We start from the raw sequence: 57,029 nt of genomic DNA, 5'->3' as shown, positions 1-57,029 counted from the left end.
CTTGCCGAATAAGGTTTACCATGCGACAGTGGAAAGCTGCACTCAAATGGTACAGCTCCATAGTAGACAGTGCATGGGCCGGAAGCACATGGAATTAAATTCGTGGGGATCCCTCAGGGTCAGAACCGCATTAGCCTTTTGCTTGCCAATATCTCTTCAATTCCTAAGCTAATCTGGATCTGACCCCCTAATATCTAAGCCGCTACACCATCATCATCGCTATTAGCGTAATAGCTTGTTGTGAGTATTTTTTCCAAAATGTAGCGCAATGCCGCATTGATAGGCATGAGCCTCTCGCCAAGTTCATAATCTAACTGCGATAGTCGTTGTCTCCCTAATGCAATCATGGGAGGCCTTACCTTCGCGACGTTTTTATTCTGGCCATCATGACTCAATGTATTTATCGCAATCAGTGCATTAGCGTATTTATCTGGTACTGCATTTTTAATAGGCTTACATACTGATAAGGTTGCTTCGCCATGCTTGGTCGTGTATCCCGCCGCACCGAACATACGGCAAATTCCGGGGCGGTATTCATAAATGCTACAGAAGCCCTCTTTGCCATCTAAACTCGTACGCTGATATTGTTTACAAGCAAACCCGTTGTAATACTCCAAATCATGGTAAACATCTTCAGCCTGACCTGTATCGAATAAATGCAATGCATATGGAAGCATCTCCAATGGTGACACCTCAATATCAGGCTTATTACAACAAGCACCGCACTTTTCAATACAGCTTAACCCTTGAGAGTGTTGGTAGGTACCGAACTCTAATGATAACTCTTGGTAAACATCCATTACTTGATTGGAAAGTTCACGCAGCCTATTCATAATGACTCCGCTAAAAGCAAACTACACAGCGCCCTTAGATACCAGTTATACGCTAGGCCACTGGCAATCATAAAGGCAGTTTAAAAAAGTAAACAAAGTATGCTTCTTCCCCGCTGTAGGTAAGAGTAAGCGTGACGCTTGAAGCAGGGGTTGAATTAGCCAGATTTTATGTCAGTTTTTTAGCCTAGGGAATATTTATTTAAACTTAACATTGGCAATAATAAGAACACGCTTAGCTGTAAGGTACCTCCAACTTTTGTTACAAGAACATTGAGACTTCAACGCCATGAATAAATTAATATCAAGAAATGTAGCCGCATTAAGCACCGTCCTGTTGAGTAGTGTTTTACTAAGTGCGGCTGTTAACGCCAGCATTATCAATAAGTTTCCCGACATTTTAGTCTGTTCGGTAGGTGAAGACGTGAGAGACGCAACATGGCAAGATTTAGTGTTTTACATCAGCGGTACGCAAAAAGACGGCGCTGTTTTATATAAGTCACTCACATCGAACCCTGTATTAATACGCATAAACGAAGCCGGCATTTTATCTGCCCCCAAACTGGCTAACTGCGATAAACAAACCGTTCAAGCCATGCGCGATGCGGGCAGAGCAAAAGACTTTGGAAGCTAGGGTATATGTAGAAAACCGCTTTGCCCGGCCTTAGTGCTTTATAATCTGTGAAAGATTGTATGATGCGCCAGCCAGCGGCGAGTATGCTTCTATTCAGCCCTGCCTTTTAATATCTGACTAGAATAGTCAAACAGCCACGGTGAAAGCGTTTTGTCTTTGCTATTTATCATTGAAAAAAACATTATTCGCTTTTACTCTGCGCGCCTTGTTATATGCGTACATGCGGAGTCTTTTTCATGAAAATTTTCATTGTTATTTTTCTTTTGTGCCTACCATCGCAGATTATGGCTGCCGTGTTACTTAATGGAAACACTATCGAATACACAGGGGACATTACTGATGCGCAAAATACGCGTTTCAAAGATCTACTCGACTCAAATATTGAACGCATTACAAGCATAAGTATAACTAGTGGCGGTGGTAACATTAATGCAGGAATGGATCTAGCTGAGCTTATTTTCAAAAACCAACTCGATATTATTATCCCAACGTTTTGTTTTTCATCATGTGCTAATTATCTCATTCCAGCAGCGAGTAATAAAACATTCGGTACTAATGCGGTAATAGGCTGGCATGGTGATGCCGCTTCTGCGCGCTGGCGAGATGCTGATATTGATGCGATGGTAAGTTCGCTCACGGGTAAAGAAAAACAGGCAAAGTGGTTGGCACTGAGAGCTCACTACGACCAGGTTATCGAACAAGCAAAAGAACGAGAGACCGCACTGTATAAAAAATGGCGCGTTAACCCAGACATAATGCGATTAGGGTTGAAAGGAAATGTTAAAGATGCAGTGTTAGCAAACAAGGCCAGAGGATGGACTTATTCTGTAGATGCCATGGCGTTTTTTGGTATTTCAAACCTGCCACCTTCAGACAGTTGGCAGCCTAAAAGTACATCGTCGTTTCCACTCATTATTGTAAACCATATTCAGTGAGCACTATTTAGCACGCCTCATGTAAATACAAATGCGAGTAATTACCATTTGCAATAGTATGTATTTACCTATACCATCTTCGCCGATTTTTATTAGCGGAGAGTATGTATGCGTAAACGATTCATTCGAAGTACATTATCAGTTTTCATCGCGTCGACCTTAATGGCCTGTGGCGGTGGCAGTGATGGCGGTAACACAGGGCCTTCAGTATCGCAAAGTGAATTTACTATAACGTTGAATGAAGACACTTCAGTTACCGAAAGCATTAATGCAACCGATAACGATAATGACGATTTAGCTTTCGGTGTAAGTGAGTCTCCTCAAAATGGTACACTGCAAGTACAACAAGATGGCTCGTTCACCTACACGCCCAATCAAGATTTTTTTGGCAACGACACCGCACAAATATCAGTGTCAGACAGTATTGAGACGGTGTCAGTAACCCTTTCTTTTACCGTCGAAAATGTAAACGATTTACCTGAAATAGTGACATCGCAAGTGGCAGTATCAAGTGCGGGAGAAACCACAGGGCAAATTGAAGCAATTGATGCGGACGGTGACGCTCTCACGTTTGCTGTTGTAACCCAGCCTAGTGTAGGTGTGGTAACGTTAGATAGCTCAACAGGTGCATTCACTTTCGAACAAAATGAATTAGAAAATGTAGATGCTTCCTTTGAAGTAAGTGTTATCGATGGCATTGGCGACGCGGTTTTAGCGACTATTTCCCTCACCCCCTCTTATGCGTCAAATAGTGACAAAATTGCTTATTATTATGCTTCTGATCTGTCGCATCTTGCGCAAGCAGAAGCGTTTATTACCCGCGAAAACGATCAAGATAAAGTAGCGATAACAGACGCCGATATTACAGCAGATATCTACGCCGAGCTGGCCGCAGGTTATACAGAAGCTGGGTTTGCAGATTTAGCAGAGAGTAATGCTATTGGCAATATTATCGACAGACCCACACGCGCAAGCGCCTACCTCGTGAGCGCTGAAAAGCTTGATGCTCAAGGTAACATTACATTAGCCAATGAATTTCGCAATAAAGCCATCCGTCAATACAATGCCTATATTGCAGAAATAGGGATATCGAATATTCGTCCAGGCGATGCCAGTTTCTATTTAAGCGTGGTACGTAGTTATGTCAACGCCGGCCAACTAGAACAAGCCAGTGATTTATTGTCAGTTATCCGCATTTATGCCGATGCGAATCACAACGACAATGAACCAATGAGTTCTGCCTATGGATTTTTCCTACAGGCCGTAAAAACTTACGTGGAAGAGCAAGTTGATGCTTACTTAAACTCACCCACACAGGCCAACTACGACGCCGCATTTGTTGGCTTAAATTTTCAACAGTCTTTAGCACTTCAAGCAAGCTATCAAGAACGCTCAGGTGAACAATATTATCAGCGTCGCGCCTTTTATCTTGTTGATGCCACGCGCTCAGCTTTTTACCTTAGTCTTACTGGCAGTGTAACCGATACCGCTGAAGCAGAAGAAAAAGCGAAAGAGTTGCTCGCGCAAACACTTAGTCTTTACACTAACGTTGATTACGACATCAATTATACAGCCCAAGCAGATGAATTTGCTGAAGCGACCTTGCGACGCTATCCCACTGGCGTAGGTCTGTTAGCAGGTATCTTCAACGCCCTGTACCCTGAGGTTGTGCAAAGTAACAGCAACGATGGCTTTCTTGGTAATCTCCCACTGAAATTGGTTTTTGAAGAAGAAGGCGAAAATGATTTTGACACCAAACGTGCTTATCGCGATCACTACGCTTTTCAGTTATTCAACGATGCACGCAGTGGACGTGCGCTCGATAGCACAATTTTAGATTTAGAGACGCTTTTCACCACTACTTATGATGACACCGAGTACGCTGTAGAAGCGTTAGTAGAACAAGATGCCAATGATATTTTAGACAAGCGCGCAGCATGGTTGCTTTATTATGGTGGCTTTACTAGTCAGGCACAAAAAGTACTCAATGAAGCCCTTCGTATAATGGGCACAACGCCTTATTTAGAAGACGTTCGATATAACGCCAATAATGTATTAGACGACCAAGGTTGCTTAAGACTAGTAAAACTTGAACAGCAGTTTAGCGCCGACAATACGTTAAACCCGTCAAGCATTGAAGGCTGTACCGCACTTTTAACTACCTATTACAGCGACAACACCTACGTATCAGACGCTAATCGAGTATCGGCGCTGCTTGTGGGTGCATCGATTTACCAACTTGCCGACAATAAAGCACAAGAAAAGGCCACACTTGATAACGCGTGGGCGTTGGCGTCTAGTCTTGAAGATACTGAAACACGGCTTGAACATCGTATAGAGGTAACTAATACGGTGGCTTCACTAGGATATCTTAACGATGCGCTAGCTTACTTTACCGAATCAACCGATGACGTACTTGCCACGCTAGATACCCTTGTGGATTTAACCGAACGCGTTGATATGGTGAATACTATTGTCGATGAACTCGAGTTCGCCTATGAGCCAGATAGTGAAAATAGCTTCACTGGCACCTATCAACTGTTTGAAGCCGTCAAGCGACAGGCAGGCATTCATAGTGATTACGCATCGACTATTGCCGCGTTAAATTCAAAAGCCATGAGCGTTCAACAAACGCTTCTTAACGCCAGCAGCGATTTCGCCGACAACGAAAATCTAGATCTTTATGAGGTATTTATTGAACAGTTTAGTTGGCTTGGTTTTTATGAAAACGCCACTGAACTAGCGCGAAGCAGTATTTATACTGATGCAGATAGGAATAGCCTTTTTGCTGTTATTGCTACTCAGGCTGCGCAACGAGACGACTTTCCCGCGTTTAGTATTGCGAACGTTGATACCGATTTAGATGGTCTACCCAACTTTTTCCTCGACGGTGTCAGTGACGCCGCTATTCAAGCATCAGGACTCATCGCTGACGACGATGCAGATAACGATGGTATCCCTGACAGTGAAGATCTTAACCCGCTAGTGAAAGAGTAAAATAAGGTAAATAATCAGTAATGAGTTACAACGCAGCCCTTTACGGGCTGCTTCTTTCGTTAGCAATAAATACCACTGTTAACGCCAAAGAGCAGCCTCAAAAGCAACATCAACACTGTATAAGCAAAGACGCGTTATCACGCAAAGATAAGCAAAGCATTGCGCAGTGTATTGACGAAACCAAAAACAGCGCTGAAAACAAAAAAATTGAAAAAATTGAAGTCATAGGACAATACGTTGGTTTACAGGTACCCGAAGTGGTTGGTCGATTCGTGCTCGACAGAAACCTTATCAATGCAGCACCGCGCAATGGTGGTGACTTTACAGAACTGCTAGAGCTGCTGCCAGGTATCGAACTGGGTGGCGAGCGCTACGATGCTAACGAGCAAGGCGAAATTAGCGCGCAGCGGGTGTCGATAATGGGTGCCCAGCCATGGCAAACAGGCTTTTTTATCAATGGGGTAAATTTTAACAGCAGACAAGATCCCGAGACGTATCGCGAAGGTGAAGTCCTCATTAACGATGTTGAAGGCTCTACCCAAGCCTTTAATATTAACCAGCAAATTCTCGATTCTATTACGGTATACACCAATAACATTCCCGCACGCTACGGCAGCTTTAGTGGCGGTGTGGTAGATGTGGAAACGCGAGAGGCACGCGCCACAACCCCCACATTTAGCCTATCTTACCGTGGTACGCAGAGTGACTGGAATAACTACCATGTGTTTTTAGAAGAAGACGTCACACAGGGCAATGCCACCGCGCCAACGGAACCCTCTTTTAGAAAACAAAGCTTAAATATGAATGCGGAAATCCCGCTTTCAGATCACCACGGGCTACTCGTATCGGGAAACTATATTAATAGTGAAATAACACGTCTATCGCTCAACCAGCCTGTACTCACTGAAAGAGAGAATATGAACCTGCTGGTAAGTCTTACTCAGCGAAATTTATGGTTAGATAAACTTCAGCTTACGCTGAATTATTCTCCCTATGAGAGCAGAGACCTCATCACCAATGCCAAAAACAGTGATTTTGAAAACCAAGGCGGCGGCATAAATTCAACGTTTCAACTACAGCATGCGTTCGAGCTTTTCACGTTGGACACGCGAATGAGCTATACGTTAAGCGATAATTCCAGACGAGCAAACCCTCACTTTTATCAATGGGCAAAAGCGAAAGGAAAAGCATGGGGCGTTGGCGATCCTACTGAAGAAGTCAGTATTTCTCGCCAGGGTGGTTACGGTGATTTAGACAAGCAGCAAGAGAATCTACTTTTCGACACTACCCTGCGTTTTAACACCTTCTCTGGCCTAGGCGTAGAGCATAACATTGAATGGGGTATACAGCTGCAGCATGAAAACCTCACTCGCAGGCGTTTTTACGATAGCTACATTTACAACTCGCCCGTTACCGGCATTGCTAATTTAGACTGCAGTGGCAATCTTTTCGATTGTGTTGAACTGGGCACCTCAATCAGTATTGCTGAACTAGAAACACAGCTTGGCGCTCCGCTCGACTTCGCAAACCCAGAGCACATTTTAGCTTATTCAAATATTGTCACCACATCCCCGCAGTATTTTTCGATTCGCGCGGTTTACCCTGAAGAGTATTTAGATGTAGGGGTAGGTGTGGCATCAATGCATTTCACCGATTCCATAGAGCTTGGCAACCTCAACATTAATGTTGGTGTTCGGGTAGATCATGATAATTTCTTAAAAAATACCAACATTGGCCCGCGAGTGAGCGGTGGTTACCAACTTTTTGGCAGCGGCGATAAACTCATCACATTTGGCGTCAACCGATATTACGACGCAAACCTGCTTACCTACAAAGTCAGAGAGCAGCAAACGCCGTTTATTTTTCAAAGGCGCGCTGTTTCACCAAACGGGGTGGTACAAGGATGGCAAAACTTAGCTGCGGCTTCCGATTCTCGATTTATCTTCAACGACCTCGCTACTCCGTTTAACGATGAATTCACCATGGGCTGGAAGCAGTCAACCTGGTTAGGTAATTTTTCATTGGAATATACTAAGCGTTGGCAGCGGGATCAGCTTATTCGCGATGGTGCTCCAGTTTATAATGCACAAGATGGTTTTTTCTATCAGGGGCAAACGAACGACGGCAAAGGCCAAAATAGCCGCGTATCTTTCTCGTGGGCAGCACTGTTTGATGTTCACAGCCTATCGCTGAATACAAGCTACATTCTTTCAGAAAGCTTCAGCAGCAACACTGAGCAAGACATAGAAGATGCGCTATTAAACGACCTCATATTCATTCGTGAAACAAATGCAAACGGCGACGCCTTATTTACAGAAACCACTCGAGACAACTTAACCATTATTCAGTCTGAGTTTTCTCGCCCTCTTTCTATTAATTTTGTGTGGGCCGCCAATTGGTCAGAGCAAATTACCACCAGCGTAACAGGCACCTTTAGAACCACCTATGAAGATTATGTGCTTACCGAAGATGTTGCCCCTACCTCTCAGCTAGGGCGTTTTGCATCGCAAATTTCGGTAGAAGAAAGTTTTAATATACCAGTGTATCAGCGGGTTGAATTTCCAAATCGCGTATTGTTCAATGCATCAATAAATTACACACCCCAGGTTGTTGATGACCACAAACTACAGTTTCGCGTAGACATGCAAAATATTTTTGATCAGCGCACTTATGCTGTCGCGCCCGGCATATCAGGTATAGAACTTGGGCGCTCTATTTGGTTTGAGGTGGGTTACCAATGGCAATAGTGTGTTTAAAACAAAAAGTGCCTGTCTCATTAAGAGAATACAAATGATGCCTGTCATATTAAGTAAAGTGACTGTCATATTTAGGCTCTCATTGAGCCACATTCTTTTTTATATTGTGCTGTGTACGCTATTTTTTAGCGCTAATGCTTTTTCAGCCAACACCGCACTACAAAAAGACAATAGTGTAGCGAGTGACACAGCGATGACCATAAAGCTAAACGTAGACGCGTTACGACAACAATATAGTCAACCCCAGTCAAGCTGGCCCTCAGTAATCACTGCTGATAACGAAAAAGCCGAACCACTTGCGCCGCTCACACCAAAAGCGCCACTTGGCTCAGCCACGCTGATAAAATTAGGCAAAACGTTATTTCACGATCCCATTCTCTCTAGCGATAAAACCATATCGTGCGCTTCTTGTCATAACGCAAATACCCTATTTCAAGACGGACGCGGACAATCGATAGGGGTTGATGAGCAAAAAGGCGAGCGAAACGCACCGGCTATTTTGGGTATCGACCATTGGGAAAGCTTTTTTTGGGATGGACGTGCCTCCACGGCATCGCAACAAGCACTTATGCCTATTGTCAACCCAATAGAAATGAATTTGCCCATACCCGAGGCGCTCAAGCGTTTAAACAATAGCCGAGCATACCAAGCTAAATTCAACGAAGCCTTTGGTACGCTGCCCATCACCGCAGATATGCTTGCAACTGCGCTGGTAGAGTTTGAACGGTCTATTCCTGCTCCCAGCACACGATATCAACGCTTTATTCGCGAAGTTGCGAGTGACCCCACAAACGCACACACGCTCTTTACCGACAACGAGCTTTTAGGTCTGCATTTATTTCGTACTAAAGCGAAGTGTATGACATGTCATGAGGGGGCATTGCTAAGCGATAATGAATTTCATGTTACAGGGTTTCATCTTTACGGGAGACGATTTGAAGATTTAGGCCGCGTTAACGCTACCAGCAATAACGAAGATATCGGTAAATTCAGAACACCTTCTCTTCTTGGCGTAACTCATACTAAGCCATGGATGCACAACGGCTTATTTGTTGAATTTACGCCCATGATAATGCAATACAATGCGGGCGGCTTTCGGCCAAAACCCCGAGGCAAATTTAAGCACAATCCACACTTTCCTGAAACCACCGCGCTCATCCAGCCTCTTGGTTTAACAAAATCCGAAATAAGCGCGTTAGTCGACTTTCTACACACGCTTTGACATAAAGGGGGTAAGAGCAACATTATTCGTTCTTACCTCCCAATATTGCGCCAATCTCTCAGCTAATGTGGACCTGACCCCGTTTATCAGGTTATTCTGCGTCCAAATTTTCTTTAGGGCATAACAGTGAAAAAGGTGACGATTTTAGACGGTGGCATGGGCCAAGAATTGATTAAGCGCACTTCTCGAAAGCTAACGCCTTTGTGGTCTGCCGATGTCATGCTGCACGAGCCAAACCTAGTGCGTGATGTGCACGCGGAATTTATAAATAATGGCGCTGAGGTTATAACCTTAAATACTTACACCGCTACTCCACAGCGGCTAACTCGCGATGGCTCAATCGAATTAATTGCGCCCCTGCACTCAGCTGCGATAAAAGCAGCACGAGAAGCCATCGCACAATCGGGTAAGCCTCACACAAAAATTGCTGCGTGCTTGCCTCCACTTGTGGCGAGTTATCACCCTGATGACTCCATGCCCTTTGAGGAAGCGCTGCGCTCATATCAGCAGCTGGTAGAGTTACAAAGCGATGCTGCGGACATATTTTTATGCGAAACAATGTCGTCAATAAAAGAAGCAAAAGCCGCCTGTACCGCCGCAAAAGAAGCGGGGAAGCCGATATGGATAGCATTTTCAGTAAGCGATACTGAGCCTGCACTTCTGCGCGGCGGCGAACGCATAGCTGATGCAGTTAAAGAGTTAAGCCTATTAGAGCCGCAAATGATTTTGCTTAACTGCAGTCGGCCTGAAGCCATCAACGCTGCGCTTAATGAAATTCACTCGTTGTTAGTAGAGCGTGAAATTGCCTTCGGCGTTTACGCTAACGGGTTTAAAGCCGTTGATGAACTGTACCCCGGAGACACAGTAGAGAACTTAGCGCAGAGAAAAGATTTGTCGTCAGAGAAATATGCTGAATATGCTTTAGCATGGGCACAAAAAGGCGCAAGTGTTATTGGTGGATGTTGTGAAATCAGCCCTTTGCATATTAGGGCGGTGAGTGAAGCCCTTAAGAGAAAGATAAATTAAAATGGTAAAACCACATTTAAAAGCAATTTATTATATAAAAACGGCCGTAATAGTTACGGCCGCCCAAGAAATTAACTCTAATATAAGTTATTTAAATTTACGCTCTACGCATTCTGGCCAACATAAATAAGCATAACGCAAAAATAGCGAGCGTTGACGGAGCAGACACCTTTGTTGATTCTAATGTAAACCCATTAATTATTGGATTGTTGTCACTAAAAGGTGCAGCCCCGCCAAATGAAATATTTAACGTGGAGTCTTGTGCAGTAAAGTCATAGCGAATAAATGCTCCAACTGTGGGTATATAAGTTTCTGATGTATTGAGATCTTGACCTTGCGTAATGTACGGAGAAAAATCATCTACTGTTTTTACACCCTCAAAAGACAAATCAAAACCACGTGTACAGCATGTCTCTGCAAACAATAGCTGAAGCGAATACGTTGAACCTACTGTTAGATTCCCTAAATCAATCGTTACTACGTCGTCACGCACTTGTGATCCATTATTTGCACGAGGGCTCCATCTTATAGAGCGCATTACCGTTTCTAAGTTGTTGTCATTCTGGGTGTTACCGTAATTCGCAGTGTGCCAATTAGAAATAGCATTAACAGCACTTATCGAAACGCCAGATACTGAATCGTCGGTAAATGATGCGTCATCAATAGAAAAGCCCCCAGCACCAAATACATTAACTGCATAAGTAAAGTTACCAACAAAATCTAGGCCATCACCGCTATCACCTCCGGTAAAGGTACCGATTGTAATTAATGACGCATTAGCGCCCATACTGAGACACGCCAATATGGCTATAAACATCATCTTGGTTGTTCTAATTGTGTTACCCATGTGCCACTACCTCTTTTAATTATCACAGGACGTTTTTACTAAAGGATAGCAATTTAGATGCCATATTTTTTATTATTAAAATACAATGGCTAATACCGAGCAATGTCTTGTGCAAAGGCATACTGTAAATTTAATTGACACTAAAGGAAGCCAAAGCCGCCTGCATCGTATCGCTTAATGAAATTCAATCGGGGGATGTTGTGAAATCAGCCCTTTGCATATCAAGGCTTTGAGCGAACAGCTAAAGAAATAAAAGGGGGGCGGCCACCTTTAACTCAGTTCATTAATCCCCTTTTTAAGTAAAAGCAGATTTGAGCTAACCTCTATTGTTTTTGAATAAGCAATTGCTACCGCCCCTTTTTTAAACTACCTTTTAGCTAAGTTATATAGAGTTAACGTATGCAAACGAACATGCACGAAGCAAAAAGCAAACTATTCCAACTTGTTGAGTTAGCGTTATCTGGTGAAGAGGTAGTTATCTCTAGAGCTGGCAAACCAGCGGTAAAACTAGTGCCTTTCAAAGACCAAAAAGAACGGGTGTTTGGACAATTCAAAGGGCAAGTTATTGCATCTGACGACTTTGACTCAAAAGAGGTTAATGACGATATAGCGAATTGCCCCCCTGAAAACGCTATTTATATTAGCGCTGCCACCGTTTGGGAAATGTCGATTAAACAACAAATGGGCAAACTTAAAGTACCAGACGATATAGAGTCGCTTATCGAAGAGTTAGGTTTTAATGCACTTCCTATCAGTTTATTTCACGGTCAACAAGCAGGCAAATTACCCATGTATCACAGAGCTCCGTTTGACCGTATGTTAATCGCTCTAGCCCAGGCAGAGGGATTGCAAATATTAACGAAAGACGAATATTTCCCTGATTACAGTGTAAGGTTAATCGACGCCAGTAAGTGATAAAAAGGGGGTCAGAACCGAATTAACGCATTAATCTGGTTCTGACCCCATTTTATTTTTAGTCGGCGTTGAAGAGGTCGCGGCTGTATACTTTTTCTAGCACGTCTTCGATATCTGTAGTTACGCGGTTAGCAACTATCACATCAGACTCTTTCTTAAACGCTTCTAGATCGTTTACTACGCGAGAACGGAAGAACTCATCTTCAGTGAGTACAGGTTCGTAAACTATAACTTCAATGCCTTTAGCTTTAATACGCTTCATAATGCCCTGAATGGCACTAGCACGGAAGTTATCAGAACCCGACTTCATGATGAGGCGGTAGATGCCCACAATTTTTGGATTGCGGCTTACGATAGAGTCGGCGATAAAATCTTTGCGCGTGCGGTTAGCATCTACAATAGCTTGAATCATATTGTTTGGCACTTCGCTGTAGTTAGCTAACAGCTGCTTTGTATCTTTCGGTAAGCAGTAGCCACCGTAACCAAAACTGGGGTTGTTGTAGTGCCCGCCAATGCGAGGATCTAAACTCACGCCCTCGATTATCTGTTTAGTATCTAGACCAGCACGCTCTGCATAGCTGTCTAGCTCGTTAAAGTAAGCGACGCGCATTGCCAAGTACGTATTAGCAAAAAGCTTAATCGCTTCTGCTTCAGTGCTATCGGTAAAAAGAATATCTATCCCTTCTTTGATTGCGCCCTGCTCTAGCAACTTAGCGAATATTTCAGCTCGCTCGGTGCGCTCGCCCACAATAATGCGGCTAGGGTGTAGGTTGTCATAAAGGGCTTTACCTTCGCGAAGGAATTCAGGCGAGAAGATAATATTATCGCTGCCGTGACGCGCTTTAGCCTCTCGGGTAAACCCAACGGGTACAGTAGATTTAATTACCATCACTGCTTTTGGGTTAACCGCCAACACGCTTTTAATTACTGCATCAACGCTGCTGGTGTTGAAGTAATTTGTTTGCGTATCGTAGTCGGTAGGCGTAGCAATAATAACGTAATCCGCATCGCGGTAAGCTACTTCGGCGTCTAGAGTAGCTTCTAAATCAAGCTCTTTGGTGCTTAAGTATTCCGATAGCTCTTTATCTTCAATAGGAGATTTTCGGTTGTTTAGCATCTCAACTTTTTCAGATACTAAGTCAATAGCCTTCACTTCATTGTGCTGGGCTAACAAAACGGCATTTGATAAGCCCACATATCCTGTACCTGCCACAGCTATCTTGTACTTTTTCATTGTACCTTCCATTAAATTCTATCCCATTTAATATAAATTCTTACTTAACCCACTGGGACAAGTTGTTCAATTTGAAATTAGTTCTAGCGTATCAGAACCTTTTTGAATGCGTAAGTTTTTTGCCCCGTGACGTTTTACATTCTTAACTTGCGCGATTATCTCAATTCGCTCTAATTACATCTGCTAATTTATTGGCAAGCAAGTTAGCTGTTTCGTTGTCTTTGGCTTCAACCATCACACGAATCAAAGGTTCTGTGCCAGATTTTCTCAGCACGAGTCTTCCATCCTCACCTAGCTGTTCTTCTACTGCTGCAACGGCCTCTTTTACCGAATCATGCAGCAACACAGAACTCAAATTCTCGTGTCTAACATTTACCATGCATTGTGGTAGCTTGGTCATACCTAACTTTATTTGAGCTAAGGAATAGCCGCTTTTCACTACAATGGAGAGTACCTGGAGCGCAGCAATTATGGCATCGCCGGTGAACGTATAGTCTAGATTGAGTATGTGCCCTGATGTTTCGCCACCTATGCGCCACCCAGTTTCGTTGAGCTTTTCAACTACATACCTATCGCCCACTTTCGTGCGAACAAAAGGAATGCCTAACTCTTTTAGCGCAATTTCTAGCCCAAGGTTACTCATTAAAGTACCTACTACACCGCCTTTATAACCTGTTTGCTTGGCATCACGAGCAATAAGGTAAAGAATTTCGTCGCCATCGATTGTTTCGCCGTTTTCATCAACAAACATAATACGATCTGCGTCGCCATCTACGGCAATACCCAAGTTGGCCTTGTGCGTTTTCACTGCGTCACTTAATGAGGCCAATGACGTGGCACCGCACTCGTTATTAATATTTACGCCATTGGGAGTATTAGCAATGTTAATTACATTAGCGCCCAGCTCTTCAAAAACACTAGGCGCAACTTTGTATGCAGCGCCATTAGCACTGTCTACTACAATTTTTAATCCCTCGAGGCTAAGCTCGGAAGAAAATGTTCCCTTACAAAATTCAATGTAGCGACCGGCTGCATCTTCTACCCTACGGGCTTTTCCTAGCATGCCGGAATCTACACACTTAATGCCATTTTCAATGGCATATTGAAGCTGCTCTTCTATTGCTTTTTGTTGAGCCTCACCTAGTTTGGCACCGTTTCTACCAAAAAACTTAATGCCGTTATCGTAATAAGGATTATGTGATGCACTGATCACCACTCCTGCGTCGGCACGAAATGTTGATGCTAGATAAGCCACAGCAGGCGTAGGGATAGGCCCAGCAAGGGCAATATCAACACCGGCAGCTGACAAGCCTGCTTCTAAGGCAGATTCAATCATGTAACCACTAGCACGAGTATCTTTGCCCACTAGTACTGCTTTTGTGCCATCTGCTGCAAGCACGGTTCCTGCTGCCCAACCCAATTTCATTACAAAATCTGGGGTCATTGGAAAGTCTCCCACCTTCCCACGAATTCCATCGGTTCCAAAATATTTCTGAGACATTACTAATTCCTATAAACACAAAAGGCCACAACTTCACAAGTTATGGCCTTAAAAACGTAAATTACTTGATTATTCAACAGTTACCGATTTTGCTAAATTACGCGGCTGATCAACATCTGTACCTTTAATTAGGGCAACATAATAAGATAGCAATTGAAGGGGCACCGTATACACGATAGGAGCTATGATATCCTCGCAATGCGGAATATTAATCACGCGCATGGTATCGTCGCTTTCAAAGTGTGCGTCTACATCGGCAAACACATACATAATTCCGCCGCGAGCACGTACTTCTTCCACGTTAGACTTAAGCTTTTCAAGCAATTCGTCATTGGGGGCAACCACAATAACCGGCATCTCATCATCGATAAGTGCTAAGGGCCCGTGCTTTAATTCACCCGATGCATATGCTTCTGCATGAATGTAAGAGATTTCTTTAAGTTTCAGCGCTCCTTCCATGGCAATAGGGTATTGCGCTCCACGACCTAAAAACAAACTATGGTTTTTGTCGGCAAACTCTTCGGCAAGTTCTTCAATGACATCAGCAGTATTTAACGCCTCCTCAATTTTACCCGGAAGTGTTTTTATTGCCGAAATAATCTTTTGTTCGGTGCTTTCCTGCAATCCATTAAATTTACCAATAGCAAGAGTGAGCATTAAAAATGCCGTTAACTGCGTGGTAAATGCTTTGGTAGAGGCAACGCCAATTTCTGCCCCTGCTAATGTCATAAACGCTAGGTCTGACTCTCTCACCAGTGATGAGCCTGGCACATTACAAATAGTAAGTGCTGACATATAGCCAAGCTCTTTTGCCAAGCGAAGAGCAGCCAGCGTATCTGCCGTTTCACCACTCTGCGATATAGTTACTAACAGGCTGTTTTCGTGAACTGCCGATTTTCTATAACGAAACTCAGAAGCAATTTCTACCGAACAAGATACATTGGCGTACTCTTCTAGCCAGTAACGAGCTGTCATGCCCGCATGGTAACTGGTACCACAGGCGATAATTTGAACATGTTTAACTTGTTTTAAAATACTTTCAGCACCTTCGCCAAACAATGCGTCTGTACTGTGAATATGCTCAATTCTATCTTTAAGGGTATTTCTGATTACTGCCGGCTGCTCGTGTATCTCTTTAAGCATGTAATGTCTATAACCGGCCTTATCACCCGCGTCATGCTCTACGGTAGACTCGACAATTTCTCGCTCTACCTGCTTTCCGCTTTCGTCAAAGATAGTCACTTCGCGGCGTGTAACTTCGGCTACGTCGCCCTCTTCCAAGAAAATAAAACGACGAGTAACTGGTAATAGCGCAAGTTGATCAGATGCAATAAAATTTTCACCAAGCCCTAAACCAATAACAAGGGGGCTTCCCGAGCGTGCTACTACCATTTTTTCAGGGTCTTCTTTATCAATGACAACGGTACCGTAGGCCCCGGTAAAATGATTTACCGCTTTTTGAACTGCCTGTAACAACGATAGCCCCTCGTCGAGCATATTGTGCACAACGTGAGCAATGGTCTCGGTGTCGGTATCGCTGGTGAAGTTGTAGCCTTGTTCACTTAGCTGTTTACGAAGGGCAACGTAGTTCTCAATAATACCATTATGAACTACCGCCACGCGGCTAGAAGAAAAGTGAGGATGAGCGTTGTATTCTGTAACGCCACCGTGGGTAGCCCAGCGTGTGTGGGCAATGCCTGTTGTGCCTAGTGCAGTTTCGTTCTCAACGGCAGTGGCTAAGTTATTTACTTTGCCAACTTTTCGAATTCGATGCAGGTTACCATCCTTGTCTAGTAGCGCTACACCTGCAGAATCATACCCTCTATACTCAAGCCTTTTTAGGCCCTCGAGCAGTATTTCAACTACATTCCGTTCGGCTACTGCGCCTACAATTCCACACATCCCTTTTACTCCATACTTCGTAAAATAATTTTCAAATTTTTAGGACGTGTATTCTAATCGATTAAAAGCGTATAGCAACTTTCGTGTATAAAAATGGAGGCACAAGCTCGCTCACAAATAAGCACACCCATTCGAGAAAATTAAACGGAAAAAAGCAAAAAGAGAAGAGTTTCCTAAAAGCCTAAATAAACACCCAGTCTATATACGTGCTCGCCCATCGCATCTAAACCGTAGGAGGTCTCTACGCCCCAATATACGCTTCTAAAGCTAGAGCGATAATCAGCGCTAAAATTTAAGCCTGAATTAACAAGCTCGTTCGAGTTTTCTGCCAACAATGCCACCTGAGACCAGCCTAGCGAGGTAGTTAAGCTTTCATCAGCATTCATCAACCAAAACCATTGTGCCGTTAAGCTCTTTGCAGCGCTATTTTGCGCCTTGGTTGCAATAAAATGTGCAAGCGAAGTTTTGTTATCTTGATAGCCGTTGTTGTAAATGTCACTGTTGTAAAAGCCCTGGTCGTAGCGAGTTGCTTCTATTCTAAAAGAGCTATCGTTAATAACCGGGAAATAAATACCGATAGTAGCTGCATTTGGCTGCTCACCGTTATCACCTAGTACCTTTCTAGTAACATGCTCACCATAAATCGAATAGTGGAACCCCAAAACCTCATGGTTATACCTAGCTCGAAGTGCATAACGCCTGTCGGCTTGCGCCTCGCTGAAAGAGGAGTTTTCAGCACTTCCTAAGTTATTAGCGGTAAGGGCCTCAAAAAATTCACTACCCCCAGCATCTCTCACACCGCCACCAAATACGGTAGTGTGGGCAAAACCAAGCGTTATCTGCCTAATGGGCGAAAAGTTAAAAGTTGCGCCCGTTATATATGGCTTGTCTTGTTCAAATATGTCGCCAGAATATATGCCCACTTCATTATTTAACCTTCCTGCAAACACTTCATAATTAATATCGAATGCACTTATTGGCACAACATTGCTAGCCGACACACTAGCGAAAGCTTCTGATTCATTTGAGAGTAGCAACGAGTTAATTCGCCCCACCGACCACCAGCGAGACTTATACCCTATATCAAGTTGTAAAATATCAACGCCAACATGCACCATACCCTGGGCTTTATTCACGTTGTATTCACTGATAACTGCGCTGGCGCTTACGCCTATATTATCGGAGTACATTGCATAACCAGCAGTTTCTAAAAGTAATCTGCTTTCTCCGTCTGCACCAAAATGATATGGGTTGCTAATGCTGTTGTTACTGGATGCCAGCGACACTTGCATTAAGCTAGTGCTAGTTCGCTCTTTGTGATTGCGCAAATAGGGGGCAAGATCTCGATAAAGCAGTGGGTGCGTGGTTTGAATTTTACGCGCCAAAGCAGTAACTTGCGCTATTTTATAGGGCTTATTTAGCGACGCTTCGCCAGCAATAGCACCCAACCTTTCTATCTTTTGTGCAATGTGATTAGGTAAATTTAAGGGTAAGTATGGCGACACCCCGGCACTGTATACAACTTGAGAATATGAAAGACTGATAACAACGCAAACTGCTATCAGTAAACTCGAATTACTAGGGCGCATGAACAACATCCAGTCTGTTAAAATGTGAAACAGTTATTAGTGAGTAAGTTTTAGCTCTTCGGCTTTTTTAGTATTAGCTAACTGCCGCTCTAACCACACTAAATCACATATTTCATCGGTTGGGGCAAAGCCTGTTGGCGCCTTCAATAAAATATCTCGAATTCGCTCATGTTCGAAGTTATGGCATGCTTCATCTAAATTATTTAAAATAATTTCTAATTCAGACCAAGTAAGTTTATTTTCATGGGCTGTCATAATGCGTTCATGGGTAGTGCCTTCCACATTATCACCAATCAATAGCTCCTCGTACAGTTTCTCTCCTGGGCGCAGGCCTGTGCATTGTATTTCAATGTCGCCATCTGGCGTTTTATCATCTTTTACGGTAAAGCCAGATAAGTGAATCATTTTAGTGGCTAAGTCTTTTATCTTAACTGGGTCTCCCATATCGAGTACGAAGACATCGCCCCCCATACCCATGGCACCCGCTTGAATAACTAACTGTGCGGCCTCTGGTATGGTCATAAAGTAACGGGTAATATCTTGGTGGGTTAGTGTTACCGGCCCGCCCTGTTTAATTTGCTTTCTGAATAATGGCACAACCGACCCAGAAGAGCCTAACACATTGCCAAAGCGCACCATGCAGAACCGAGTGTTAGACTGCTCTTCTGCTAATGCCTGCAACACCAATTCAGACATACGCTTTGTAGTGCCCATTACATTAGTTGGCCTAACTGCTTTGTCGGTAGACACAAGCACAAACGTTTCCACATTATTTTTTATTGCCGCTTTAGCTGTGTAAAGCGTACCGAAGATATTATTTCTTACACCTTCCACCACATTATGCTCAACCAAAGGCACATGTTTGTATGCAGCCGCATGATAAACAGTTTGTACGCCGAATGCGCCCATTACTGCTTCTAACCTATTTTGGCGTTGCACAGACCCCATAATAGGCAAAATTTCTACTCTTAAAGAGCGTCTTTCTACATATTGGCTGAGCTCGCGCTCTATTGAGTACAAAGCAAACTCGGAAAGCTCGAACAATACAACTTTTTTTGGTTCATTTTTTACAATTTGACGGCAAAGCTCAGAACCAATTGAACCACCAGCACCTGTAACCATTACCACCTTATCTTTAATATCAGCATGCATAAGCGCTGTTTTTGGTGAAACCGGATCTCTCCCCAAAAGATCTTCTACCTCCACGTCTTTTACTTGGTCTACCTCTACCGCACCTGCAACCACATCGGACATACCTGGAATGGTTTGTACCTTAACCGAATACTTTTCTAACTTTTGGAGGATGTTTTTTCGAACTGATCGAGATGTACTTGGAAGCGCCAAAAGCACTTTTTGAACATGCTCTTGATCAATGAGCAGTTTTAGTTCATCGACAGGGTGTACCAAATGCCCTTCTATCGTGGAGCCTTGTTTGTTTTTATCATCATCGATAAAAGCGACAACCCTATACTCAGCACCATGGCGAAGCGCTAAAGCCAGCTGTCTCCCAGCAGAACCCGAGCCATAAATAATAACTGGCTTTCGTTTTGATGAGCTCACTTTTCCTACCAAGGCGCGTACCACAATTCTACTTCCTCCAACTAGGAGGAGGGAAAATGAAGCAAAGATGAAAGGGACCGTGCGAGGGATATCCACACGCATTAGGAACGAAATACCTACAAGACCCAAACTAGAAGTCGCAACGCCTAATATGATTGCATTGATTGCATTGAGACCAACATAGCGTAAAACAGCTCTGTAAAGGCCTAGCTTTACAAATACAAAAACACTTATCGGGATAAGACTACATATTACCAACCAAGTTTTATTTTCCTGTAGTGGTTCGAAGGAGTCCATTCTAATTATCATCGCTGCCCAGAAAGCAAACAATAAAAATAGCGAGTCGATAACGAGCGTTATTATCCGCTTTTGAGGGCGCGGAAGAGATAATATGGTCTTTACGATAGTATGCAAAATATATTCCTGCTTAAAAACATGCCCACTTAAACGGATACGTCTTAAATATAGTATCTTTGGTTTTTAACGATTACTAGTGCGTAACATAGGGTTAAACACAATAAGATCTATAAAAAATTTGAAGCGTGTCTAAGAACGAACAATAAAAAGAGACCGTTTACCATGATCTCTTTTTTATTAAGTTCCATATATTAAGTGCTTCATTTAATAGGACATAATACTAATTTATGCGAAATGAGTCGCGGCTGTATACTTTTTCTAGCACGTCTTCAATATCTGTGGTTACGCGGTTAGCAACTATCACATCAGCCTCTTTCTTAAACGCTTCTAGATCGTTTACTACGCGAGAACGGAAGAACTCATCTTCAGTGAGTACAGGTTCGTAAACTATAACTTCAATGCCTTTAGCTTTAATACGCTTCATAATGCCCTGAATGGCACTAGCACGGAAGTTATCAGAACCCGACTTCATGATAAGGCGGTAAATACCAACAATTTTTGGATTGCGGCTTACGATAGAGTCGGCGATAAAATCTTTGCGGGTACGGTTAGCATCTACAATAGCTTGAATCATGTTGTTTGGCACTTCGCTGTAGTTAGCTAACAGCTGCTTTGTATCTTTCGGTAAGCAGTAACCACCGTAACCAAAACTTGGGTTGTTGTAGTGCCCGCCAATGCGAGGGTCTAAACTCACGCCTTCAATTATCTGTTTAGTATCTAAACCAGCACGTTCTGCATAGCTGTCTAGCTCGTTGAAGTACGCAACGCGCATAGCTAAATAAGTATTAGCAAAAAGCTTAATCGCTTCTGCTTCAGTGCTGTCGGTAAACAGTACATCTATGCCTTCTTTGATTGCACCCTGCTCTAGCAACTTAGCAAATATTTCAGCTCGCTCGGTACGCTCGCCCACAATAATGCGGCTAGGGTGTAGGTTGTCATAAAGGGCTTTACCTTCGCGAAGGAATTCAGGCGAGAAGATAATATTATCGCTGCCGTGACGCGCTTTAGCCTCTCGGGTAAACCCAACGGGTACAGTAGATTTAATTACCATCACTGCTTTTGGGTTAACCGCCAACACGCTTTGAATAACCGCATCGACGCTGCTGGTGTTGAAGTAATTTGTTTGCGTATCGTAGTCGGTAGGCGTGGCAATAATAACGTAATCCGCATCGCGGTAAGCTACTTCGGCGTCTAGAGTAGCTTCTAAATCAAGCTCTTTGGTGCTTAAGTATTCCGATAGCTCTTTATCTTCAATAGGAGATTTTCGGTTGTTTAGCATCTCAACTTTTTCAGGTACTAAGTCAATAGCCTTCACTTCATTATGTTGAGCTAACAAAACGGCATTTGATAAGCCCACATATCCTGTTCCCGCGACTGTGATTTTATATTTTTGCATTCTAACCTTATTTATTTCTTAATCGTCAATTGTAAAAGAGATTTACGTTTTATTTTTTAATAACCAGAGATTGGGGACTAATTAAGCAACTCCACAACCATTGCCTACCTTTCATACTAACAACTGTCAACTTAATTAGTAACTACTGACTCATTTACAGCCTCTAACAAAGCGCTTTCTACACTATCAACTGTTGCGACTCTTGAAAATTTATGATTTGCTAAGTAGGCACAAGCATCCTTCGCTCTACACAACTCTTCCTCGCTTGAGAGGAACTGAGAAATAGCAAGCGCTGCATCTTTGAAATCATTTTGGCTTAACACAAGACCGCACTTATGTTGTTTGATAAATTCCGATTGCCACCCTCCGTAATTTATGGCTACTGGCGTACCGGAAGCCAATGCATCGAAAAGCTTATTAGCTGAGTTATGCCACATTTCTTTAATTGGTCCAAAAAGTGACAGTGCCATATCCGCACCAGACAAAACTTTTACTATTTCTGTCTTTGCAACCGGTGGTAGCAAATACAAATTATCGTTTAATACCCCGGAGGCCATTGCATTATCTTCGATAGTATCTTTTTCCATACCATCACCGATAGCTACAATACAAATCGACTTATCAACCTTTTTTAACTCTTTGGCCAAATTGACTAAATAGCCGACATTATTAATTGCTCCGAAAGTTCCTGCATAAACGACTAACTTGCGACCAGCTACGAATCCAAAGTTAGACTCTAGATAACGATGACCAACACTTGGGTCAACACTGAATAAATCAGTGTCGCAACTATTAGGGGCTAGTACAATTTTGTCCTCATCTATTCCCTTATCAAGAACACCTCTGCACATGCCAGGCGAAAGTCCAACAATACGACTACTATTACTGTATGCAGTTCTTTCTAACAACTGAGCCAACTTAATCAATAATGGACTTTTGAGAGCACCAATGGCGATCGGTAACTCTGGCCAAAGGTCTCGTACCTCAAAAACCAAAGGCTTTTTTCTGAACTTTTTGTAAATAATACCGGGTATGGCAATAGTAAGCGGAGTGCTTGTGGCGAAAACAACATCGCTGCTAATCTGAAGCGACTTTAAAGTAGCACGCAAACAAAAAGATAGAAATCGATATACTCGTTTAGGATAACTAAGTTTGTTCGAATAATCCTGTTTGAGGATATGTAGTTTGAACCCTTCTAATTCTACAAAATTCCACCCTTTTCTAAGGTTTTCTGCATTTGAATAAAAGGCTGAGGACGTAACAAATTCAACCGTATGCCCACGAGCGACTAGCCTTTTAGCTATTTCATACGACCTCGTACCCGCGTTAGAATCGGGAGTGGCAAAGTATTGATGGAGATATAAAATTTTCAAAATTATCTAACCTTGCTTAATTTTTTAAGTAATTGGTGCCAATTAACATTGGTGACAACGCTAGCAAAACGAAATTATCGGAAAGGTCACCAGAAAAAAGTGACCCAATAAAAATCACAAAAAACATGACACTAAAAACATAATTTATATTCAACTGTGATTTAAACCTTCTGATATTGACTACAGACAATGAGAAAGCGAATAAAAGGAGAATTATAGCTATTATACCGATAGCACCGTAATACATGTAAAGCTCTAAGAGAATATTATGCGGATATAAGTAGTATAAATACCACACATGACTAAAGTCTGAGTACGCGCTCCCCGTGAGCGGATTGGTTATATTCAAAAAATCTTTTACAAACAAGTACCGCGTATTATTTTCGAGCGAAAAGTCTAAAAGCCTGCTTGATACATCTAAATTAAGCAATAAAAGCCCACTTCCCACTCCGCAGATTCCTAAGATACATAAAAAACCAAAGGAAAAATAAAAGACCATAAGAAACGTCGCAAAAATAACAACTCCCCCCCGACTACCTATTTCGAAGAGTATATAAAGTACTAGCGTAGTCATAAGAAATTTCATTACTATCTCTTTTCGTAAGGTAGTGTTTGAGTATAGATTTTCAACACTGACAAACGCTAAAATGTATAGTGTTAAAACTATACGATATAAATTATTTGGGCCAAAAAGAAAAGAGAGTCTGCCATTTACTTTTTCACCGAACAACAACACAGCTATGCTAAACACTATAAAAATTAGAATCGTCGGTGAAAAACTTTCTTTTTTTAGCGAGTAACCAAAAATATAGATTACTGTATAAATACATGTAGCAGACGCAGCAAAAAAAGGCCATAACCAGTAGGAAGGTGTGTAGTTTATTTCAAGCTGAGTATTTTTAATTATTGCATAAATAAACAAGCTGAGTACGATGAAACTAGGCAATATAAAACTAATTTTAGGGTACCTTATCACTTTCAGGAAATACGGCGCCACAATTAAGAATATGATAAAGCTTGAAAAAAAAAGAGGAAGCCCGAACAGCGTCGAATTACCGCTAAATGCCAATACAATCAAAAAGCCAAAAATCAGGGTATTCTTTATGTAATCAAAAGACAATAAATACATAGAGAGTTCCAACGGTAAGAATCGCACAAACTGATGACAGTGTTCTCACTACCATGATCGAGTATGTAGCACCTACTACATCTCCTCTTGTGTCGTAAAGCTTTGCCAGCCTACTCTCTATGACAAATACATTAATCAATACAAATGCAGTGTTGAATAGAAAACTACTGTTTGATAGCGTAAGTCGGTATTCAGGTAATATTGAGGCAATTAATAACGGAATTATTATACCCAATAAATTAAAGTAGGTGGCTACTGCATTACTTATACTCAGGGTGTTCCAAACATTTCCAACTCGCTCACTCGCATCTATAATTGCTGTGCTTCGATATCTTCTAGCCATGAGTAAATTCGCAATACAGAGAAAAAACAGCGAAAAAATTAGCGGAACTACAAACTCTCTAAACGCAACGCCATAATCGATCAAAAAACCAAATATGAAATAGTAGCTAACAATGAAAAGTCTATTCACCACCATTATTTTCATCGCGCTATTATAACCCTTCGCTATAGTTCCCTTAATTGACAAGCTTGATTTGATGTAAATTTGATAGTGTTCTAAAGACTGTGCAATAAACAAAAATATAGCCAGTGCCCAGACAGCAATTGTCAATGTTTCTGAATTCATATCTTAATATCTTCTAGTGACAATGAACCATCATCTTTAAGAGTAAGATATTCATAACTAAATCCCAATTTACTGGCCATTGACATGTAGCAGAAGTTCATATGCCCTTTTTCAAAAATTTCAATAATTCTACAATTCTCACCTGCCCACAACATATTAGTGAACCCTGCTCCATGCGCTCCCGCAACAATGTGAGCATTAGTAAATAGCTCAATCTGACTAGCGACTGTTAGCTCCTCACAGCACACTACCATAAATCCTAAGTCCTCAAAAAAAGCCTCAACTTCTATAGAATTCTTTATGTCTCTACTTGGAGCTCTCCTCCTACTGATAAATAGCTTTTTACTCGGTTGGCCTTCATCTTTCCTGCTGACATAATTAGACCTAAGTACTTCGATGCTAAAGGGATGAATATAAGAATCGAACGGTTCCTTAGTGACTAAGAAAGCGTACTCTTGTCGAACCACACAATATTTTGGCACTCTTACTAATTCAAACCTATCCTCGTCAATAAACTGTTTAATCAGTTGCGCTTTCCACGTGACGTCTCCAGGCAAGACAATCCTTAATTTAGGAACGTTGTTCCTAAGCAACAAAAGAATATTCGCTAAGTCCTCAGTAATAAAGTGGTAAAAGTTTCTCTCATTTGCTAGATAACTTATACCTTCGACTAACTGAGATTTTCGCAGAGGCAGCCTCACAAATCCAATTGGTCTTTTTCTGTTGAGTATTGCCTCAGTCGCGATCACTTTATCATCAACTAAATAAGCCAAACCTGTTATGGAGTTGCATTCAAGGTTTTTCAGTAGGTAAGCATCTTTAGCATTATGTGCATAACTATCTCTGTATCCATACTCACACTTAATGCCAGCCGCACATTCAAATACCGCAGGCCCGCTTAGTGTAATTGCCTTTGAGAGACTTTTGATACGATGACGTACATGCAGAATATCGGCTTGTATCAAAGAATTATCTGAAACGAATAATTTGGAAAGTAAGTTTCTACCAAAAGCTAGAAATCTAAGCCTTTGATACAACATTTCTATAACAGATTGCATGTTAAGACCAATTCCTGTCTTTCATATCACTTATATAGTCGTTAAGACTATGAGTTGGTTCCCAACCGAGAGCTCTAGTTTTTTCTGTGATAACTTCAGCAGACATACGATTGCCTTTTCTTTCAGGCAACATCTCAATTTCCCCCCCAAACAACTCTGCAACTTCTTTAACCGTAAACGCCTCATTGCTCCCTATCCCAAAGCCATCACCATGCCCCTTTTCACCAACCAGCACTAAGCCATTTACGATGTCATCGACATGAGTAAAATTACGCACCTGCGTACCAGGGCTAACCACTGTTAAAGGGAGGTTACTCCTCATTTTTTCGGTAAAGAGCGCTATCAGTGTAGCGTATTTTCCTTGGGAGATTTCTCGCCTGCCGTAGACATTATAGAAATATACTATCGCATAATCTAAACCAAACCACTCGCTGTAACATTCGACCAATTCTGTGTTAGAAGCTTTTGACCAACCATAAGGACTTTGAAACTTGCCTAATCCACCATCTCCGAATTTAGTACTGCTTCCAGCATAAACAAGCTTTACTTCATGCTTTCTGCAAAATTGTAGCACTGAAAACGTTCCTCGTTTATTGTACTCCCACACCAATTCAATATCTTCAAAACTTTGCTCTACTCTTGAGTATTCACCAAGATGAAATACCAAATCGGGCACGAAAGATATAAGCTCACTAATCTCAGCAGTGTCACCCTTGATGTAATTTACCTTGTCCACGTGATTCCTTTCGCTTCCGGTGAAATAATTGTCTAAACTGTAAACTTCGTAACTGTGAGTAAGTTGCTCACACAAGTGGCTACCTACGAAGCCTGCTCCACCGGTAACTAAAACTTTTTTCATAACAGTATTTCCTTTCTTTTTAACTTCCACTTCATTCGGATTCAGGAATAATATTCAAGATATAATCGTTAAGGCGTACAAAATCAAAAACAATGTTTTGCTGAGTAAGCCATCAACCTCATAAACTACTTCGGCCACCAAGGCAATTTACTTACTTAAAAGGACCGAACGTTTAGTAAGTAACCTTATAGAGTAGCCTGCGCCAATACAGCGCTAAGCTTATTACACATTGTTACCATTTCTTCTTTTGTTAAGGAAGGGTGTACTAGCATCATCAAAGATGTTTCTCCCAACTCTTTGGCATTGGCAAGCCTTTTTTTTGGTCTCCAGGGGGTATTGTCGAACGCTTTTTCCAAATAGACCTCTGAACAACTGCCTTGCATACAAGGAACTCCCGCTTCAGTCATCGCTTCTACAATTTTATCACGACTCCATCCATGGGCCAGTTTTTCAGGTCGTACGAAAAAATAATGCTTATATTCGGCATGTTCACAATGTTCCGGCACATCCACTCGCCTAATACATGGAAATCGACTCAAAACACGCTCCAGCATACGACCGTGAGATTGTCTAATCTCGGTCCACTTGGTCATTCTTTTTAGTTGAATTCGGCCTATTGCTGCTTGCATTTCCGTCATTCGCCAGTTGGTGCCAAAACTTTCATGAAGCCACCTAAAACCAGGAGGGTGCTGTGTATTGTATACAGCATCGTAACTCTTACCATGGTCTTTGTAACTCCACATGCGACTCCACAATTCCTTGGAGTTAGTGGTAACCATTCCGCCTTCGCCGCCTGTTGTCATTATTTTGTCTTGGCAGAAACTCCATGCACCAATATGCCCAATACTACCAACAGAGCGGCCTTTGTATTTTGCGCCATGAGCCTGTGCACAGTCTTCAATAACGTAAAAACCATGTTTCTTACTCAAAGCCATTATTGCATCCATTTCAGCTGGCATTCCTGCAAGGTGGACGACAATAACCGCTTTAGTATTCTCTGTAAGCACTGCTTCAATGCTCTCGGCTGTAATATTCTGACTATTTAAATCGACGTCGGCGAAAACAGGAGAAGCGCCTGCAGTTACTATGCTGCTCGCAGAGGCAAGAAAAGTTCGGGGGGTCGTTATTACCTCGTGGCCCACACATACGCCAGCTGCTTTTAAAGCAACATCTAACGCTAATGTTCCATTACCCAGAGCAACCGCATATTCGGCATTTGCCCAAGAGGCGAACTCTTTTTCAAATTCTCTTCCCTCAGTGCCCGTCCAATAATTTACTTTATTTGATAAAAGCACTCGGCTTACCGCGTCGGCCTCTTCTTGAGAAAATAATGGCCATGGAGAAAACTGTGAATGTAACATTTTATACTTCCTTAATTTTGGCTGGAACGCCAACTGCAGTCGCTCGTTCAGGTATATCGTTGATAACCACACTCCCAGCGCCAATCACTGAATATCCATTGACAGATACGAGTTGTTTGACCACTGCGCCCGCTCCAACCCAGGCACATTTGCCCACTTCGACTCCCCCAGCCAGCGTCGCATTCGGAGAAATATGGCAGAACTCATTCAACATACAATCATGCTCGACCACTGCACATGTGTTTACGATGACGCCGCATTTTACTTGAGCAAACGCGTTTATGGTAGCGCCAGCCATTACGACAGCTCCCTCAGCTATCATAGCATAACGACTGATTGCAGCGTTTGGATGGGCTATAACTGGGAATCTGCCCCCAGCCTGCTTAAGCTGAACTTGCTTCTGTTGCCGTATAAGATTGTTGCCTATTGCGATACATATTTCATAATCATGTGCACTGTTCAATAAATCAGTTGAGCAACCAATAATTTGCCAATGCTCGACTTTCTCTTTTGTCGGGAAAGCATCGTCAAAAAAAATTACATCGTAACCGTTTAGTTCTGCAATATCTGCGACTACCTTGCCATGACCACTTGCGCCAAGAATTGCGAGCTTACGCATCCTCATTATTACCTTTAAACGGCTCGATAGTTACGTGGCCTTCTGCTGAGATCCCCTCTTTAACGAAAACTTTTTTAATAGTAAGAAATAGAATTTTGATATCAAGCCAAAGAGAACGATTGTCTACATACCAAACGTCAAGCTTAAATTTTTCTTCCCAACTCAATGAGTTTCTGCCATTTACTTGTGCCCACCCCGTAACACCTGGTCGAACCTCGTGGCGGCGCTTCTGCTCGTTACTATAGAGAGGGAGATATTGCACCAGTAAAGGCCTTGGACCTACAAGACTCATATCACCTTTTACCACATTCCAAAGTTCAGGTAATTCATCTAAACTGGAATTTCGCAACTTCGATCCAAACTTTGTCAGGCGTTGACCGTCAGGTAACAAGACCCCATTCTCGTCTCTGGAATCGTTCATGCTTCTAAATTTTATCATTTCAAAAATTTTTCCACCTTTGCCTGGTCGCTTTTGTCGAAAAATTACCGGCGATCCAACGTGATAACGTATTTTAATCGCAATTATAAGGAAAATGGGGGACAATACCGCGAGGCAAAATAGTGCTAAGGTTATGTCAAACAGTCTTTTCATGGAAGAGCTACTCATTTTAGTGATACTGAGGTTAATTTGTGACTATTCAATTGAAGTTAATGTTTCAATATTTTTGATAAGCTTTGTTTGACAACTATGTAGCTAACCACCAGCAGAAATGTCAAGAGTCCCATCACTGTGCATATCAACAAGATCTTTGGACCCTCCTCTTTTTCGGGTATAACAGCAGGATCGATGACTTTAAACGCATATTCATGACGTATCTTTGCTAGCATCATCGTTTGCACTTGTTTTTCAATTAATTGATAAAAAACATTCTTCATATCTGCTAAGCCTGTTGAATCCAATGCATCTTTTAAGTAAGTAATGCTATTTTCGGCATCCTGTACATCATTCGTTCGAATTCTATCGTTCAGTGCCTCCACAATTTTTTTTACAGTTGAACGAGCAAAAAAGGGAGAAAAATGTGTTACCGCCACTTTCACTAATCCAGTGTCTTTTTCCTGTAACACGGAAAGATGCTGCTCAATGAACTTATCATACACTTCAAAGTCGCTGGGCTCTTCAGTTTTAAGCGACTGCGATTTTCGTACCCATCTTTGTTTTTCTGCTATATAAACTGAATTATCAAATAATAATTCATCTCTTTCGCTATCCCACCCCTCAGCAGCCATTATTTGAGGCTTTAAATTATTCGAATTTATAAACTCGCTAATGAATGATCGACTTTGCAATATTTCAAGTGCAATTGTCGCCTTGTTTCCAGAAGTTGTCCCTAAATTAACCCCAGCAAGTGTTGCCAACCCACCTAATTGGCCAGCAAGCAAATTGAGACCATTCCCTTCTGAGTCAGTAACTGGGGATAGTAGCACTTCACTTTTATAAACCTTAGGTAGACTCAGCGAATAAAGAAGGACTAGCAGAGTGCTGAATATAGTAATAAATATTATGGAGTACTTTTTGTCCCAAATGGCATTTATTGCTTCTAGTAGGTCGACCCCACTTTTAAATTCACTATTATCTTTGCGATGTACGTCACTGGATGTTTTATTCAAAATTTAAGCTTCCTACTAAAAACTGTTTATTCCATTAAGCGCTGCAACAGCAATCGCTGTATTATACAGAATTCCAGTTGCAGTGCTCCATAGGCTCAACGTATCTCTATACTCTGTATCTAGCGGCACAACAATAGTATCGCCAGGGGCTAATCGGCTTTCTAACGAATACCAGTTGAACATACTTGGCTGGTATACTGAACCGTTTGCTCGTACTACATAAATTCGAGAGTCGTCTGCACGCGCCTTCAAACCGCCAGAACGTGAGAGATAGTCACTTACATCTACGTTAGGGTCGTATATGTGAGAAGTTGGGTACTGCACCTCACCCAATACAGTCACGCTTTGCGATATTTTGGGCACATAAAGCGCGTCGCCTGCATTTAGCGCAAGGTCTAGCGATTCTTCGCCTGCTATTAATGCAGGAAGGTCGATTACCAAACGGCCTACAGCATCTGTTGTGTCTAACCTATCTTTTAAGCGATTTGCTTCATCGGCAGAGAGGTTTTGCACATCGTCGCTTTTATCAACACTTAGCGAAGCTATTTCGTTTTCAAGTTCCTTTGATAGACGTTCAATTTGTTCTTGTTCACGTATCCTAAGTGATTCGCGAGTAAAAATTGCACCATCTGCAAAAGCAAGTTCTGTTAAGCCGCCAGCACGATGTATCACTGAACTTAGTGTTTCGCCCTCTTGCAGCACGTAAGTGCCCGGGAATTTTACTTCACCAGCTAATTTGATTGTTCGGCGCTCTCGCCATTCTGGAATGCGTTTTATCAATAATGAGTCTAAAGGCTGTAATTTAACCTCATCGCTTAGCGATACTCGCTGATGCGTTAATGCTGCTGTAGATGTGTCGTTAGTTTCAAAGCGCGTTAGCTCTGCATCAAGCATATAACTTGAATCGTTAAGGCCCCCAGCAAGCGATATGAGGGTTTGTTGAGTCATGCCCTCAACAAAGGGGTAAATACCAGGAAAGCGAACATCGCCACTAATTGTAATTAACTGCTGCGTGAAGCCTTTAGCTGACTGCTGTGCAAGTTCATCTACTAGGTCTTCAATTAACTCATCACGCGGATTATCTTTATCAAATACATATAAGCGGTCTAGTGGATGCAGCTTTTCGCTGTTAGTAGTGCTTATATCAATATATTTAAGTTCGGTTTTAAACGTTTCTTGATTAAGTCGAGCCACTAATACAAAGTTTAATTCTGCATCTTGGGTGTAACCCATTGCTGCACGAAGTGCGTTACTTGCCGTAGAGTTTTCGCTTAAAGGGTAAGTACCCGGGTTTCTTACGGCGCCTTTTACTGTAACTACTTTTGGTGGCTCTGCTAAGCTAGTCTGCTCTTTTAACTGGTTTATAACTGGCTGCAGGCGCTCAGCACGTTCCGGCTTGCGGCTGAATACATACACAGTGTCTTTTGCACTGAGCGTTAAGTCTTGCGAGGAATCTTGCTGCGTGAGGTATTGTGAATAATTAACATCGTAGGCTGTTATAGCACCCGTTAAAGGGTCTTCACGGGTAACAAGAACGTAGTTTAAATCGGGCTGTGTTTTAAAATCGTGTATATCGCGCAGTAACGAGCTTAAACGCATGCCCTCTTGCCAACCGTAAACGCCAGGGCGAGCAACATGCCCTAACAGGGTTACGCTATTTTCTAATGCATCTAATGTTGAACTTACGGCAACAATATCACCGTTTTGTATTTTATTTTCTTTGTTATTGTTAAGGTTAACGTTAATAACTTGGCTTAAGCCTTTTGCTGTTATTCGCTGCAGTTTAACAATGCTGCTGTATGCATTAGGTAGCAGGCCGCCTGCAAGCTTTACAACATCGCGTACCGTTTCCTCACCATCTAACTCGTAAATAGCAGGGCGAGGCACTGCACCTTTTACTGATACACTTTTACCCTTTGTAGGAATAAATACTACGTCGCCCGCCATTAAGCTTACATCACCGCTGGTATCGCCTTTAAGAAGCAGGTCGTACAAGTCGAGATTTGCTACCACGTTGCCGTTGCGTTTCACTTCTATATCGCGCAGCGAGCCAATATCGTTCACCCCACCTGCCGCAAAAATGGCTTGGGTAACGGTAGATAAAGAGCTAATTGTATAAGAGGCGGGCTTATAAGCTTCACCCAACACAAAAACGCGTATCGAGCGTAATTCGCCCATTGTTATGTTACTGCGAACACCAATAATACGGTTACTTATTTCAGCGCTTAGCTCTTCACGAACGTTTGCAAAAGTTTGTCCAACTACTGAGTAAGGGCCTAATTTGGGTATTTCAATATCGCCTTGGCGATTTACCGTAAGTGAATAGTCTTGTGATTCTTTGCCGTATATTTGAATGCGCAGCGTATCGCCCGGGCCCAGAACATATTCGCTGGGTACCGGCACGTCTGAAACAGGAGCAAATGTGCTTGGCTCGCCAGCAAACAGTTGGTAGCCAAATGGTTTAAGCTCATCTGATTTTTGCTGTTTGAAGAAGTCGTTTGTTACTTTTTCGCTATTTGTGCTTTCTTCAGTTTCGTTAGGCTGTGCGTTTCTGTTTTCAATTTCTGCGCCGGTTTGCGATGTCATAATAGAGTTATCTAACTCTGCATCGTTCCTGCGAGTAGTACCTCTTTCGCCTACAAGCTCGTTAAGCGTAGGAGAAGGCTGTGAGTTTGCACCAGATTGCTGAGTTAGCGCATCTAGATCTACGCCGTATTGCCGAGCAAGCGCTTCTTGCTGCGCTCTGGGCAATTTTGAAAACATTTCAATTTGTTCTGGCGTAGGAGTGGCTGCAGAGACTTGCAACGCTACAGTAGCCATTAGCGATGCAATGAGTAAACACACTTTTTTCACATTTATTCCCTTTATCTTTTGCGGAATTACCACAACGAGCTTCCCGAGCAAATCGACCGTGTGCCGACCGTATGTTTTCGGAGGCCGCATTCTACCTATTTAAACCTGAAATTTCCAACCGTTAATAATTAAAATTCAAGTGGATCACCATTTTTTCAGATTACGAACAAACTTGTGAAGTAGGAAGTTTTGTAAGAAGAAATTCAGGTAAGCATAGGATTTATAATTATGCTTACCTTTATAGTAGTTTTTAATGATAGTAGTTTTTAATGATTTAGCTCAATGGCTATTTGGCTACCCGCCCATATCTATCAGAAAAACGAACAATATCGTCTTCGCCTAAATAAGCGCCCGACTGGACTTCAATTAGCTCTAGTGGAATTTTACCAGGGTTTTCTAGCGCGTGAACTGCGCCGATAGGGATGTAAACCGACTGATTTTCAGTTACTAAAGTAGTTTTTTCATCTATGGTTACATTGGCGCTGCCGGATACTACAATCCAATGCTCAGCGCGGTGATGATGCATTTGAACTGAGAGTTTTTCGCCTGGTTTAACTGTAATGCGTTTTACTTGGAAGCGTGAACCGCTGTCTATAGAGTCATAGCTTCCCCACGGGCGAAATACTTCGCGATGAAATTCAAACTCTGGGCGCTTTTCGGCTTTTAGTTTGTTTACTACTATTTTAATGCTTTGTGCGTCGTCTTTGTGGGCTACCATTACGGCATCTTTCGTTTCTACAACTATCACGTCTTCTAGCCCGATTACAGAAACTAAACGCTGTTCTGCGTTCACATAACTATTTTTCGTGTTTTCTAAAATTGTATCGCCAACGGTAGCGTTGCCGTTTTCATCTTTTTCAGCGGTTTCCCATAGGGATGTCCAACTGCCTACGTCGCTCCAGCCTGCATCTAGCGGTACCATAGCGGCGCTATCGGTTTTTTCCATTACCGTATAGTCGATAGAATCGTCTGGGCAGGTTGCAAAAATATCGTGGTCTACGCGGATAAAGTCTAAGTCTGGTGTTTTAGTGTCGATAGCGCGCTTACATACGTCTAGCATTTCAGGGTTGTATTTGGCCAGCTCTTCTAAGTAACGGCTGGCCTTGAACATAAACATGCCGCTATTCCAAAAGTAACTGCCAGAATCGACATATTCTTTGGCTGTTTCTAATGCTGGCTTTTCAACGAATTCGGCTACTTCGAACCCATCACCTAATTCGCTGCCCGCCTTAATGTAACCATAGCCTGTGTGCGGCTTATCTGGCACTATACCGAAAGTAACAAGCTTACCTTCTTCGGCTAACTTTTCAGCTTTTTCGATAGCGTTGTGGAAAGCTTGGTTATTTTGAATAAGATGATCTGCTGCTAGTACAAGCAGCACTGGGTCTTCGCCGTCAATAGTTGCGTGCAAAGCTGCTAATGCGATAGCTGGCGCTGTATTTCGGCCTACTGGCTCTAGTAGTATGCCGCCATGGTGAATATCTTTTTGGCGCAGCTGTTCGGCCACTAAAAAGCGGTGTGCATCGTTACAAATGAAAATTGGGCTTTGAGCTTTGGTGCCATTTAAGCGGGTTATGGTGTCTTGCAGCATGGTGCTGTCTGATGTTAACGACAAAAACTGCTTTGGAAGTGCTGCACGAGACTTTGGCCATAAACGGCTACCAGAGCCGCCAGCTAATACTACTGGTTTCATTGTAATATCCTTGATGTGTGGGTGTTGTGCCCGCTTCCTGAAACTTGAACGTATTTAAGAAGTATACAAAGGTTTGTATTGCGATGAAATGGCAAATAGTTGGGATTAATAAAAATGGGGTCAGAACGAAAGTTCTGACCCCATTTTTATTTGAGTTTAGTTGTGGGATGCACAATTACTCAGCACGAATAAGCGCAAGCACCTCTTTGGTTTTTTCTTCCATTAACGGAATATCACCCTTACTTTCAACATTTAAGCGAATTACCGGTTCGGTGTTCGACTTGCGTAAGTTAAAGCGCCATGTGCCGAACTCTAGCCCCAAGCCGTCCGTAGTATCGATAACGCTGGCAAGCGGTTGATATTTGCTGGTTACACGCTCTAGTGCAGCATCGGCATCTTTAAGCTTGCTGTTAATTTCACCTGATGACGGAAACGCTTTTATACGCTCTTTTACCATGCTGGCAAGAGTTTGCTTTTTCACGCACACAAGTTCGGCAATTAAAAGCCAGGGGATCATGCCCGAATCGCAGTAGGCGAAGTCGCGGAAATAATGGTGAGCGCTCATTTCACCGCCGTATACGGCATCTTCTTTACGCATACGTTCTTTAATGAAGGCATGGCCGGTTTTCGATTTTATAGGTTTGCCGCCAGCGTTAGCCACTATGTCTTCGGTGTTCCAATAAACGCGTGGGTCATAAATAATTTTGCTATCGGTGCTTTTTTCAATAAACGCTTCGGCAAGTAGACCTACTATGTAGTAGCCCTCTATAAATTCACCGTCTGCATCGAATAAAAAGCAGCGGTCGAAATCGCCATCCCACGCAATACCAAAATCAGCGCCTGACGCTTTCACTGCATCGGCGGTATCAGCACGATTTTCTGGTAGCAGCGGGTTAGGAATACCGTTAGGGAAGGTACCGTCTGCATTGTGATGCACCTTAATAAATTCGATAGGTACGTTTTTATCGTGCATAGCCTTTTCTATTGCATCTAGCGCCGGGCCCGCAGAACCATTACCCGCATTAACCACTATCTTAAGCGGGGTAAAGTTATTTAAGTTCACGTAAGAAAGCATATGTTCTACGTATTCGTTCATACAGGAGCTTTCTTCATACTGCCCTGAGTTCGATAGCAGGTCTTTACGGGTATGCGCTTTGCCATTGAAGAACGCATCGGCATCTACGGTTTCATTGTTGAAGTAGTGGGCCGAACGACCATTAACGAATTTATCGCTCAACTCTTCTGCGCGCTCTTTAATTGCATTAAGCCCAGTATCGCCGCTAATAGGAATAGAGCCCGCTTTTACTAACTTCATGCCGTTGTAGTTAATGGGATTATGGCTCGCTGTTACTTCTATCCCTCCATCTACGCCTAAATGCTTGGTAGCAAAATAAATTTCTTCGGTACCTGCCATGCCAATATCGGTAACCTTTGCGCCAGCATCGATAAGCCCTGCACTTAATGCTAACTTCAGCGGTGTAGACGTTAAGCGCACATCGCTGCCCACTACTACCGTTTTGGCATCAAGTTCTGCTGCAAAGGCATAGCCTATACGATAGGCTACTTCTTCAGTTAATTGAGAGTTAAGTTCGCCACGAATGTCGTAAGCTTTAAAACAGGTAATTGGGTTGGCCATTGCTGGGTCTTTAATCCTTTATTGTGGTGGAGATAAATTAACTGGGTAGCGTTATGTGCTGCATGCCGTGTTTAGTGACTGGCTATATTCGCCAATTACGCCTTTTTATATTAAATCATTTAGGAGGTGATATTGCTATGTGGAATATTTTAGCTCTCAAGGCTAATCATATTCACCAATAGACAAACTTGTACTTGCTATCACCAAGCTATTACTATGCTACTCTTCGCCAGGTAGGTATTTCTCTAACTTTTCTTGCAATGTATTAAAGCTTAATGGTTTGAGGATATAACCGGTTACTCCAGCTTCCATAGCATTAACTATTTCGTCGTGTTCGCTGTTTGCACTCATTATGAACACATCGGCTGATGACAGCTTTTCACTTTGCCGGATTTCCTTTAACAACGTTATACCGCTCTTGCCACTCATCTCCGAATCGGTGAGCACAAGCTTATACGGTTTATCAGAATCTGCAGCATCGTTAAGCAATCGCCATGCTTTTTCTGCGCTATTAACACCATCCACTTTTTCAAAGCCCATTTTAGCCAGCATGTCGGTAACGGTGTCTCTTATTTCTTGGATATCCTCTACAACCAATATCTTGGTATCCACTAGAGTAGAAATTGAGTCGTTTTGACTTTCAATATGATCGTTCAACTTGTTATATATGGATACTAGAACCATGAGTTCAGAGCCGCTTTCCGGCTCATTTGTACTGTTTTTTTCGTCGTGCTTTTTCCGCAATTTTTTTAATTTTTTACTGATTATTCGCTTGCATAGCGTGGCTTCTTTTATTGTAAACATTGCCTATTCCTATGGTTGTTTTGCCGGTGGTTTATTATGCCTGTCACTTTAGTGCTCTTTCAAAGTTGAGGGGCTTAACCCAGTTACAACACAGAAGTAGCTCTGAACTTGCTTATCATCTTTGTTCAGTAACTCCATTTAGCAAACCCAGTACCTGACTTTTGTTTGATTGCGCTTGCGCCCTTATGCTGATACTCGCTTGCTCTACAATTTGGCTTTGAGTTAGTAATGCGGTTTCTTTTGCAAAGTCGGTATCTGCAATTCGTGAGCGTGCAGCGCTGGTATTTTCGCTGGCAATGGCGTTTACACTTAGCGCCGATGTCATCTGATTTATTTTGGCGCCATAGAAAGCACGACCTGCGCTTACAGAATCGATAGCGCTATCCAAATGACTGAGCGCTTCTTCCGCAGACTGAGCACTACTTATCGACGTATTTTCTAAACCCAAGTCGTCTAAAGATGCTGGGGTTTTCTCTACATCAATAAACTGTGTACCCTCGCCTAGTTGGTTGGTCGCGGTTATGTTTACAGGGCCTAAACCGTAGGCGAGTTCACCTTCATCGCCCAACGAATCCCATGTTGCGGAAACAGTAAACGAACCATTTCCGATAACGGAAATAATCAGCGGTTGTGAGTTGCTCGTTATTGTCAGCGTCTCATTGAGATTACTTGGGTTTTGATCGCCACTGAAGGTTATTGCTGTGCCGTCGATGGTCGCACTGCCACTCGTAAGCAAGTCGCTATCATCGTATGCCGCATTCCCGTTGTAGCCGTTTTCTGTAAGGAAAAACCGGTTTTCAAGATCGGCGGCTGACGAAATATTATTCGGGTTGCCGCTCCATGTTGTGTTAGTAATCGGTGTACCAACAAGATGCTTTCCGCTTGTGGTAAAGACTTGTATATCGTCATTAGCACCGTTGTCGTTTAAATTTACCTGAACGTTGCTAGAGCCTGCGGGAATATAGGCAATAGAGCGCAGGCCACTGCGTAGCGACTGCGATACTCCTTGAGAAAACTTATCGCCAATAGACGGTACATTATCACTCAGCAAATTCGCATCACCCACTAAGGGCAAACGGTTGAACACTTCAGTGCCATAGGCAATGGCATTTAGTTCAAGCTTTAGCGCTTGGAATTCTTTATCAAGTGCTGCTCTGTCGTTTTTACTGTTAATACCATTTTGAGATTGGATAGATAGTTGCCGCATTCGCTGTAGTATAGCGGCAGATTCCTGCAGCCCGCCTTCAGCTACCTGCGCATAGCTAATACCGTCATTAAGGTTTCTGTTTAGCTGAGTGTAGGCATTTCGCTCGGAAGAAAGTCGGTTTGATATTTGCAGCCCTGCGCTATCGTCGGCCGCACTATTAATGCGAAGCCCAGAACTTAAGCGTTCTAACGAGGTGGCAACCACATTACTTCTGAAGGTTGATAATCCAAGAGATTGAAACTTACCGGATACTGATAACATGTGCTTCCTTGATGAATGTTGGCAGTGCGCTGTATTTGCACGGCATATTTTGCATGCCGATAAACCTATAGTTAGTTTTTGTACAGCAAACTACTTGCCAATAATTCTGGAAGTGATCGGTTGAGATGCTCAAAACCAATGAAGGTACAATGAGACTAGTGACTGCTCTTATACTGGCCAAGGTTTTTTAATCAGAACAGGCGAAGTAGAGCGTGGAGTATTAGCGCAGGAAAGGTGGATCTGACCCCGTTTATTTTGGATAAAAAAAGGGGTCAGAACTTTCGTTCTGACCCCTTTTTCTTTTCGAGTATTAATTACTCTTCAGTTGCTTCTACTACTTCTTCTTCAGCTTCAACAACTGGACGGTCAACTAGCTCAACATATGCCATTGGGGCATTGTCGCCTGCACGGAAACCGCATTTAAGAATGCGAGTGTAACCGCCTGGGCGTGCTTCGTAACGAGGACCAAGCTCGTTAAACAGTTTACCTACAACCTCTTTATCACCTGTGCGAGCAAAAGCTAGACGGCGGTTTGCAACGCTGTCTTCTTTCGCCATAGTGATTAGTGGCTCGATTACGCGACGTAATTCTTTCGCTTTTGGTAACGTAGTTTTGATCACTTCGTGCTTGACCAAAGAACCGGCCATGTTTTTGAACATAGCTTGACGATGGCTGCTGTTGCGATTCAACTGACGACCACTCTTACGATGGCGCATAGTTTTATCCTTCTCTACAAATCAGTTTGATAAAAACCTGATTAATCTTTTTCAGCGATGCTCTCTGGCGGCCAGTTTTCTAGGCGCATGCCTAGAGACAAACCACGAGATGCTAGAACATCTTTGATTTCAGTTAGCGATTTCTTACCAAGGTTAGGCGTTTTAAGTAGCTCAACCTCAGTGCGCTGTACCAGGTCACCAATGTACTGGATAGCTTCTGCTTTTAAGCAGTTAGCAGAACGTACTGTTAACTCTAAGTCATCAACTGGGCGAAGTAGAATCGGATCGAATTCCGGTTTTTCTTCTTTCGCTTCTGGCTCAGATACATCACGTAGGTCTACGAATGCATCAAGCTGTTCAGCTAGAATGGTTGCAGAACGGCGGATCGCTTCTTCAGGATCTAAAGTACCGTTTGTTTCCATATCGATGATTAGTTTGTCTAAGTCTGTGCGCTGTTCAACACGAGCAGACTCAACAGTGTATGCAATGCGCTCTACTGGGCTGTATGAAGCATCAACTAACAAACGACCAATTGGACGATCATCTTCTTCAGAGGAGCGACGGGTAGAAGCTGGTACATAACCGCGACCCATTTCTACTTTAACGCGCATGCTGATTTCAGCTTCGCCAGTTAGAGTACAAATAACATGGTCGGGGTTAACAATTTCTACGTCGCCATCATGCTGAATATCACCAGCAACAACAGGGCCAGCGCCAGATTTCACTAGAGTTAGAGTTGCCTCAGTTTTACCTTCAAGGCGAACCGCTAAACCTTTAAGATTGAGCAAGATTTCGATCACGTCTTCTTGCACACCTTCTTTGGTGCTGTACTCGTGAAGAACGCCATCTATTTCTACCTCGGTCACTGCACATCCTGGCATAGATGACAGTAATATACGACGTAGGGCGTTACCTAGAGTGTGGCCAAAGCCGCGCTCTAGTGGTTCCAAAGTTACTTTGGCACGAGTAGGAGAAACGTTTTCGATCTCTACTAATCTCGGTTTTAGGAATTCAGTCACAGAACCCACAATGCTTCCTCTTTAGTTGGCTTTACTTAGAGTAAAGTTCGACGATCAACTGTTCGTTAATTTCAGCAGACAAATCAGTTCTTTCTGGAACGCGCTTAAAAGTGCCTTCCATTTTAGTGCTGTCTACTTCAATCCAGGTTGGCTTCTCACGTTGGTCAGCCAGTTCTAAAGCAGCAACGATACGCGCTTGCTTTTTCGCTTTTTCACGAACAGAAACCACGTCTTCGGCAGAAACGTTAAACGATGGAATGTTCACAACTTGACCATTTACCATGATCGCCTTGTGGCTTACTAGCTGACGTGCTTCAGCACGTGTACTAGCAAATCCCATGCGATAAACCACGTTGTCTAGACGCTGCTCTAAAAGCTGTAGCAAGTTTTCACCTGTGTTGCCTTTTAGACGCGCAGCTTCTTTATAGTAGTTGCGGAATTGCTTTTCCAGTACGCCGAACATACGACGAACTTTTTGTTTCTCACGCAGCTGAACACCGTAGTCAGACAAACGGCCACGACGGGCACCATGCTGACCAGGCGCTGTATCGATTTTACATTTAGAATCGATTGCGCGAACGCCGCTTTTAAGGAACAAGTCAGTTCCTTCGCGACGGCTAAGTTTGAGTTTTGGACCCAAATATCTTGCCATGATCTTTCTCCAACTGTCCGTCGATTAAACGCGACGTTTTTTCGGTGGACGACAACCGTTGTGAGGAATAGGTGTCACATCGGTAATATTTGTGATCTTATAACCAGTAGCGTTAAGAGCACGGATCGCAGACTCACGGCCTGGACCTGGACCTTTTACGAACACTTCTAGGTTCTTAAGACCGTATTCTTGTGCAGCTACACCTGCACGCTCAGCAGCAACCTGTGCAGCAAATGGGGTAGATTTACGTGAACCACGGAAACCTGAACCACCAGATGTCGCCCATGCTAGTGCATTGCCTTGACGGTCTGTAATAGTCACAATTGTGTTGTTGAAAGACGCATGGATATGAGCCATACCGTCTGCAACCTGACGTTTAGCGCGCTTACGCGTACTACGAGCTGGTGCTTTTGCCATAACTTACTCCCCGCTTACTTCTTAATTGGCTTACGAGGACCTTTACGGGTACGCGCATTAGTTTTAGTGCGCTGACCACGTAGAGGCAAGCTACGACGGTGGCGAATACCACGGAAGCAACCCAGGTCCATCAAACGTTTGATGCTCATAGAGACTTCACGACGTAAATCACCTTCAACAGTGAATTTCGCCACTTCGTCACGAAGCTTATCGATAGTAGCTTCGTCTAGCTCTTTGATTTTTGTATTTTCTGCAACACCAGCACCCGCACAAATGCTTTTCGCACGTGTGGGGCCAACGCCGTAGATCGCTTGGATAGCGATAACAGCATGCTTGTGCTCAGGAATGTTAATGCCAGCGATACGGGCCATTAACAGCACTCCTCTTGTTTAATTGTCGACGACCTAAAAAGCCCGATAGGATACTCATCCGTCGACCAAATTGCAAATTTAGGTTCAAAATACCCATAAACAAAGCTAGCAGAACCCGATAAGTATAATTCGGATTCTGCTTAGTAGCCTTGCAAGTATTCTTTACCGCTTAGATTAACCTTGCCTTTGCTTGTGCTTTGGCTCTGTACAAATTACACGCACAACGCCGTTGCGCTTGATAACTTTACAGTTACGGCAAATCTTTTTAACTGATGCACGAACTTTCATTACATCACTCCCCTATCTTTACTATTAAGGGGCTAACTTAACGGCCGTAGCCTTTAAGATTAGCTTTCTTCAGAACAGACTCATATTGACTACTCATCAAATGCGTCTGCACCTGTGCCATAAAGTCCATGATAACCACCACGATTATGAGAAGCGACGTACCACCGAAGTAGAACGGCACATTCCAGGCAATTAGCATAAATTCAGGCACTAAACAAATAAAGGTTATGTACAGTGCGCCAGCCAATGTGAGGCGAGTCATTACCTTATCTATGTAACGCGATGTTTGTTCACCCGGACGAATACCAGGAATGAACGCACCAGACTTCTTCAAGTTATCTGCTGTATCACGCGGGTTGAAAACCAACGCCGTGTAAAAAAAGCAGAAGAAGATAATAGCTGCTGCATAAAGCATTACATATAGCGGCTGACCTGGAGATAGCATTAATGCTACATCCTGCAACCAAGCTGTTGATTCATTCTGACCGAACCATCCTGCGATAGTTCCTGGGAACAGAATAATACTGGAAGCAAAGATTGGTGGAATTACACCAGCAATATTGACCTTCAATGGTAAATGCGTGCTCTGCGCTGCAAAAACCTGACGGCCCTGCTGACGCTTCGCGTAGTTTACCACAATTCTGCGCTGTCCGCGCTCAACAAATACCACTAGGTATGTAAGCGCAATAACAATCACAGCAATCAATAATAGGAACAACAGATTAATGTCGCCCTGTCTTGCTTGCTCTGCCGTTTGGCCTATTGCTGTAGGTAAACCCGCAACAATACCAGCAAAAATCAAGATTGAAATACCGTTACCGATACCTCTTTCAGTAATTTGCTCACCTAACCACATTAGGAACATAGTTCCCGTGACTAGACTCACTACCGCTGTAAAGTAGAATCCGAAGCCAGGGTTCAATACCAATCCATTAATTAGGTTGGGCAGACCAGTCGAGATACCAATTGACTGGAAAATCGCAAGTACAAGCGTTAAATAACGCGTGTACTGACTGATTTTACGACGGCCTGCTTCACCTTCTTTTTTAAGCTCTACCATCGGTGGATGAACCACCGAGAGCAACTGCATAATAATGGATGCAGTAATGTATGGCATAATGCCCAAAGCCAGAACGGATGCACGCTCAAGCGCACCACCAGAGAACATGTTAAACATTTCTACAATGGTGCCTTTCTGTTGCTCGAACAAGTCAGCAAGTACAGCTGGATCGATGCCAGGGATAGGAACATAAGAACCTAGTCTGAAAACAACAATCGCACCTAGTACGAACAACAATCTTGCTTTAAGCTCACTCAAGCCGCTTTTAGCGCCTGAATCCAATCCTGGTTTAGCCATCTAGCTTATTCCTCTACTTTACCGCCAGCAGCTTCAATCGCTTCTTTAGCGCCTTTAGTAACCTTTAAACCGCTTACTGTTACAGCTCGTGATACTTCACCGCTCTTAACTACTTTTACAAACTGCATTTCTTTCTTAACAAGACCTGCTGCTTTAAGTGTTTCAAGAGACACTGTATCACCGTCAACTTTCGCAATTTCTGCAAGCGTTACTTGATCAGTAACAAAGCTCTTGCGTGAAGTGAAACCGAACTTCGGAAGACGACGCTGTAAAGGCATCTGACCACCTTCGAATCCTGGCTTAACGCGGCCACCTGAACGGCTTTTTTGACCTTTGTGACCTACGCCACTCGTTTTACCAAGACCTGAGCCGATGCCTCGACCAGTACGCTTACCAGATTTATGAGCCCCTGGTGCAGGAGCAATAGTATTTAAACGCATGTTCTTACTCCTCCACTATCTCGACCATGTAATGTACACGGTGGACCATGCCACGTACGGCTGGGGTATCTTCCAGTTCACGAACATGGTTGATCTTACGAAGACCTAAGCCTTTAAGCGTAGCTTTGTGCTTAGGCAGTCTGCCGATAGCACTTTTAGTTTGCTTTACTTTAATCGTTGCCATGTCTGATTACCCCAAAATTTCATCTACAGACAATCCACGTTTCGCAGCAACTTTCGCTGGAGAATTCATCTCTGTCAGCGCGTTGATTGTTGCACGAACAACGTTGATTGGGTTTGTAGAGCCGTAACATTTTGAAAGTACGTTTTGTACGCCAGCTACTTCAAGTACTGCACGCATTGCACCGCCGGCGATGATACCGGTACCTTCTGATGCAGGCTGCATGTAAACTTTAGAGCCAGAGTGACGACCTTTAATAGGGTGCTGTAACGTATTGCCGTTAAGGTCTACGTCAACCATGTTGCGACGTGCCTTTTCCATAGCTTTCTGGATTGCAGCAGGAACTTCACGTGCCTTACCGTAACCGAAACCTACGCGACCGTTACCGTCACCCACTACTGTCAATGCAGTGAAACTAAAGATACGACCACCTTTAACCACTTTAGATACGCGGTTTACGGCAATCAATTTCTCTAGAAATTCACCATTTTGAACGTCTTGTTTAGCCATTATAAACTCCTAGAACTGAAGACCAGCTTCGCGAGCTGCATCAGCTAATGCTTTAACGCGACCGTGGTATTGGAAGCCACTACGATCGAAAGCCACTGCTTTAATGCCTTTCTCAATAGCGCGCTCTGCGATTGCTTTACCGACTACCGTCGCTGCTTCAGCGTTACCTGTAGACTTAAGACCCTTCGCAAGATCTTTCTCAACAGTTGAAGCCGCCGCTAATACTTCAGAACCGCAAGGAGCGATTAGCTGAGCATATATGTGGCGAGGTGTACGGTTAATTACCAAGCGATGCGCGGCCAGTTCACGAATTTTTGCTCGTGCGCGAGTAGCGCGACGAATGCGAGCTGTTTTCTTATCCATCGTATCACCCACCTACTTTTTCTTAGCTTCTTTACGACGTACGTTTTCGTCAGCATAACGAACACCTTTGCCTTTGTAAGGCTCTGGTGGACGGTAACCACGAATGTTCGCCGCAACCTGTCCTACCACCTGCTTATCGGCGCCTTTGACGACGATTTCAGTTTGGCTAGGAGTTTCAACGGTAATGCCTTGAGGCATTTCGTATACTACAGGATGAGAGAAACCTAGCGTAAGGTTAAGCTTGCTACCTTGTGCTTGTGCACGGTAACCAACACCATTTAGCTGAAGCTTTTTCTCAAAACCTTGTGAAACACCTTGAACCATTGCGTTAAGAAGTGAGCGAACAGTACCAGCCTGTGCCCAGTTGTTTGCGAAACCTTCACGAGGAAGTGCTTTCAACTGGTTCTCTTCTTGTACAACTTCAACAGCGTCGTTAAAAACGCGGCTCAATGTGCCTTTACTACCTTTTACAGTAACTTCTTGACCAGAGATAGAAACTTCTACACCTGATACCAAGTCTACTGGGGCTTTTGCTATACGTGACATTTCAACTCCTCCGTTATGCTACATAACCGATGATCTCACCGCCCATGCCAGCGTTGCGCGCTGCACGGTCAGTCATCACACCTTTTGAAGTCGACACGATAGCGATACCCAAGCCACCCATAACCTTTGGAAGCTCATCTTTTTTCTTATAGATGCGCAGACCGGGGCGACTTACGCGCTCGATAGTGTCAATTACTTGCTTGCCTTCGAAGTACTTAAGCGTAACTTCTAAAACAGGCTTAACGTCACCAGATGCAGCGAAGTCTACGATGTAACCTTCTGACTTCAATACTTCGCAGATAGAAACGCGAAGCTTAGAAGACGGCATAGTTACAGAAACTTTCTGTGCCATCTGGCCGTTACGGATGCGGGTAAACATATCCGCGATAGGATCTTGCATACTCATTATCAGCTACTCCTTACCAGCTGGCTTTCTTAAGGCCAGGGACTTCACCGCGCATCGCTGCTTCACGAAGCTTAATACGGCTAAGACCGAATTTGCGTAGGTAACCATGTGGACGACCAGTTACACGACAACGGTTGCGTTGACGAGATTTACTAGAGTCACGTGGTAGTTGTTGTAGCTTCAGAACAGCGTCCCAACGCTCTTCTTCAGAAGCGTTAACATCGCTGATAATCGCTTTAAGTGCCGCGCGCTTTTCAGCATACTTAGCTACTAGCTTAGTACGCTTCGCTTCGCGTGCTTTCATTGATTCTTTTGCCATAACCCTACACCCCTTACTTTTTGAATGGGAAGTTAAACGCGTCCAGCAGAGCACGTGCTTCGTCATTAGTATTCGCACTGGTAGTGATAGTAATATCCATACCGCGAACCTTATCCACTTTATCGAAATCGATTTCAGGGAAAATGATTTGCTCACGCACGCCCATGCTGTAGTTACCACGTCCGTCGAATGATTTAGGATTCAAACCACGGAAGTCGCGGATACGCGGGATAGCGATTGAAATCAAACGCTCTAGGAATTCCCACATACGCTCGCCACGTAGGGTTACTTTACAGCCAATCGGATAACCTTCACGGATTTTAAAGCCCGCTACTGATTTTCTAGCAACTGTAACAACAGGCTTCTGACCGGCGATAGCCGTCATGTCAGCTTGAGCATTTTCAAGCACCTTCTTGTCAGCAACTGCTTCACCTAAACCCATGTTTAGAGTGATTTTTTCAATCCGAGGGACTTGCATGACGCTTTTGTACCCGAACTGCTTAGCAAGTTCAGCTACTACTGTTTCTTTATAGAAATCATGCAGTTTCGCCATCGTACTCTCCAATATAATTAAACAAGTTCGCCGTTAGACTTGAAGAAACGTACTTTCTTCTCATCTTCAAAACGGAAACCAACGCGATCTGCTTTGCCCGTTGCCGGGTTAACAATCGCAACATTAGAAACGTGAATAGAAGCTTCTTTCTCAACAATACCACCAGCAACACCCAATTGTGGGTTAGGCTTAGTGTGTTTCTTGACGAGATTAACGCCTTCTACAATTAAACGGTCATCAGCCATAAGCACTTTAAGGACTTTGCCTTGTTTGCCTTTGTCTTTACCCGCTAATACGACTACTTCATCATCACGACGAATTTTATTAGCCATTATCGTGACTCCTTATAGTACCTCTGGGGCCAATGAGATGATTTTCATGAAGTTTGAACTTCTCAACTCACGGGTTACCGGGCCAAAGATACGCGTACCAATTGGTTGCTTGTTTGCATTAAGCAAAACAGCCGCGTTACCGTCAAAACGGATGGTTGAACCATCTGAACGACGAACGCCTTTTCTAGTACGCACCACCACTGCATTCAGTACGTCACCTTTTTTAACTTTACCGCGAGGAATTGCTTCCTTAACAGTAACTTTGATGATGTCACCGATACCTGCATAACGGCGATGCGAGCCACCAAGAACCTTAATACACTGAACCCTGCGAGCGCCGCTGTTGTCTGCAACGTCCAGGTTAGTTTGCATTTGGATCATGTTAGTGCTCCGCTCTAAATTAAGACTCTCCCGAGTCGTTATTGTGCTGCTAAAAGCAACTGGATATCGCTGCTTTTATGTACATACCCCCATAAAAAGGGCGCGAAACTATAACAGAATTATTAGCGAAGCGATAGCGGAAAATTGAATTAATTTTAGACTGGGGCGAATAAAAAACCCCCAGCGACTAACTGGGGGGTAGATAACCACAGAGGAGGTCATCAAGCAGGAACTATTTCCAAACCTGAACGTCGACATGAGCACCACGAGATGACATTCGGGCATACTTTAAAAGTAATAGAGAATTCAGAAAATGGTAGGTTTTTCATTCATCATTTAGTCTAATAATTTTAGACATGTTGTTGAGTGAAAACCTTCGTATTTCCTATCACATCTCTTTTTTGTGAACGACTAAAACAGTACATTAATTTGATAGCCTGTAGGTGTGTTTGCAGGCTCGATGGTTACAATATAGTTTTCTTCTTCTGTAAAGCCGAACAGTGCTGTTCTGTCTAGTAGCACTTGTTCGTCGTTGTCATCTTCGTAGACTGCGATGACTTCATAAAAGTCTGACGGCAGCACCGTACTATTGCTTTCACCAAATTCCAGGTTGCGAATTTTGTATTCCGCTGTGTCTATGGTCTCGTCAACGCGTACCAAGTAAACTTCAACGTCGTCATAATCGCTAACGAGATTGATGAAGTTAACCGTTTTGTCGTACGCCTGCGGCAGCCCGCTCTCTTCAAAGGTAGAAGCTTTGAGCGTATCGTTTGTTTGATAAATCAATATTGCCTTACTTTCACCTTGGTTAAGCGTTACAAGCTTATTACTTAGGGGCGTTAATGTACCTGTTGAGTCGGTTACACTCACCCGATAGTCACCGTAACGAATAGCAGAAAACTCCGAAAGCTCTCCAGCAGACAATGCAAATTCAATGTCTTCTTCGTCTGTGTTGCCACCAAAGGAAATGTTAAGCGGTGTTGTCAGGTCTGTTGAATTGTAAATACGATATTGAGCATCGGCCTCTACATCGGTTAGCGCTGAGACAGTAGATGAATTCAAAATGGTATCGACCACTAATCCTTCTTGGATAGCGCCACTGACATCACGAAGCGCCATTACGTATTCAGTTTCAAAAACAAAATCGAGAGTTTGCGACTCGAAGATCACCCCGGTGCTTCCGGGTGTTGTTAGATATATTGTGTATTCACCCTCATCGAAGTCGTCGCTGTCGTCATCACCGTCCCAATAGATTAATTCGCCTAAATCGTTTGGTGTTACTGTTCCAAGAAAGTTGGCTGCTTCAAAGGGATCACCTGCATCACTCATGTAAAAATCGAAGGAATCACCTTCCATTGTCACCGATAGTGCTAATAATCGGAAATGGTCTTCTAGCGTCTCCCGTTCATAACTATATTCCGTGAATGTAGGGTTATTGAAGTCGCCACTCATGACGATTATTGTTTTGTCGCCTTCTCTTAGATTTACCGTTATCTCATCGATATAGATTTCTTGGTCGTCTGAATCCGTACGAATGAACTCTAATACAATTTCGCCGCTTTCCATTGAATACATAGGCGTAGCATCGCCAAATTGCGCTGAACCAAAGCTGTCCTCATCTACTTCTCTCATTTCTACGTTTGCGCCGTTTGGTGATGCGTTATAGAACTGAAGATATGCAGATTCAAAATCTGAACTGCCGCTATCTGAGCCACCACATGCCGCAAGGGCGAACAGCGCAACCAAGGCTAGCGCTAAAGTTTTACTAAAGTGACAGGCACTATTACTAATGTGACAGGCACCGCTTCTAAAGTGACAGGCACGATAAAGCGAAGAGAGTAATTGCATAAACGGTGTTTCCTTTAAATTTGTTTTTAAATAGATTAATTAGATAGCAGCACAGACGGGAAAACATGCGCCGAACGCCGTTATGGCATAAAAATCTGGCGTAGGTTCAGAGCTTTACTCTTTCTTTACAAAACTGACATTTAACTGAAGAAAACGGCGTAAAACTAAACAAATTGGGAAAATAGCAAGAAGGGTTGTTTGGGCTATAAAGTAGAAGGTTTTTCGTGAGAGGGTTTATTCCAAGGCGGCTTCTGATAAAAAAAGCCTGCAAAAAATGCAGGCTTAGATTGATAATTGCCTATCAGGCTTGTTTAACGATAATCGCTAATAGTTACTCCCAAGAGAATTACTCGTAAGAGTAAGACAGCGTAACGTTGCTGTATCTGGAGTAAGCACGTACGCCGATATGCCAAGTACCCGCAGCTGGTGCGTCAAACGTACACACTTCGTTGTTACCGTTGCGATACGGACGACAATCGAAATCACCGGTCTCAGGTTGTGAGCCAAACTTCATGTATAAGTCTGCATCACCCGAACCACCTGCAATACTCACCGACATTTGGCTCACGCCTTCAGGAATAGTCCAAGTATAGCGATTCCAGTCGTTACGTGAAGCAGATAGGCCCGGAACCTGACCAGATACCGGCTCAACCGTTGGACTACCGCCGTTGTCTGTACCGCCGCCGTTACCGTCACAACCGTTGGTATTTAGTTGGTTGTAAGCATTGGCTAATTGCATGAGACCGAAACCGTAAAAGTTATCGCGACCTGCACTGCCTTTATCTTCAGCACTTACATTAAGCGCATTTCTAATTTGGTTATTTGTACACTGCGGGAAGTAACTCCATATCAATGCTGCACCACCAGCTACATGAGGTGTCGCCATTGACGTACCGCTTAACGCAGCGTAGGTGTTTGTTGGATAAGTAGACTGTACAGCGCTACCAGGTGCAGCAATTTCTACTTGGTCGTTATACTGGCTGTAGCTGGCGCGGTTTTCGTTTGAATCTACCGCAGCTACAGACATTACCGCATCGTAAGAAGCAGGATAAGATTTGCCACTATTGCCATCGTTACCCGCTGCTGCCACTAACAACATACCCGCATCAGTGAAGCTTTGCATGGCATCGCGCTCTGTTGCCGATGCACTGCCGCCACCTAGGCTCATGTTAACCACGTTAGAGCCTGCATTCTGACATTGAGAAATAGCGTCGATAAGATCTGATGCGTAAGTCCATTGGCCGTTGTCGTTGAATATTTTTACGATATGAAGATCGACGCCAGGGTATACACCTACAACACCTTCGTTATTATCATAAGCAGCGATAGTGCCAGCAACGTGCGTTCCATGTCCGTTTCCGTCATTGTACCAATTGCCCACCGCAACGTTATTCGCATTACCTGTAACACCGTTATTGGTATCCGGTAAGTCGGGATGGCCCAAGTTGTAACCTGTGTCGATAACACACACTTTACGTGCAGTGGTATCGGCTTGGCCGAATTGATTAGCCTGAACCATGGTATAGCCGTATGGCGTGGTTTGCGCCATAAGTTTGCGTTTTGCATCTATTTCAATGCTCTCAACATTTGGGTTTTTACGTAATTCATTCAACGCTTTACGATCTAACTTCGCTGCCATTAAACGTTGCTTTTTCAAGGTCTTTTTAACTAATCCCCCTGCTCGCACAACATCATTTTTTGCAGCTTGAACGTTAAACGCTTTTTTCTGCTGACCGAATTTTAACGCCCCTTTGCCTTTTAAAGACTCATCGTTAGTGCCCATCAGGACGTCAGATGTCATTTCGTCTTTAAATTTTACGATGTAACGATCGCCAGGTTCTTCAAGTGAGCCAAAACCGATTTTTGTGAAACGTTTGTTTAGGCCCTTGTTTAATTTTGATGAGAAAGACTGTTTCTTTGCTTCTACTTTTACCGGAGCATTTTCTTCAGCTACTGCACTTTGACCAGCAAAGGCTAAAGACACTGCGACGGCAGCCGCCGTCATACATGTGTGTTTCTTATTTTTTAAATTCAAAATTTATTTCCTGTTTATCTGTCTTTTTTTAGTTTCAGCACTTTTAATCTCGTACTTTTGAAACCTTTAGTTATGTTTTGACATACAGGTTCAACCATTACCTCATACGAAACGCCTATCCATGACTTTCAACGCAACTGCGTTGTAACGACCTACCCGCGTGTCAGTTGTCGTAAATAAGCGTGCGTCGCACTTCATCTACAGATCCCATATTAGCCACAGAATCAACATGTTAAGTATATTACTCAAAACTTGATGAGCTTTTTTCATACCTTTTAAAAATCATCAAAATGCAATTTAAAAGGATAAACCACGTAAACACTAGCGCTTGGGCAAATTCATATTAGGAATAGAATTTAATAATTAATAATTATCTTACAAATACAAATGTAACAAAATGTGAGCTATGCCTTTTTGAGAATTATTGGCATTAACTAGAGATAGCTTGGGAGATAAGTGAGCACTTGGTTTGGTGAGTTAGCTAGGTGGAATGAGTAGATTTATTAAATTTAGACAGGCAATTTACTTATTAAGACAGGCATATTAGAAAACAGGTCGTTATTTCTCTTAACTTGATTAATGATACAGTAAATTAAGGTCAGCAAAACATTGTTGAGTTAATTAGACGCAGTCGAGGAATTAGATTTCGTTGTGAAAAAGATATGTAGAGTCAGGTTGGCTGTGCCAGGATGTCATCGATTGATTTGGGGTGAAATTATCCAAGTAAGCGCATAGCGCTTTTTCGTCCATGAACTCGCTGTTGATGTTGATTGTGGGCGTACTGTTCAAGGTGAACCACTTTCCCCGCAGCGTGCTTGAAACAGTGTTCAAACTGGGTAGTTAACGTCAGCCATTTTTCATCGTCAATGCCAAGACGCACTAGAAGGTGTGGCATATTGCTCTCTACTTTGCCGTGTTTAGTTGGATGAATACACCGACTGGTTGCATCCACAAGCTGAAGGTAATCGCTAAGAGTGAAAGGTAAGCCATGGGGCCTATCTCGCTGTGGGTTGCCAGCAAAAGGCATGAGTCGTTTCGGTGTTTTACCCACCCTTGCAGCACGAATTCGGTATTGAATGCTGGTATGGTTAGAGGTTTCAGGCGTTTTCGCCACATTGGCGCGTACCGGGTTTAAATCGACGTAGGCCATACAGGCAGCTAGTGCAGACTCATCCAATAGTGCTTGGGATTTAAATCTTCCCTCCCAAAAATGTCCTGTACATTCATCCTCTTTATTGGCCGCGCGAGCAATGTATTCATTGAGTGCGCGCATAAACCAACTGATATCATAAAGTCGTGCTCGCCACACGCCTGCGGTGCGCTCTACAGTGTCTCGCTGCGCCTCACTCAGCGCTTTTCGTGTCATGGGCGAGGCGTATTGCTGTGTTAGCAAGGTTCCTCTGTACAGCGAATGCCAGCGCTCAATAACCTCTTCTGTCGAGAGCGCTATCGCGTTCTCTTTATTCACATGCAGAACGATATGGGTATGGTTACTCATTACCGCGTAAGCACAAACTTCTATCGCAAATACATCACTTAACGCATGAATGCGGTCTTCAACCCACTTGCGGCGATGTTCGAAGCTTTTTCCGTGCTCTGTTCCACATAAGAATGCGCGGCGAACACAGCGAGATACGCAATGATAATACGGTGTATCTGATAAGCTAATTTGAGACTTTCGGGCTTTAGGCATCGAGCTATTCTGACGTTTAATTGTGCTGCTAACAGTTTGGGGTGCTACACCACCTAAAGAAAGTGTATTGAAGTACAGTTTTAAAATTGTTTTATGCCTGTCTCATTTGTTATTTGTTGCTATTCTTTTATGCCTGTCTCATTAGTGGTTACTTTTGCGGGTACAAAAAAAGGGCAATATAGTTGCCCTTTTGATAGTGCACTCTTTTGGTGGTGCACAGAGTTCAGCCCTATCAGTTTTCACATCTCTAACTTAGGCGCTGCCTTACAATCTCATATAAACATACGCCAGTGGCAACCGATACGTTTAAACTTGAAACGCTGCCAGCCATAGGAAGCTTAACGAGCTCATCGCAGGTCTCTTTAGTCAGCCTACGCATGCCTTTTCCTTCAGCGCCCATCACCAAAGCAGTAGGGCCTTTGAGATTCACATCAAACAAGGTTTTATCAGTTTCGCCGGCTGTACCCACAATCCAAAGTCCTTTGTCTTGAAGGTGCTTTAAGCTCCTGGCAAGGTTGGTAACTTGAATAAGCGGGATAACCTCGGCTGCACCGCACGCTACTTTGCGCACAGTACCGTTTAGACTTGCAGATTTATCTTTAGGCACAATAACCGCGTGAACGCCTGCGCCGTCTGCGGTTCGCAAGCAAGCCCCGAGATTATGTGGGTCGGTAATACCGTCTAACACAAGTAACAAAGGTTGAGACTCGCGTTCTAAAATACGATCGAGGTCAGCCTCGTCGAGTACACGAGCCGGCTTGGCTCTTGCCACCACGCCTTGGTGTTGCTCGCCGTTAACCTTGTCATCTAATGCTTTGCGCTGACAAAACTGCACGGAAATGCCAAAACGGCGGGCTTGGTTCACAATATTGACGAGACGCTCATCGGTTCTTCCCTTAAGCACCATCACTTCAACAACACGCTCGGGTTCATTTTCTAACACCGATTGCATAGCATGTAAGCCGTATAACCACTCTTGCTGCGCCATTTAACGCTTTCCTTTTTTACTAGTATTGTCTGATTTAGCTGCTTGTGCAGGCCCTTTTCCACCGCGTTTAGCGCCGCCTTTACCGGCTGCAGGTTTAGGTCCGCGCTTCCCTTTGGTAGTGGCTTTTTTGGCAGTTTTTACCTTAACCTTCTTACCACCGGGGCTGCGCAGCATAGACTTATCGAGTAATAAATCAATCTTTCTCTCATCTAAATTTACAGCAGCAACTTGCACTTCTACGGTATCGCCCAATCTAAATTGATTGTGACCAGACTCACCTACTAATGCCATTTTCACTTCGTCGAAATGATAGTAGTCATCATCTAGCGACGTAATATGCACAAGACCATCAATATGGTATTCAGTAAGGCGAACGAATAAACCAAAATTGGTTACCGAGCTTACAACACCTTCAAACTTATCGCCTACGTGGTCGAGCATAAACTCACATTTCAGCCAATCAGCTACATCGCGAGTTGCATCGTCGGCTCTGCGCTCGGTCATTGAGCACTGCTCGCCTAATTGCTCTATTTCATCTACCGTGTATGTTTTGCTTCCGCTAACCGATTTTTTGCCCTGTTGTTTTGCAATAATGCCTTTCAGTGCTCTGTGAACCACCAAATCAGGGTAACGACGTATGGGCGAGGTAAAGTGCGCGTAGGCCTCTAGTGCTAAACCAAAGTGACCGACATTCTCTCCGTCGTACACCGCTTGTTTCATAGAGCGAAGAAGCATGGTCTGAATCAACTCTTCATCTACGCGGCCTTTGGTTTTTAACACCACATCGGTAAATGCAGAGGGCTCTGCATCATCAACAATGCGGTGTGGAATACCAATCTCGCTGAGATAACTTGTGAATGATGTGAGCCTGTCGGCATCTGGCTTGTCGTGAACTCTGAATAAAGCCGGCGCTTCGTGCTTTTCAAGCATAAGCGCAGCACTCACGTTGGCCATTATCATGCATTCTTCAATAAGCTTATGTGCATCGTTGCGAACCAGTGGAACAATATCTTCAATTTTTCGCTGAGCGTTAAACACAAACTTCACTTCTTGCGTTTCAAACTCTATGGCACCGCGCTTGGCGCGAGACTTTTTCAGGCTGCGGTATAAATCGTGCAAATTACGCAAATGCGGAACATGAGCTTCGTAGCGCTGGTGTAACTCTTTATCACCCTGAAGAATATTCCACACTTTATTGTAGGTCAGTCGCGCGTGGGAGTTCATTACTGCTTCGTAAAACTGAAACTCTTCTAGTTTGCCCTGTGCGCTAATGGTCATTTCGCACACCATGCACAAGCGATCTACCTCAGGGTTAAGTGAGCACAGCCCGTTTGAAAGCACTTCCGGCAACATAGGAATAACTTGGTCAGGAAAATAGACCGAGTTTCCGCGCTGCTGGGCTTCATCGTCAAGAGCTGTGCCCGTGCGAACGTAATGACTAACATCGGCAATAGCCACCCAAAGCTGCCATCCACCGTCGTCCAGCGGTTCGCAATATACAGCATCGTCAAAGTCTCGAGCGTCTTCACCATCAATAGTGACTAACGGCAATTGTCGCAGATCGACCCGACCAGCTTTGGCTTCATCTGGCACTTGGTCGGTAAGGTTTGAAACCTGTTTAGTTACCCCTTTTGGCCATTGGTGAGGAATATCGAATGTGCGTAACGCCATCTCAATTTCCATTCCCGGCGCCATATGCTCGCCAAGTACTTCTACCACTTTCCCGACCGGACTCATTTTTCGGCGTGGTCGTTGCGACAGTTCTACCACAACTACCTGTCCCATTCGAGCGCCGTTAGTACTCTCTGGAGGTATAACTATTTCTTGTTGCAGACGGCTATCGTCTGGAACTACCATGCCAAAGCCTTGCTCAAGAAAATAGCGGCCCACAATTGGCTCGCTTCTCGGCTCAATCACTTGGGTAATGAACGCCTCTTTGCGACCGCGGCGATCGGTACCGCTTATTCGAGCTTCTACAACGTCGTCGTGCAAGAACATATTCATTTGCCCTGCACTAATGAACAAGTCGCCACTCTTATCTTCTGGGCGCAAGAATCCAAAACCGTCGCGGTGGCCTATAATCCGGCCTTTGATTATTTCATCACGGTTTTGAAGAATGTACTTTTTCTGACGGGTAAACTGCACTTGGCCCTCGCGCTCCATAGCGCGCAATCGTCGCTGAATACCAATTCGGGCATCTTCGCTTTCGGCGTTTACCTGTGCGCAAATATCAAGGAATGACATAGGTTTGTCTTCTTCCTTCAAAATGCTCATCAGATGTTCCCGGCTTGCTACCGGATTTTCGTACTTTTCTTTCTCGCGCTGATAATGCGGGTCGTCACTCATGTATTTGTAATTTACCTTTTGTTTGTATTAAACGGCTTAGCCTTATTGCTTTACCATTTGGTCGTTTGGTGCACAGTATAACAGTATTTACCATAAAAACATTGCACACTAGTGACACGCTTATGTCATATAGCCTGTGTATAAAAAGACGGTCGAATTATAACTACGCTTGTAACGCAAGTTAGGAGACAGCGGCATGGCCCAGTAAACGTACAGTAAACGTATAGCACGGCATTTTAAGTCGCAGAGTTCAGTATATTGGAGTGCATGTGCCCTCTATCAATTTAATGTGGTTCTGACCCTGAGGGATCCCCACGAATTTAATTCCATGTGCTTCCGGCCCATGCACTGTCTACTATGGAGCTGTACCATTTGAGTGCAGCTTTCCACTGTCGCATGGTAAACCTTATTCGGCAAG

Annotated in this window: 51 protein-coding genes; 8 read left to right on the top strand and 43 right to left on the bottom strand. The window is 43.4% G+C overall.

What is annotated here, in order from left to right; translation table 11 throughout:
- Nucleotides 1–194: 194 nt before the first annotated feature.
- A complete protein-coding gene (locus tag GTW09_RS17025) occupies nt 195–833 on the bottom strand; it encodes a YkgJ family cysteine cluster protein (RefSeq protein WP_163112822.1) in 639 nt (212 codons plus the stop codon).
- 286 nt (nt 834–1,119) lie between these two features.
- On the opposite strand from GTW09_RS17025, the gene GTW09_RS17020 reads away from it, so the two are divergent.
- From GTW09_RS17020 to GTW09_RS16995, 6 genes are all read left to right on the top strand, one after another.
- A complete protein-coding gene (locus GTW09_RS17020; RefSeq protein ID WP_163112821.1) occupies nt 1,120–1,464 on the top strand; it encodes a hypothetical protein in 345 nt (114 codons plus the stop codon).
- Nucleotides 1,465–1,700: 236 nt separating this feature from the next.
- Nucleotides 1,701–2,399: a hypothetical protein gene (locus GTW09_RS17495; protein ID WP_203565814.1), complete on the top strand. Its 699-nt coding sequence runs from the start codon at nt 1,701–1,703 to the stop codon at nt 2,397–2,399.
- A gap of 108 nt (nt 2,400–2,507) precedes the next feature.
- Nucleotides 2,508–5,396: a cadherin-like domain-containing protein gene (locus GTW09_RS17010; protein ID WP_163112820.1), complete on the top strand. Its 2,889-nt coding sequence runs from the start codon at nt 2,508–2,510 to the stop codon at nt 5,394–5,396.
- A gap of 20 nt (nt 5,397–5,416) precedes the next feature.
- Nucleotides 5,417–8,143 (top strand): TonB-dependent receptor plug domain-containing protein, encoded by a 2,727-nt coding sequence (locus tag GTW09_RS17005; protein ID WP_163112819.1) that lies wholly within the window; start codon nt 5,417–5,419, stop codon nt 8,141–8,143.
- A 43-nt stretch (nt 8,144–8,186) separates the two neighbouring features.
- Nucleotides 8,187–9,374 (top strand): cytochrome-c peroxidase, encoded by a 1,188-nt coding sequence (locus tag GTW09_RS17000; protein ID WP_239059458.1) that lies wholly within the window; start codon nt 8,187–8,189, stop codon nt 9,372–9,374.
- A gap of 126 nt (nt 9,375–9,500) precedes the next feature.
- On the top strand, nt 9,501–10,400 hold the full coding sequence (locus GTW09_RS16995; RefSeq protein WP_163112818.1) for a homocysteine S-methyltransferase family protein: 900 nt from the start codon (nt 9,501–9,503) through the stop codon (nt 10,398–10,400).
- Nucleotides 10,401–10,497: 97 nt separating this feature from the next.
- Here GTW09_RS16995 and GTW09_RS16990 read toward each other — a convergent pair whose 3' ends face one another.
- Nucleotides 10,498–11,247: a hypothetical protein gene (locus GTW09_RS16990; protein WP_163112817.1), complete on the bottom strand. Its 750-nt coding sequence runs from the start codon at nt 11,245–11,247 to the stop codon at nt 10,498–10,500.
- Nucleotides 11,248–11,434: 187 nt separating this feature from the next.
- Here GTW09_RS16990 and GTW09_RS17850 point away from each other — a divergent pair, with 187 nt between their 5' ends.
- Both GTW09_RS17850 and GTW09_RS16985 read left to right on the top strand, forming a co-directional pair.
- Nucleotides 11,435–11,500 (top strand): hypothetical protein, encoded by a 66-nt coding sequence (locus GTW09_RS17850; RefSeq protein ID WP_420809564.1) that lies wholly within the window; start codon nt 11,435–11,437, stop codon nt 11,498–11,500.
- 146 nt (nt 11,501–11,646) lie between these two features.
- Complete coding sequence (locus tag GTW09_RS16985) at nt 11,647–12,162, top strand: type II toxin-antitoxin system prevent-host-death family antitoxin (protein ID WP_163112816.1); 516 nt, start codon at nt 11,647–11,649, stop codon at nt 12,160–12,162.
- A 58-nt stretch (nt 12,163–12,220) separates the two neighbouring features.
- Here the strand turns inward: GTW09_RS16985 and GTW09_RS16980 are convergent, their stop codons facing one another.
- The 41 genes from GTW09_RS16980 to rnr all read right to left on the bottom strand — a co-directional run bounded on the left by GTW09_RS16980 (nt 12,221) and on the right by rnr (nt 56,611).
- A complete protein-coding gene (locus GTW09_RS16980; RefSeq protein WP_163112815.1) occupies nt 12,221–13,408 on the bottom strand; it encodes a nucleotide sugar dehydrogenase in 1,188 nt (395 codons plus the stop codon).
- A gap of 148 nt (nt 13,409–13,556) precedes the next feature.
- On the bottom strand, nt 13,557–14,897 hold the full coding sequence (glmM, locus tag GTW09_RS16975) for a phosphoglucosamine mutase (protein ID WP_163112814.1): 1,341 nt from the start codon (nt 14,895–14,897) through the stop codon (nt 13,557–13,559).
- Nucleotides 14,898–14,966: 69 nt separating this feature from the next.
- Complete coding sequence (gene glmS / locus GTW09_RS16970; protein ID WP_163112813.1) at nt 14,967–16,799, bottom strand: glutamine--fructose-6-phosphate transaminase (isomerizing); 1,833 nt, start codon at nt 16,797–16,799, stop codon at nt 14,967–14,969.
- Between the two features lie 173 nt (nt 16,800–16,972).
- Nucleotides 16,973–18,388 carry a capsule assembly Wzi family protein gene (locus GTW09_RS16965; protein WP_163112812.1) on the bottom strand — a complete coding sequence of 472 codons (1,416 nt, stop codon included), beginning with the start codon at nt 18,386–18,388 and terminating at the stop codon, nt 16,973–16,975.
- Nucleotides 18,389–18,424: 36 nt separating this feature from the next.
- Complete coding sequence (locus GTW09_RS16960; protein ID WP_163112811.1) at nt 18,425–20,362, bottom strand: polysaccharide biosynthesis protein; 1,938 nt, start codon at nt 20,360–20,362, stop codon at nt 18,425–18,427.
- Nucleotides 20,363–20,585: 223 nt separating this feature from the next.
- Nucleotides 20,586–21,761: a nucleotide sugar dehydrogenase gene (locus tag GTW09_RS16955; RefSeq protein ID WP_163112810.1), complete on the bottom strand. Its 1,176-nt coding sequence runs from the start codon at nt 21,759–21,761 to the stop codon at nt 20,586–20,588.
- Between the two features lie 131 nt (nt 21,762–21,892).
- Complete coding sequence (locus tag GTW09_RS16950) at nt 21,893–23,134, bottom strand: glycosyltransferase family 4 protein (protein ID WP_163112809.1); 1,242 nt, start codon at nt 23,132–23,134, stop codon at nt 21,893–21,895.
- 1,109 nt (nt 23,135–24,243) lie between these two features.
- The gene (locus GTW09_RS16945) at nt 24,244–24,891 is read right to left on the bottom strand and encodes a hypothetical protein (protein ID WP_163112808.1); all 648 of its coding nucleotides are present in this window, start codon (nt 24,889–24,891) and stop codon (nt 24,244–24,246) included.
- On the bottom strand, nt 24,888–25,949 hold the full coding sequence (locus tag GTW09_RS16940; protein ID WP_163112807.1) for a glycosyltransferase family 61 protein: 1,062 nt from the start codon (nt 25,947–25,949) through the stop codon (nt 24,888–24,890). Before GTW09_RS16940 ends, GTW09_RS16945 begins: the two co-directional genes overlap by 4 nt.
- Before the next feature lies 1 nt (nt 25,950).
- Nucleotides 25,951–26,808, bottom strand: coding sequence for an NAD-dependent epimerase/dehydratase family protein (locus GTW09_RS16935; RefSeq protein ID WP_163112806.1), 858 nt, complete (start codon nt 26,806–26,808; stop codon nt 25,951–25,953).
- 185 nt (nt 26,809–26,993) lie between these two features.
- Nucleotides 26,994–28,169: a DegT/DnrJ/EryC1/StrS family aminotransferase gene (locus GTW09_RS16930; protein WP_163112805.1), complete on the bottom strand. Its 1,176-nt coding sequence runs from the start codon at nt 28,167–28,169 to the stop codon at nt 26,994–26,996.
- Nucleotide 28,170: 1 nt separating this feature from the next.
- Nucleotides 28,171–28,788, bottom strand: coding sequence for an acetyltransferase (locus GTW09_RS16925; RefSeq protein WP_203565813.1), 618 nt, complete (start codon nt 28,786–28,788; stop codon nt 28,171–28,173).
- On the bottom strand, nt 28,781–29,380 hold the full coding sequence (locus GTW09_RS16920) for a sugar transferase (protein WP_163112804.1): 600 nt from the start codon (nt 29,378–29,380) through the stop codon (nt 28,781–28,783). The genes GTW09_RS16925 and GTW09_RS16920 overlap by 8 nt, the downstream gene beginning before the upstream one ends.
- A gap of 56 nt (nt 29,381–29,436) precedes the next feature.
- Complete coding sequence (locus tag GTW09_RS16915) at nt 29,437–30,396, bottom strand: Wzz/FepE/Etk N-terminal domain-containing protein (protein WP_163112803.1); 960 nt, start codon at nt 30,394–30,396, stop codon at nt 29,437–29,439.
- A gap of 15 nt (nt 30,397–30,411) precedes the next feature.
- Entirely contained in the window at nt 30,412–33,249 is a 2,838-nt protein-coding gene (locus tag GTW09_RS16910; protein ID WP_163112802.1) for an SLBB domain-containing protein, read from the bottom strand.
- 286 nt (nt 33,250–33,535) lie between these two features.
- Nucleotides 33,536–34,942: a mannose-1-phosphate guanylyltransferase/mannose-6-phosphate isomerase gene (locus GTW09_RS16905; protein ID WP_163112801.1), complete on the bottom strand. Its 1,407-nt coding sequence runs from the start codon at nt 34,940–34,942 to the stop codon at nt 33,536–33,538.
- Nucleotides 34,943–35,117: 175 nt separating this feature from the next.
- Nucleotides 35,118–36,578 carry a phosphohexomutase domain-containing protein gene (locus GTW09_RS16900; protein ID WP_163112800.1) on the bottom strand — a complete coding sequence of 487 codons (1,461 nt, stop codon included), beginning with the start codon at nt 36,576–36,578 and terminating at the stop codon, nt 35,118–35,120.
- A gap of 219 nt (nt 36,579–36,797) precedes the next feature.
- On the bottom strand, nt 36,798–37,382 hold the full coding sequence (locus GTW09_RS16895) for a response regulator (RefSeq protein WP_163112799.1): 585 nt from the start codon (nt 37,380–37,382) through the stop codon (nt 36,798–36,800).
- 115 nt (nt 37,383–37,497) lie between these two features.
- Entirely contained in the window at nt 37,498–38,850 is a 1,353-nt protein-coding gene (locus GTW09_RS16890; RefSeq protein ID WP_163112798.1) for a flagellin N-terminal helical domain-containing protein, read from the bottom strand.
- Between the two features lie 314 nt (nt 38,851–39,164).
- Nucleotides 39,165–39,566, bottom strand: coding sequence for a 50S ribosomal protein L17 (gene rplQ / locus GTW09_RS16885; protein WP_032094882.1), 402 nt, complete (start codon nt 39,564–39,566; stop codon nt 39,165–39,167).
- 41 nt (nt 39,567–39,607) lie between these two features.
- On the bottom strand, nt 39,608–40,597 hold the full coding sequence (locus GTW09_RS16880) for a DNA-directed RNA polymerase subunit alpha (protein ID WP_071980721.1): 990 nt from the start codon (nt 40,595–40,597) through the stop codon (nt 39,608–39,610).
- 19 nt (nt 40,598–40,616) lie between these two features.
- Entirely contained in the window at nt 40,617–41,237 is a 621-nt protein-coding gene (rpsD, locus tag GTW09_RS16875) for a 30S ribosomal protein S4 (RefSeq protein WP_032094884.1), read from the bottom strand.
- Between the two features lie 24 nt (nt 41,238–41,261).
- Nucleotides 41,262–41,654 carry a 30S ribosomal protein S11 gene (rpsK, locus tag GTW09_RS16870; RefSeq protein ID WP_013786215.1) on the bottom strand — a complete coding sequence of 131 codons (393 nt, stop codon included), beginning with the start codon at nt 41,652–41,654 and terminating at the stop codon, nt 41,262–41,264.
- A 14-nt stretch (nt 41,655–41,668) separates the two neighbouring features.
- Complete coding sequence (gene rpsM / locus GTW09_RS16865) at nt 41,669–42,025, bottom strand: 30S ribosomal protein S13 (protein WP_012519216.1); 357 nt, start codon at nt 42,023–42,025, stop codon at nt 41,669–41,671.
- Nucleotides 42,026–42,199: 174 nt separating this feature from the next.
- On the bottom strand, nt 42,200–42,313 hold the full coding sequence (gene rpmJ / locus GTW09_RS16860; RefSeq protein ID WP_013786217.1) for a 50S ribosomal protein L36: 114 nt from the start codon (nt 42,311–42,313) through the stop codon (nt 42,200–42,202).
- A gap of 37 nt (nt 42,314–42,350) precedes the next feature.
- The gene (gene secY / locus GTW09_RS16855) at nt 42,351–43,670 is read right to left on the bottom strand and encodes a preprotein translocase subunit SecY (RefSeq protein ID WP_032094886.1); all 1,320 of its coding nucleotides are present in this window, start codon (nt 43,668–43,670) and stop codon (nt 42,351–42,353) included.
- Between the two features lie 5 nt (nt 43,671–43,675).
- A complete protein-coding gene (gene rplO, locus GTW09_RS16850; RefSeq protein ID WP_071980722.1) occupies nt 43,676–44,110 on the bottom strand; it encodes a 50S ribosomal protein L15 in 435 nt (144 codons plus the stop codon).
- A gap of 4 nt (nt 44,111–44,114) precedes the next feature.
- Nucleotides 44,115–44,294 (bottom strand): 50S ribosomal protein L30, encoded by a 180-nt coding sequence (gene rpmD, locus GTW09_RS16845; protein WP_032094888.1) that lies wholly within the window; start codon nt 44,292–44,294, stop codon nt 44,115–44,117.
- Nucleotides 44,295–44,300: 6 nt separating this feature from the next.
- The gene (gene rpsE / locus GTW09_RS16840) at nt 44,301–44,801 is read right to left on the bottom strand and encodes a 30S ribosomal protein S5 (RefSeq protein WP_071980723.1); all 501 of its coding nucleotides are present in this window, start codon (nt 44,799–44,801) and stop codon (nt 44,301–44,303) included.
- Between the two features lie 9 nt (nt 44,802–44,810).
- Nucleotides 44,811–45,164, bottom strand: coding sequence for a 50S ribosomal protein L18 (gene rplR, locus GTW09_RS16835; RefSeq protein WP_163112797.1), 354 nt, complete (start codon nt 45,162–45,164; stop codon nt 44,811–44,813).
- A gap of 12 nt (nt 45,165–45,176) precedes the next feature.
- Nucleotides 45,177–45,710, bottom strand: a complete 534-nt coding sequence (rplF, locus tag GTW09_RS16830) for a 50S ribosomal protein L6 (RefSeq protein WP_083595320.1) — start codon at nt 45,708–45,710, stop codon at nt 45,177–45,179.
- A gap of 13 nt (nt 45,711–45,723) precedes the next feature.
- Nucleotides 45,724–46,116 (bottom strand): 30S ribosomal protein S8, encoded by a 393-nt coding sequence (gene rpsH, locus GTW09_RS16825; protein WP_071980724.1) that lies wholly within the window; start codon nt 46,114–46,116, stop codon nt 45,724–45,726.
- A gap of 13 nt (nt 46,117–46,129) precedes the next feature.
- On the bottom strand, nt 46,130–46,435 hold the full coding sequence (gene rpsN / locus GTW09_RS16820) for a 30S ribosomal protein S14 (protein WP_071980725.1): 306 nt from the start codon (nt 46,433–46,435) through the stop codon (nt 46,130–46,132).
- Nucleotides 46,436–46,448: 13 nt separating this feature from the next.
- Entirely contained in the window at nt 46,449–46,988 is a 540-nt protein-coding gene (gene rplE / locus GTW09_RS16815; protein WP_071980726.1) for a 50S ribosomal protein L5, read from the bottom strand.
- 17 nt (nt 46,989–47,005) lie between these two features.
- Nucleotides 47,006–47,320, bottom strand: a complete 315-nt coding sequence (gene rplX / locus GTW09_RS16810; protein ID WP_071980727.1) for a 50S ribosomal protein L24 — start codon at nt 47,318–47,320, stop codon at nt 47,006–47,008.
- Between the two features lie 12 nt (nt 47,321–47,332).
- Complete coding sequence (rplN, locus tag GTW09_RS16805; protein ID WP_071980728.1) at nt 47,333–47,701, bottom strand: 50S ribosomal protein L14; 369 nt, start codon at nt 47,699–47,701, stop codon at nt 47,333–47,335.
- 411 nt (nt 47,702–48,112) lie between these two features.
- Complete coding sequence (locus GTW09_RS16800; RefSeq protein ID WP_239059456.1) at nt 48,113–49,549, bottom strand: DUF4397 domain-containing protein; 1,437 nt, start codon at nt 49,547–49,549, stop codon at nt 48,113–48,115.
- 346 nt (nt 49,550–49,895) lie between these two features.
- Nucleotides 49,896–51,584, bottom strand: a complete 1,689-nt coding sequence (locus GTW09_RS16795; protein WP_163112796.1) for a S8 family serine peptidase — start codon at nt 51,582–51,584, stop codon at nt 49,896–49,898.
- Between the two features lie 715 nt (nt 51,585–52,299).
- Entirely contained in the window at nt 52,300–53,277 is a 978-nt protein-coding gene (locus GTW09_RS16790) for a transposase (RefSeq protein ID WP_163112795.1), read from the bottom strand.
- Between the two features lie 247 nt (nt 53,278–53,524).
- Nucleotides 53,525–54,265: a 23S rRNA (guanosine(2251)-2'-O)-methyltransferase RlmB gene (rlmB, locus tag GTW09_RS16785; protein WP_163112794.1), complete on the bottom strand. Its 741-nt coding sequence runs from the start codon at nt 54,263–54,265 to the stop codon at nt 53,525–53,527.
- On the bottom strand, nt 54,266–56,611 hold the full coding sequence (gene rnr, locus GTW09_RS16780; RefSeq protein WP_163112793.1) for a ribonuclease R: 2,346 nt from the start codon (nt 56,609–56,611) through the stop codon (nt 54,266–54,268).
- Nucleotides 56,612–57,029: the final 418 nt, after the last annotated feature.

The sequence above is a fragment of the Alteromonas hispanica genome (genome assembly GCF_010500915.1).
Taxonomy (GTDB): Bacteria; Pseudomonadota; Gammaproteobacteria; order Enterobacterales; family Alteromonadaceae; genus Alteromonas; species Alteromonas hispanica.
This window is presented reverse-complemented; position numbering and strand designations above follow the sequence as displayed.

Bases quoted from the DNA above. Each gene is read 5' to 3' on its own strand.
- GTW09_RS17025 (WP_163112822.1), bottom strand. From the start codon at position 833: ATGAATAGGCTGCGTGAACTTTCCAATCAAGTAATGGATGTTTACCAA.
- GTW09_RS17020 (WP_163112821.1), top strand. From the start codon at position 1,120: ATGAATAAATTAATATCAAGAAATGTAGCCGCATTAAGCACCGTCCTG.
- GTW09_RS17495 (WP_203565814.1), top strand. From the start codon at position 1,701: ATGAAAATTTTCATTGTTATTTTTCTTTTGTGCCTACCATCGCAGATT.
- GTW09_RS17010 (WP_163112820.1), top strand. From the start codon at position 2,508: ATGCGTAAACGATTCATTCGAAGTACATTATCAGTTTTCATCGCGTCG.
- GTW09_RS17005 (WP_163112819.1), top strand. From the start codon at position 5,417: ATGAGTTACAACGCAGCCCTTTACGGGCTGCTTCTTTCGTTAGCAATA.
- GTW09_RS17000 (WP_239059458.1), top strand. From the start codon at position 8,187: ATGATGCCTGTCATATTAAGTAAAGTGACTGTCATATTTAGGCTCTCA.
- GTW09_RS16990 (WP_163112817.1), bottom strand. From the start codon at position 11,247: ATGGGTAACACAATTAGAACAACCAAGATGATGTTTATAGCCATATTG.
- GTW09_RS16985 (WP_163112816.1), top strand. From the start codon at position 11,647: ATGCAAACGAACATGCACGAAGCAAAAAGCAAACTATTCCAACTTGTT.
- GTW09_RS16980 (WP_163112815.1), bottom strand. From the start codon at position 13,408: ATGGAAGGTACAATGAAAAAGTACAAGATAGCTGTGGCAGGTACAGGA.
- glmM (WP_163112814.1), bottom strand. From the start codon at position 14,897: ATGTCTCAGAAATATTTTGGAACCGATGGAATTCGTGGGAAGGTGGGA.
- glmS (WP_163112813.1), bottom strand. From the start codon at position 16,799: ATGTGTGGAATTGTAGGCGCAGTAGCCGAACGGAATGTAGTTGAAATA.
- GTW09_RS16965 (WP_163112812.1), bottom strand. From the start codon at position 18,388: ATGCGCCCTAGTAATTCGAGTTTACTGATAGCAGTTTGCGTTGTTATC.
- GTW09_RS16955 (WP_163112810.1), bottom strand. From the start codon at position 21,761: ATGCAAAAATATAAAATCACAGTCGCGGGAACAGGATATGTGGGCTTA.
- GTW09_RS16945 (WP_163112808.1), bottom strand. From the start codon at position 24,891: ATGAATTCAGAAACATTGACAATTGCTGTCTGGGCACTGGCTATATTT.
- GTW09_RS16940 (WP_163112807.1), bottom strand. From the start codon at position 25,949: ATGCAATCTGTTATAGAAATGTTGTATCAAAGGCTTAGATTTCTAGCT.
- GTW09_RS16935 (WP_163112806.1), bottom strand. From the start codon at position 26,808: ATGAAAAAAGTTTTAGTTACCGGTGGAGCAGGCTTCGTAGGTAGCCAC.
- GTW09_RS16930 (WP_163112805.1), bottom strand. From the start codon at position 28,169: ATGTTACATTCACAGTTTTCTCCATGGCCATTATTTTCTCAAGAAGAG.
- GTW09_RS16925 (WP_203565813.1), bottom strand. From the start codon at position 28,788: ATGCGTAAGCTCGCAATTCTTGGCGCAAGTGGTCATGGCAAGGTAGTC.
- GTW09_RS16920 (WP_163112804.1), bottom strand. From the start codon at position 29,380: ATGAAAAGACTGTTTGACATAACCTTAGCACTATTTTGCCTCGCGGTA.
- GTW09_RS16905 (WP_163112801.1), bottom strand. From the start codon at position 34,942: ATGAAACCAGTAGTATTAGCTGGCGGCTCTGGTAGCCGTTTATGGCCA.
- GTW09_RS16900 (WP_163112800.1), bottom strand. From the start codon at position 36,578: ATGGCCAACCCAATTACCTGTTTTAAAGCTTACGACATTCGTGGCGAA.
- GTW09_RS16895 (WP_163112799.1), bottom strand. From the start codon at position 37,382: ATGTTTACAATAAAAGAAGCCACGCTATGCAAGCGAATAATCAGTAAA.
- GTW09_RS16890 (WP_163112798.1), bottom strand. From the start codon at position 38,850: ATGTTATCAGTATCCGGTAAGTTTCAATCTCTTGGATTATCAACCTTC.
- rplQ (WP_032094882.1), bottom strand. From the start codon at position 39,566: ATGCGCCATCGTAAGAGTGGTCGTCAGTTGAATCGCAACAGCAGCCAT.
- rpsD (WP_032094884.1), bottom strand. From the start codon at position 41,237: ATGGCAAGATATTTGGGTCCAAAACTCAAACTTAGCCGTCGCGAAGGA.
- rpsK (WP_013786215.1), bottom strand. From the start codon at position 41,654: ATGGCAAAAGCACCAGCTCGTAGTACGCGTAAGCGCGCTAAACGTCAG.
- rpsM (WP_012519216.1), bottom strand. From the start codon at position 42,025: ATGGCCCGTATCGCTGGCATTAACATTCCTGAGCACAAGCATGCTGTT.
- rpmJ (WP_013786217.1), bottom strand. From the start codon at position 42,313: ATGAAAGTTCGTGCATCAGTTAAAAAGATTTGCCGTAACTGTAAAGTT.
- secY (WP_032094886.1), bottom strand. From the start codon at position 43,670: ATGGCTAAACCAGGATTGGATTCAGGCGCTAAAAGCGGCTTGAGTGAG.
- rplO (WP_071980722.1), bottom strand. From the start codon at position 44,110: ATGCGTTTAAATACTATTGCTCCTGCACCAGGGGCTCATAAATCTGGT.
- rpmD (WP_032094888.1), bottom strand. From the start codon at position 44,294: ATGGCAACGATTAAAGTAAAGCAAACTAAAAGTGCTATCGGCAGACTG.
- rpsE (WP_071980723.1), bottom strand. From the start codon at position 44,801: ATGGCTAAACAAGACGTTCAAAATGGTGAATTTCTAGAGAAATTGATT.
- rplR (WP_163112797.1), bottom strand. From the start codon at position 45,164: ATGGATAAGAAAACAGCTCGCATTCGTCGCGCTACTCGCGCACGAGCA.
- rplF (WP_083595320.1), bottom strand. From the start codon at position 45,710: ATGTCACGTATAGCAAAAGCCCCAGTAGACTTGGTATCAGGTGTAGAA.
- rpsH (WP_071980724.1), bottom strand. From the start codon at position 46,116: ATGAGTATGCAAGATCCTATCGCGGATATGTTTACCCGCATCCGTAAC.
- rpsN (WP_071980725.1), bottom strand. From the start codon at position 46,435: ATGGCAAAAGAATCAATGAAAGCACGCGAAGCGAAGCGTACTAAGCTA.
- rplE (WP_071980726.1), bottom strand. From the start codon at position 46,988: ATGGCGAAACTGCATGATTTCTATAAAGAAACAGTAGTAGCTGAACTT.
- rplX (WP_071980727.1), bottom strand. From the start codon at position 47,320: ATGGCTAATAAAATTCGTCGTGATGATGAAGTAGTCGTATTAGCGGGT.
- rplN (WP_071980728.1), bottom strand. From the start codon at position 47,701: ATGATCCAAATGCAAACTAACCTGGACGTTGCAGACAACAGCGGCGCT.
- GTW09_RS16800 (WP_239059456.1), bottom strand. From the start codon at position 49,549: ATGCAATTACTCTCTTCGCTTTATCGTGCCTGTCACTTTAGAAGCGGT.
- GTW09_RS16790 (WP_163112795.1), bottom strand. From the start codon at position 53,277: ATGCCTAAAGCCCGAAAGTCTCAAATTAGCTTATCAGATACACCGTAT.
- rlmB (WP_163112794.1), bottom strand. From the start codon at position 54,265: ATGGCGCAGCAAGAGTGGTTATACGGCTTACATGCTATGCAATCGGTG.
- rnr (WP_163112793.1), bottom strand. From the start codon at position 56,611: ATGAGTGACGACCCGCATTATCAGCGCGAGAAAGAAAAGTACGAAAAT.